Genomic DNA, 43,316 nt, shown 5'->3' with positions numbered 1-43,316 from the left:
ATCCCATCAACCAAACAAAACATTTGGTATCAACAAACATGGCACACTATTGAGTTCTCAAACAACAGACCAAGAACCAGAACCACCCAAGGCCCCGAAACTCGTAAAATTCTTTGTCCTGCCCGGGCTCTCCGATTCCTCGTCCTGCCCGCGGCGACCTCCTCAGCCTACCCTCTCCCAGCTCTTCTCCCGGACCACTCGGCCACCGCGCAGCGGCGGTCGAGGTGTTCAGGAGGAGGGGATCGGATCTGCCGGATTCGGCCGCTGCCGGTCGGGACGATGTCTCGTCACTGCCCGGAACAGCTCCACCAGCGTACCGGCCCCGTGCTCTCCGCGCAACTGGCCCGTCACCGTGGAACGGTGCTGGCCAGGAGGTTTCGAGGGGTCGATCTGCCGGATTCGGCTGCTGCCGTGCGGGCGATCTCTCGCGTTCCCCGCGGCAACTCGGAATACATTACACAGCGCTCCGCGGAGCGTCAAAACGCTCGATGGCTCGTGGAGGGGGCCGGGCACGGTGACGGGAACACCTCCGCTCCGGGTGCCGCAGGTGCTGTGCGCAGGGGCGTGCACGCGGTGCGCGAACGCACGCCGCGACCCCTGGGCACGGACGGGTTCGTGCGTAGGCTGATGACACACCTGTGACCGCCAACCGAAAGGACAGCAGATGAGCACCTCACCGGAAGAACTGCCGGAAACTCCCGACACCTACGAGGGCGCCGCCGAGGTCGACCCCGACAACTGGCGCGAGGATCCGCTCATCGAGGGCGTCGAGGTCGACGTGCAGGACGAGCGGGTGGACCCGGCCCACCCCGTGGTGCCGTCCGAGCAGGAGCTGCGCGACGAGACGGCCCAGGCCCGCTACGAGGCGGGCGACGAGCAGATCCCGCCCGAGGAGCCGGGGATGGGTGAGGCCCTCGCCGATCTCGACGTCCCCGGGGACCCGGAGTTCAAGGACGAGATCGACTCGAGCAACGACTCGTTCCACGGCGGCGGCGACCCGCTCTCCTGAGCGCGTTCGCGGACACGACGACGCCCCGGCCGGCCGGCCGGGGCGTCGTCGTGTCCGCGGACGCGCCGGTGCCCGGGATCAGGCGAACGCCGAGAGCCCGGTGATGCTGCGCCCGATGATCAGGGCCTGCATGGTCTCGGTGCCCTCGTAGGTGTGCAGGGCCTCGATGTCGGCGAAGTGCCGGGCCACGCGGTTCTCGATCAGGATGCCGTTGCCGCCCATGAGGTCGCGGGCGTTCGCCGCGATCGAGCGGGCGGCGCGTGTGGAGGTGTACTTCGCCAGCGAGGCCTGCTCGCCCGTGAGCGTCCCGGCCTCCTCCCGCTCGGTCATCCGGGCCACGAGCAGCTGGATCTGGGTGAGCTCGCTCAGCATCCGGGCCAGCCGCTCCTGCACGATCTGGGAGGCTGCGAGCGGCCGGCCGAACTGCCGGCGCTGCCCGGCGTACTGCACGGCGGTCTCGTAGCAGGCCTGGGCGTGCCCGACGGCGCCCCAGGCCACGCTGACCCGGGTGGCGAAGAGCACGGCGGCGGTGCTCTTGAAGGACCGGGCCTCCGGCAGCACGTTCTCCTCGGGGACGAAGACGTTCTCGAAACGCAGGTGCGCCTGGTGGATGGCGCGCAGGGCGAGCTTGCCGCGGATGGTGGTGCCGGTGTACCCGTCGCTCTCCTGCGGGACCACGAACCCGCGGACCTGCCCGTCCTCGTCGGAGCGTGCCCACACCACGGTGATCCCGCCCATGGAGCCGTTGCCGATCCACTTCTTCTCGCCGTTGAGCACCCAGCCGCCGTCCACCGGCGTGGCCCGGGTCTCGAGGCTCACCGAGTCCGAGCCGTGGGTGGGCTCGGTGAGGGCGAACGCGCCGAGCAGCTCGCCGGTGGCCATCCGCGGCAGCCAGCGCTGCCGCTGCTCCTCGGAGCCGCACATCGCGATCGAGCGCATCGCGAGTCCGCCCTGGACGCCGGAGACGGTGGCGATGGAGCCGTCCCCGCGGGAGAGCTCCATGCTGACCAGCCCCGCGGCGGTCTTGGACATGGTGCCGTAGCCGTCGACCGCCACGCCGTCGCGCAGCAGGTCGAGCTCACCGAGCCGGTGGACGAGGTCGAGGGAGTACTCGGAGCTGTCCCAGTGCCCGGCGATCACCGGCAGCAGGTCCTCCTGGACGAAGGCCCGGGCGCGCACCCAGTACTCCCGGTCGACGTCGGCGATGGACTCGAAGGCACCGGCGACGTCCGTGTCCAGGGCCTGGTCGAGGACGTAGTCGGGTTCGACGGTGCCGGCGGGGAACAGATCCGCGCCGGTCTCAGGGGTGGCGGTCATCGGAGGATCCTTCGCTCGTTCTGCGGTCGGATGGAGGGATGGTGCCGGATCAGTCACGGTGGAAGCGGTGGCCGAGGACGCGCTCGGCGGCGCCCACGCGGTCGAGGTACGGGGTGATCCCGCCCAGGTGGAAGGGGTAGTTGGCGCCGAGGACCATGCACAGGTCCACGTCCTCGGGGCCGGCGACGACGCCCTCCTGCAGCATCGCGCCGATCTCCTCGGCCAGGGCGTCCTGGATCCGGACGAGCAGCTCCTCGGCGCCGGCCGGGGCGTGCGCGGCGAGCCCGGGGTGCTCGGCACGGGTCCGCTCGAGCAGCCGGGCGGCCTCGGCGGCGAGATAGCCGTCCGCGCCCGTCTCCGGGGAGCGCTCGGTCGGCAGGACGTGGGTGAGCCCGGCCTCGACCACCGCGTCCATCCACGGGGACCGCGCGAAGCGCCCGGGGTAGGCCCGGTGCATGGTGCCGCCGACGTGGTGGAGCACCGCCGGCCCCACGAAGTCGAGCAGCCGCAGCGGGGTCATCGGCAGCCCCAGCGGGTCGGGGGCGTGGTCGGCGACGGCCACGTCCGTGCCCGCGTCGACCGCCCGGACGACCTCGTCGAACATCCGGGTCAGCACCCGGTTGACCACGAAGCCCGGGGCGTCCTGCACCCGCACGGCCGTCCGGCGCAGCGTCGCGGCGAGATCGAAGGCGGTGGCGAGCGCGACGTCACCGGTCCGCTCCCCCGCGACGATCTCGAGCAGCGGGGTGACCTCCACGGGATTGAACACGTGGAAGCCGACGACGCGCTCGGGGTGCCGCAGGTCCTCCGCCATGGCGGTCACGGACAGGGAGCTGGTGTTCGTCGCGAGCACCGCGTCGGGCCGGACCACGTCCTCCCACTGGGCGAAGACCTTCTTCTTGACCTCGAGGTCCTCGAAGACGGCCTCGATCACGAAGTCGGCGTCGGCGAAGTCCTGCGGTCCGCCCGCCCCGGTGACCAGGGCGCCGAGCTGCTCGGCCTGTTCCGCGGAGATCCGGCCCTTGGCCGCCTGGGCTGCGAAGCGCTCCCGGGTCCGGGCCACGCCGGCGGCGAGCCGCTCGTCGTCGAGGTCCGTCATGACCACGGGGATCCGGGCGCCGCTCGCGATGAGCGACGCGAGCTGGCCGGCCATCAGCCCGGCGCCGATGACGGCGGCCTTGCGCAGGGGTTTCGGTGCCGCCTCGGGCACGTCGGCGGCCCGGCGGGAGCGCGCGGAGACCAGCTCGAAGGCGTAGAGGGAGGCCTTGGCGACGTCCCCGCGCACGAGCTCCTCGAAGGCCGCGACGGCCTTGGCCCCGTTCTCGGTGCGCGTCTCGGTCCGTGCGTCGGCGACGAGGTCGATCGCGACCAGAGGGGCCGGTGCCGCACCGTGCCAGGTCCGCTCGGCCCGGGCCCGGGACTGCTCGACGGCGTCGCGCCACTGCTGCTCGTCCACGTCGCGGGGCGTGCCGGCGCGGCGGCGCGGCTCGCCGGCGTCGAGCGCGGCGAGCCTGCCGGCCACCCACTGCTGCCACGCGGGGTCCCACTGCTCGGTCCCCGGCGCGGCGTCGAGCACGACGTCCACGAGGCCGATCTCCAGGGCCTCCTGCGCCCTGGTGTGGCGGCCCCGCATCGAGTCGAACACGATCGTGCGCAGAGCGGCGGCCGGGCCCACGAGGTGCGGGAGCAGGTGGACGCCGCCCCAGCCCGGGAAGAAGCCGAGCCGGCACTCCGGCAGCCCCAGCGGACCGGTGCGCGGGTGGGCCACGCGGTGGTCCGTGTGCAGGGCGAGCTCGAGGCCCCCGCCCAGGGCCTGTCCTGTGAGCAGGGAGAAGGTCGGGACGTCCGCGTCGGCGAGGACGCCGAAGGCCTCGTGCCCCAGGCCGACATAGTGGTCGGAGGCGCCGCTGAGCTGGGCGTGCCGGATCTCCTTGAGATCGGCCCCCGCGCCGAAGGAGCGCGCGTTGCCGGTCACCACGATCGCCTCGACGGCCGACTGGTCCACGGACCGCAGGACGTCCCGGAGCTGCCCCAGGGCCTCGGATCCCCAGATGATCAGCCCGCCGGGCTGCGTCGAGTCCAGCCGCACGAGGGCGACCGGGGCGTCCCGGCCGGGCAGCACCAGCTGCTCGGCGCGGACCGTGACGGTGGAGGGGAAGGACGGGGCGTGCGGGGCGGGTGCCATGGACGGACTCCTGACGCGTGGTGTGATCGCCACCACTCTGACTGATACTGAGTATCACGTCAAGGTATTGAGTCTCAGTGACGCGGGGGGACGCCATCGGGGCAGAGGCATTAGTCTCACTCCTGATGATCGACGTGCTGCCTCCAGAGACCGAACGCCTCGCGTTCCGCCGCTTCGACGCCGCGGACCTCGAGCCCATGTACTCGTACCAGCGCCGGGAGGACTACGCGCAGTACGCGTGGCGAGGCCCGCGCACCCGCGAGGAGTGCGAGCGCGCCCTCGCCGAGAACAGCGGGCTGCGCCCGTGGAGCCGGAACGGCGACCACATCCGTTTCGCCGTCTCCCCCAAGGGCTCGCGCGAGCTCGTGGGCGAGATCGTCCTGACGCTCACGGACGTGGAGGCCGCACAGATCGAGATCGGCTGGGTGGTCCACCCCGACCACGCGGGGCAGGGCATCGCCTCGGAGGCCGCCCGGGCCGGGATCGAGTTCGCGTTCGGCTCGCTCGGGGCCCACCGCGTCTGCGCCAGCCTGGACGCCCTCAACGTCAGCTCCGCCAGGGTCTGCGAGCGCGTCGGGATGCGCCTGGAGGCGACGCTGCGCCAGAGCCACCGCCAGCTGGGCGAGTGGCGCGACGAGCTGATCTACGCGGTCCTCGCCGACGAGCTCTGAGGGCTCATCCGAGGGCGTCCCGCACGGAGGCCAGGATCTGCTCCGTGCCCGCCCCCGGGTCCAGGACGGTGACGACGACGGCGGGCCGCGCGCCGGCCGTCGCGGGCTCCGCTGCCGGTGCGCTCCCGCCGTGGTCGAAGCCGGAGACGAGGGCGCGCGCGAGCCGCTCGGTCTGCGCGGCCAGCTCGGCCGAGGGGTCGGTGTCCGGGGCGCGCAGCCAGCCGCGCAGATAGGCGTTGTGCACCGCGACCGCGGCGGCGGACAGCGCCGTGGCCAGCGTGGCCCGGCCCGGGGTCTCGGGCAGGGCGGAGCGCAGGTGGCGCTGCAGGACGCGCTCGTAGCGGTGCGAGGTGATGAGCTCCCGGTCCCGCAGCTGCGGCACCTGCCGGAGCAGGGCGTGGCGCGCGAGGGCGCGCTCCCGGTGGTCGAGGTGGTGGCGGAAGACCAGCAGCACGCCGTCGCGCAGGGCGACGGCGGGGTCCGTGCCCGCGGTGCCGCCGGAGCGGGCCAGCAGCTGCTCGAGCCGCTCCAGGTTCGCGGTGTGGTCCGCGAAGACGATGTCCTCCTTGGACCCGTACTTGCGGAAGAACGTGGCGCGGCTGATGCCGGCCGCCTGCGCCAGCCGGTCCACGGTCGTGGCCTCCCAGCCCTGTTCGGCGAGCAGGCGGATCGAGCCGGTGACGACGTCCGGGGACGCCCGGAGGGTCTCGGTCATGGGTCCGATCGTAGACGGCGGGCCGGGGCCCTGCGGCGCACCGCGGGCCCCGGCCCGCGGTCAGCCGGCGAACGGGAGCACGGGCAGGCCGGGGACGTCCACCCGGACCGAGAACAGGGACCCGGCGGCGGGGTCCTCGTCCGCGTCCAGGTTCTCCCGGGACGTGGTGACGTAGAGGGTGCGCAGGTCCGGGCCGCCCAGGCAGCACGCGGTGGTCTGCCGGGCGCCGACCTGCACGACCACGTCGAGCTCGCCGTCGGCGGTGTAGCGGTGCACCTGCCCGGCGCCGTGCAGGGCCACCCAGACCGCGCCCTCGGAGTCGACGGTCAGCCCGTCGGGGTGCACGTCCTGCCCCTCCTCCAGCTGCGGCACCACGAACGTCCGCCGGTGGTGCAGGCCCTCGTCCGGGGACCAGTCGAGCACGTCGACCTTCCCGGTGGGCGTGTCGTTGTAGTAGGCGCGCGTGCCGTCCGGGGACCAGGCGATGCCGTTGGAGACGGTGACCCCCTCCAGGACGGCCTCCCACCCGAGGCCGGGATCCACGCGGTAGAGGGTGGCCGCGCCCTCGGTCTGGTCGTAGGCCATGGAGCCGGCGTAGAAGGACCCGTCCGGTCCCGCGCCGCCCTCGTTCATCCGCACCGTGCCGGGCTGCCAGAACAGCACCGGCGGCCGGACGGTGCCGTCCGGGTCCTCGAGCGCGATCCCCGTCTCGACCGCCAGGACCGCCCCTCCGGTGGCCCGCGGCCGCACGCAGGCGACCACCTCCCCCACGTGCTTGCGCAGGACCTCGCCGTCCTCCCCGAAGGACAGGACGTCGCCGGCGAGCATGTCCACCCAGCGCAGCCCGCCCCACCGGTCGGACCAGCACGGGCCCTCGCCGTGGTAGGTCACGGAGTCGGTGATCCGCTCGGCGCGCAGCCGATGCACTCCCATCTCAGACGCTCCTCTCGTCCACCACGGGCAGGGCCGTGGTGGGGATCCGGTCCCGGTCGTAGGTGATCTCGGTGTAGCCGTGCGGGGCGGGCCGGCCCTGCCGGTCCAGGTTGACGAAGACGATCTTGTCGATGCTGAGGATCAGGTCCCGGGTGATCATGTTGCGCACCTGGGCGCGCATGGTCAGGGACGTGCGGCCGAACTCGGTGGCGCTCAGGCCCATCTCGATGATGTCGCCCTGCTCGGCCGAGCTGACGAAGTTGATCTCCGACATGTACTTGGTCACCGCGCGCTGGTTGCCGAGCTGGACGATGGCGTAGATCGCCGCCTCCTCGTCGATCCAGCGGAGCAGGCTCCCGCCGAACAGCGTGCCGTTGGCGTTGAGGTCCTCCGGCTTGACCCACTTGCGGATGCGGAAGGTGATGTCCTGGGTGCCCATGGCTCCACGATACCGAGCGCGGGCGCCCGGCACGCCGCTCACTGGAGCTCCACGGTGCCGCGGACCACGGGGCTGACGTGGCCGCCGACCCAGATGACGTCCGCCTCCCGCTCCACGACCACGCGCCCCGTGCGCCCGAGCGCGGTGCCCTGGGCGGCCACGTAGCCGTCCGGGGCCCAGCCGTTGTCGGTGAGCCACCGGGCCAGGCCCGCGTTGAGGCTGCCCGTGACCGGGTCCTCCACCGCCCAGTCCCCCACGAACGCGCGCACCTCGACGGCGCACTCCGCGCCCGCCGGATGGGCCCCGACCACGCCGAGCTTCAGCCCCGCCATGGCGGACCAGTCCGCGCGGACGCCCAGGACGGCCGCGGCGTCGGCCACGCGCACGCCGATCCAGCCGGGACCGTTGTCGAGCCAGGACACGTCGAGCACCGCCGCGGGATCCAGGCGCAGGGACCGCGCCACCCGGTCGCGGAGCCCGGGCTCCTCGACGGGCTCGTAGCGCAGCAGCGGCGGGGCGGCGAAGGACAGCCGGTCCCCGCGGCGCCGGACGGTCACCGGTCCCGCCCCGCACTCCTGCACGACGTCCTCCCCCGCCGGCCGGCCACCGAGGGCGAGCCAGACGGCCGCCGTCCCCAGCGTGGGGTGCCCGGCGAACGGCAGCTCGCCGCCGGGGGTGAAGATCCGCACCCGGTAGTCGGCCCCCGGCAGGGTGGGCTCGAGCAGGTACGTGGTCTCGGACAGGTTGGTCCAGCGGGCGAAGCGCGCCATGGTGCCCTCGTCGAGTGCGTCGGCCCCGTGCACGACGGCGAGCGGGTTGCCGCCCAGGGGGGTGGGCGAGAAGACGTCCACCCAGCTGATCGCGTGGCTCGTCACGGTCTCAGAGCACCGGCCCGCGGCGGTTCTTCCGGACCGCGGGCCGCCGCGCCGGGCGGTCGCCGCGGGTGCGCACCTCGCCGCGCGCCGCGGCCCGGTCCCCGCGCACCCTCTGCACCACCATGCCGACGAGGACGGCGCCCACGGTGCCGAGGACGAGGGGCAGCACCGCACTGGGCTGCCGGCTGTTGTCGTACATGACCGGACCTCCTGCCGGGAGGCGGCGCGCGGCGCCGCCGGGATCGGTGCTTGCGATCCTACGCAGGCCCGCCCGGCTCCGGCCACACCCCGGAGCTGCCGCGCCGGTGGCTGCCCACCAGGTGGGTGTCCACGATCCCGACGGCCTCCATCAGCGCGTACATCGTGGTCGGCCCCACGAAGCGGAAGCCTCGTGCCCGCAGGGCCCGGGACAGGGCCTCCGACTCCTCGGAGCGGGTGGGGACCTCGGCGGCCGTGGCCGGGCGGGGGGTCCGCGCGGGGCGGAAGGACCACACCAGGTCGGGCAGCCCGCCCTCGGCGCGCAGGGCCACGGTGGCGCGGGCGTTGCCGATGGCGGCCTCGATCTTGCCGCGGTGGCGGACGATCCCGGCGTCGGACAGCAGCCGGTCGACGTCGTCCTGGCCGAAGCCGGCGACGGCGTCCGGGTCGAAGTCCGCGAAGGCGGCGCGGAACGCCGGGCGCTTGCGCAGGATCGTGGCCCAGGACAGCCCGGCCTGGAAGCCCTCGAGGCAGATCCGCTCGTAGAGGCCCCGTTCGTCGCAGACCGGCACGCCCCACTCCGTGTCGTAGTACCGGCGCAGGAGCGGGTCCGTCGCGGCCCAGACCGGGCGGGCCAGTCCGTCGGTGCCGAGCACGAGGTCGGGTCGGGAGTCCATGACCAGCATGGAAGCACACCGCCGGACCGGACGCACCCGGGGCAGTGCTTCCCGGAGGCCTAGGATGACGTCCATGCACGTGACGAGCACGACGGCGCACCGCCGCGCCCTGCAGCGGAGGGTCGTGCGCGTCCTGGCCCTGGGGCAGGTCCTCGGCGGAGTGGGCGTGGGCGCGACCCTGGCGCTGGGCGCGCTGCTCGTCACCGAGGTGTCCGGCTCCCCGGCGTGGTCCGGGATGGCCGCGACCATGAACACCCTCGGCGCGGCCCTGCTCGCCGTGCCCCTGGCCCGCCTCGCCCGGGCCCGCGGCCGCCGGATCTCGCTGAGCACGGGCGCGGTCACCGCGATGGCCGGCGCGAGCGTCACGATCGGCGCCGCCGTCCTGTCCAGCTTCCCCCTTCTGCTGGTGGGCCTGGCCCTGCTGGGCGCCGGCTCCGCGCTGAACCTGCAGTCCCGCTTCGCGGCGACCGACCTCGCCCCGGACGAGACCCGCGCCCGGGACCTGTCCCTCGTCGTGTGGTCCACGACGATCGGCGCGGTGCTCGGTCCCAACCTCTTCGTGCCGGGGGAGGTGCTCGGGCGGGCCCTGGGCCTGCCGGATCTCACGGGCGGGTTCGTCATCGCCCTCGTGGCCCAGGCCGCGGGGGCGCTGGTGTACCTCACGGGGCTGCGCCCCGACCCCCTGCTGCTGGCCGTCGCCGACGGCGAGGCGGCCGGGGCGGGCAGGCCCTCGCCCGCCGGCGGGCTCGCGGTGCTGCGCTCGTCGCCGTCCGCCCGCCGGGCCGTGCTCACCGTGGCGCTGAGCCACGCGGTCATGGTGGCGCTGATGTCCATGACCCCCGTGCACCTGACCGGCCAGGGGGCCTCGTTGAGCCTCGTGGGCCTGACCATCAGCCTGCACGTGGCGGGGATGTACGCCCTCGCCCCCGTCTTCGGCTGGCTCGCCGACCGGCTGGGCCGGCGCCCCGTCGTGCTGCTGGGCCAGGTCGCGTTCGCGGCGGCCCTCGTGCTGTCCTGGCTGGCCTCGGCGTCCCCTGTGCTGGTGACGGTCGGACTGGTCCTGCTCGGGCTGGGGTGGTCGGCCTCCACCGTGGCGGGCTCGGCCCTGGTGGCGGAAGCCGTCCCGCCGCCCGAGCGGCCGCAGCTGCAGGGCGTCTCGGACCTGTTCATGAACCTCGCCGGGGCGGCCGTCGGCGCGCTCGCCGGCCCGGTGCTGGCTCTCGTCGGCTTCGACGGGCTCAGTGCGGCGCTGCTCGTCCTCGTGGGGCTCGTGGTGCTCGCCCACCGGGGCCGGCGGCCGGCCCCGGTGTCCTGAGCGCCCGGGTCAGCGCAGCACCGGCAGCTGCAGCGGGTAGCGGTAGACCTCGCCCTTGTTGGCCCTGAGCACGGCCAGGATGTGGCAGACGACGAGCAGCACCCCGGCCACGAGCCACAGCACGATCGCCACCGGGATGAGCAGGATCGTCGCGAAGCACACGAACGCGGCCGCGTTGAGCAGCCACATGGACAGGTTGAAGTTGAACGAACCGGCCGCGGTGGCGCGCAGGAACGGGTTCCGGTCCCTGTGCACGAGCCACACCACGAGCGGGCCCACGAAGCCGAGCCAGCCGACGGAGATCAGCGCGCCGACCAGGCCCGAGAGGTGGGTGAGGATCGCGATCGTGCGGTCGTCGCCCTGGGCGCGGTACTGCGGCGGCTGCCCGCCGGGGCCATGACCGTAGCCGGGACCGTAGCCGTAGGGACCGGGCCCGTGGCCGGGGCTGTCGCCGTGACCGGACGGGCCGGGGCCGACCTCACCGGGGCGGGGAGAGGACGGAGGAAGGTAGGACATCGGTTGCTCCTGGTCGGTGCGGTGCGGTGCGGTACTGCCAGCGTAGACCGCGGCCCCGGGGGCACGGTATGGGGGTTGACCGCAGTCCTCCGGGGGCACCCCGCGCGGGAGCGGCCTCCGGCCGGGGGGCGCGCCGACGGGCCGGGCTGGCCTACGATGTCCCGCAGACCGTTCCCGGCCCGCCCGCGGGCCTCGTCCCCGAGGAGGGACCGTGGCCCTGCCGCTGCGCCCCAACAAGTACGCCTACCGGACCATCGTGCTCGCCGGGCTCGCCGCGGTGAAGCTCTTCCGCGTGCCCCTGATCGCCTCGGGCGAGGAGCACCTGCCGGACGACCAGGTCGTGCACGGACTGGACCGGGAGGTCCGGCCCGGCCGGGGCGCGGTCGTGGCGGTGACCCACTTCGGCTACCTCGACTTCGTCTTCGCGCAGCTGGTGGTCTGGCGCCGGGTGCGGGCCCACTCCCGGTTCCTCATCACGCGCAAGCACACCGGCAGCGCCTTGGTGACCGCGGTGTGCCGGCTGTGCGACCACGTCGTCGTCGACCGTGCGAACGGTGCCCCCGCCTACGCCGAGGCCGTGGCGAAGCTGCGGCGCGGCGAGTTCCTCGCCGTGTTCCCCGAGGGCGGGGTCAGCCGCAGCTGGACCGTGCGCACGCTGCGCACCGGGGCCGCGCGGATGGCCGCCGAGACCGGCGCCCCGATCATTCCCGTCTCCGTGTGGGGCGGGCACCGGATGCTCACCCGCGGGCGCGGCAGGATCCGGCTGCGCGACGTGTGGCGGACCCCCGTCCGCGTGCACGTCGGCCCGCCGCTGAGCGTGGCCGCCGACGAGGACGTCCGCGCCGCGAGCGCGCGGCTGCGGGCCGCGCTGCAGGACGGGATCGACCGGTGCATCGAGAGCTACCCGGTGACCCCCGCCCCCGGTGCGTGGTGGATGCCGGCGCACCTGGGCGGCGGCGCCATCACCGCCGAGGAGCAGGGCAAGCACGACGAGCGCGAGCGGGAGTCCTACAAGCGCACCGGGTGAGCGCGGCGGGACGGGGCCGGGCTCAGCGGAACCCGGCCCGCGCCCGCAGGACGAGTTCGAGCTCGAAGCGGGCCTGCGGGTCGCCGAGGGCCTCCCCGAACACCTCCCGCAGCTGGTTCACCCGGTAGCCGACCGTCTGCTCGTGGATGTTCAGCTCGGCCGCCATCGCCGCGCGCTGGCCCTGGTGCGCGAGCCAGGACAGGAGGGTGGCGACGAGCCGCTCCCGCTGCCCCGGGCGCAGCTCGTCCAGCGGGGCCAGGCGCTGCGCGGCGAGGTCCTCGACCACGGTGCGCTCGCTGTGCAGCACGAGCTGCACGAGGTGCTCCGAGACCCACACCGGCCCGCCCCCGGCCGGCTCCTCCCGCTGCAGCAGGTCGCGGGTCAGTGCCGCCAGCCGCAGGGAGTCGGCGGCCGCGTGCCAGGGCCGGCCCGGGCCGATCACGGCGTCCCGCCCGATGAGCGCGCGCTCCAGCTCCCGGCGCCCGGGCGCGGACGGGGGCTCCGGGACCACGGCCACGACGTCCCCGGGGCGGGACGTGAGCAGGGCCCGCTCCCCCAGGCGGGAGCGCAGCCCCACCCGCCGGTCGGCGGCCAGCGTCACCACGACCACGCGCTCGGGGAGCGGCCAGCCCGCGGCGGCGGCCGCGCTGCGCACCGACTCCTCCACCACGTGGCCGCGGATCAGCATGTCCGCGAGGGCGTCCAGCAGCCGGTCCCGCTCCCCCGCGCGCTCCGACTGCTCCAGCGCGTACCCCTCGGCGCTGGCCGCGGAGAGCTCCTCGATGTAGGCGAACACGGACTCGGCCAGGCCGATCAGCACGGAGGCCTCGAACCCGGCGTCCATGGCCACCCGGGACAGGGAGCGCAGCGTGGTGCGGGCCCCGGAGCGGTAGGCCGCGAACAGGGCGTCCATGGGGCGGCCCTCCCGCACCTCGCCGCGGCCGAGCCCCTCGTACACCCTCCGGTCGTCCTTCTGCAGTGCCGGCTGCGCGGTGCCCGGCAGGTGCAGGAAGCGGGTCAGGGCCACCTCGACGCCCTGGCGGATGCTGTCCCCGAACAGCCCCTCGAGCGGGCGGGCGTACACGGGGACGTCATGGCGCACGGCGTCCAGCAGCTCCTCCGTGACGGCGGGCAGGTGGGGCACGAGCAAGGGGGTGAGGTCCGGGGGCAAGGAGGTCCACGGCAGCTCCCGGTCCGTCCGGCCCGGCTGTTCCGGTGCGTCCATCGCGTCCTGCTTTCATTCCGGCGCCACAGTTTCTCTCGGGAAAGAGTACGTGACGGGACGAGAACCAGGACCGGATTTGCGGCACAGTTATTACGTGCCATCCATACGACTGCTTTCCCGCCTGGCTTCGGCCTTCACGACCCCGCGCTCCCCGGAGGACTTCCTCCGGCTCGTGGACCCCTTGGCCAGCGCCCGCCAGCTCCGGGGCCTGGTGACCTCCGTGGTGCCGGAGACCGCCGACTCGGTCACCATCCGCTTCCGCCCCGGCAAGGGCTGGAACGCGCACGAGGCCGGCCAGTGGGCGCGCATCGGGGTGGAGATCGACGGTGTGCGGCACTGGCGCTCCTACTCCCTCAGCACCGGCGCCGGGCAGGACCCGGCCATCACGGTGACGGCGATGGGCAAGGTCTCCACCGCCCTCGTGCGGGGCACCCGGCCCGGAGACGTCCTGTTCCTCGCCCCGCCGGAGGGCGACTTCGTCCTCCCCGAGCACCCGCGCCCGCTGCTCATGCTCACCGCGGGCAGCGGCCTCACCCCGGTCATGTCCATGATCCGCACGCTCGTTCCCCGTCGCGCGGACGCCGACCTCGTGCTCGTGCACTCGTCGCGCTCGCCCGAGGACTCCCTCTTCCGCGAGGAGCTGTTGGAGCTGGCCGACCAGTTCCCGGGCTTCCGCCTCGTCCAGTGGTTCACCGGGGAGCGCGACCGGCGCCTCGACCTCACCGGGACCTCCGACCTCGACGCCGCGTGCCCCGACTGGCGCGACCGCGCCGCCTACGCGTGCGGGCCCGCCGACTTCCTCGACGCCGCCGAGTCCCTCTGGCAGCGGGAGGAGGGCGAGCTGCGGGTCGAGCGCTTCGCCGCCGTCTCCGCCCCCGGCTCCGGCGGGGAGGGCGGCCGGGTGACCTTCGAGAAGTCCGACAGGGAGGTCGAGGCCGACAGTGCCACGACCCTCCTGGCCGCCGGCGAGGACGCCGGCCTGATGATGCGCAGCGGCTGCCGGATGGGCATCTGCCACGCGTGCGTGACCCCCCTGCTCTCCGGGCAGGTCCGGGACACCCGCACCGGCGAGGTGCACGGCGAGCCCGGGCACCTCGTCCAGACCTGCGTGTCCACCGCCGCCGGTCCCGTCAGCCTCGACGCCTGAGCACCAGCTCCGGCCACCACGCTTCAGCACCCCTTCCCCCGATCCCGTTCCCGAAGGAGCGAAACCATGACTGTCATCACCCCCTTCCTGCTCGACCAGGGCCGGCCCGCCGGCAGGGCCAAGCCCTCCGCCGCCGCGCACCTCACCGACGCGCAGATCGAGGAGCTGGGCCGCGAGCTCGACGCCCTGCGCGAGTCCGTGATCGCCACCCGCGGCGCCCGTGACGCCGCCTACATCCGCCGCGTCATCGCCACGCAGCGCTCCCTCGAGCTGGCCGGACGCGCCGCGCTGCTGCTCGCCAAGCACAAGCCGGCCTGGATCGCCGGCACCGGCATGCTGACCGTCGCCAAGATCCTGGAGAACATGGAGATCGGCCACAACGTGCTGCACGGGCAGTGGGACTGGATGCGCGACCCCGACATCCACTCCACCACCTGGGAGTGGGACTTCGTGACCCCGGCCAAGGCGTGGCAGCACACCCACAACGACCTGCACCACACCTGGACCAACGTGGTCGGCAAGGACCGGGACGTCGGGTACACCATCCTGCGCATGGACGAGGACCAGGAGTGGAAGCCCAAGAACCTCGGCAACCCGCTCTACAACGCTCTGCTCGCCCCGGTCTTCGAGTGGGGGATCGCGATCTACGACCTCGAGCTCGAGGACTACCGCGAGGGCCGCAAGCCCAAGTCCGAGCTTCATCGCGCGCTGAAGAACCTCGGCGCGAAGTTCGCGAAGCAGGCCGCGAAGGACTACGTGGCCACGCCCGCCGCCGCGGCCGTGACCGGTTCCTCGAAGCAGGCGCTGACCGCGACCCTGACCGCCAACGCCGCCCGCAACATCTGGGCGCACGCCGTGATCTTCTGCGGCCACTTCCCCGCCGGGGCCGACACCTTCACCGAGGAGCAGATCGAGGGCGAGACCCGCGGTGACTGGTACGTGCGGCAGATGATCGGCTCGGCCAACATCTCCGGGTCGCGGCTGATGCACCTGATGACCGGCAACCTGTCCTTCCAGATCGAGCACCACCTGTTCCCGGACCTGCCCTCGAACCGCTACGCCGAGGTCGCCGTGAAGGTGCGCGAGATCTGCGAGCGCTACGAGCTGCCCTACACCACGGGCCCCCTGCCCAAGCAGGTCGCCTCGGCGTGGGCGAAGGTGTTCCGCCTGGCGCTGCCCTGATCCGCTCCCCCCGGCCCGCTCCGCGCGGGCGCCCCGGCAACGGCCGCATCCTCCCGGGTGCGGCCGTTCCGCGTCCACCCGCGGCCCGGGCAGCGCCCTGGGGCGCCCAGGGGCCTGTCGGGCGGCGTTGGTAGGCTCACGGGACCCGCACGAAAGGCAGGCCATGAGCTCTCCCCAGCGCGTCCTCATCACCGGTGCCACCGGCTACGTCGGAGGGCGCCTGGCGCCCCGCATGCTCGAGGCGGGCCACGCCGTGCGCGTCGCCGTCCGGTCTCCCGGCAAGCTGCGCTCCGTGCCGTGGCGGGACCAGGTCGAGGTCGCCGAGACGGACCTCAACGACCTCGACGGGATGACCGCCGCCTGTCAGGACGTTCACACCCTGTACTACCTGGTGCACTCCATGGGCGGGTCCCGGCAGTTCGAGGAGCAGGAGGCCCGGATGGCCCGCACCGTGGCCGAGGCCGCGGAGCGGGCCGGGGTGCGGCGCATCGTCTACCTCTCCGGCCTGCACCCCACGGGCGTGGAGCTGTCCCAGCACATGCGCTCGCGCGTGCAGGTCGGGGAGATCCTGCTGGCCGGCGCGGTGCCCGCGGTGGTCCTCCAGGCCGGCGTGGTGATCGGCTCCGGCTCGGCGTCCTTCGAGATGATCCGCCACCTGGGCGACACGCTGCCGGTCATGCCGGCCCCCTCCTGGGTGACCAACCGCATCGAGCCCATCGCCGTGCGCGACGTCCTGTACTACCTCGTCCACGCGATGGACCTGCCGGAGGGCCTCAACCGCACCTTCGACATCGGTTCCCGCGACGTGATGACCTACGCGGACGCGATGCGCCGCTACGCCCGGGTCGCCGGTCTGCGCTCCCGCGTGGTGTTCCACCTCCCCCTGCCGGCGCCGCGGCTGTCCGGGTTCTGGGTGGGCATGGTCACCCCGATCCCGCTGGCCCTGGCCGTGCCGCTCGTGCAGTCCCTGCAGCACGACGCCGTGGCGGACGAGCACGACATCGACGACTACGTCCCCCAGCCGCCCGAGGGCCTCGCGGGGTACCGCCGGGCCGTGGCCCTGGCCCTGAAGAAGATCGAGGACAACTCCGTGGAGACCACGTGGGACGTCCACTACAGCTCCTCCGACGCCGCCGCGGACCCCCTCCCCTCGGACCCGGACTGGGCGGGACGCACGGTCTTCGTCGACGAGCGCAGCCGGACGGGCCCGGCACGGCCCGAGCAGGTCTGGCGGGTCATCGAGTCCATCGGCGGACGCAACGGCTGGTACTCCCTGCCCCTGGCGTGGCAGGTCCGCGGGGTCATGGACAAGCTCGTGGGCGGGGCCGGGCTGAACCGCGGCCGCCGCGACGCCACGGACCTGGAGGTGGGCGAGTACGTGGACTGGTGGCGCGTCGAGGAGCTGGAGGAGGGCCACAAGCTGCTGCTGCACGCCGAGATGCGGGCCCCCGGCCGGGCCTGGCTCGAGCTCTCCGTGGAGCCCGAGGGCGAGGGCAGCCGCTACCGGCAGCGGGCGATCTTCTTCCCGAGGGGCCTGCCCGGCCGGCTCTACTGGTGGGGCGTGTGGCCCTTCCACGGTTTCATCTTCCCGTCCATGGCCCGCAACATCCTCGCCGCTGCCGCACGCGACGGCCGTGCTCCGGACGCGCCCGGACGGGCCGCCGGACAGAGCACCGCGCCCGAGGACGCCCCGGTCCGCGGCTGAGCCCCGGCCCGGCCCGCGACCGGGTCAGGCCGGGCCCACCACCGGTCGCGGGCCCGGCCGGCCCCAGTCGGCCCAGGAGCCGTCGTAGACCGCCACGTCGTCGCGGCCCGCCAGGTGCGCCCCCAGCGCCAGGACGCACGCGGTGAGCCCCGAGCCGCAGCTGGTGACCAGGCGCTGCCCCTCGGGGGCGGCCGCCGCGATCCGCTCCCGCAGCTCGGGCAGCGGGAGCAGCCGCCCGTCCGGACCCTGCAGTTGCGTGTACGGCAGGTTCACCGCGCCCGGCATGTGCCCTGGGCGCAGTCCCGGCCGGGGCTCGGGCTCGGTGCCGGCGAACCGGCCGGCGGAGCGGGCGTCCAGGACGGTCGCGGCGGGGTTCCCCAGGGCGCGGGCCACGTCCTCGGCGTCCGCGAAGAACTCTCCGCGGGGGGCCAGCTCCACGTCCCCGGGCTCGGCGGGCGGCGCCGCGTGCGCCGCGGTGGGCCGGCCCTCGGCGACCCACGCGGGCAGGCCGCCGTCGAGGACGGCGATCCGGTCGAAGCCCGCGGCGCGGAGCATCCACCACACCCGGGCGGAGGCGAAGATCCCCTTGGCGTCGTAGGCCACCACCGTGCCGGTCCGCGAGATCCCGAGCGACCGGGCCGCCGCGGTCAGCTGCTCCGCCGGCGGCAGGGTGTGCGGCAGCTCCGCGGACGGGTCGGCGAACGGTCCGTCCAGGTCCAGCAGCAGGGCGCCCGGGATCGCCTCGTCGGTGCGGTTCAGCGTGGAGCTCGCGTCCACGAGGACCAGCCGGGGGTCGTCGAGGTGCTCGGCCAGCCATCCGGTGCCCACCACGGGCCCGGGCAGCTCGAGCGGGGCGTCGTCGCGCCGTGGGTCGTCGTGCCGTGCGTCGTCCTGCGGGGTGCCGGTGCTCATGCGGCCCACGCTAGTGCTCCGGCCCGCGGACTACGAGCCCGTGGCGGCGAGCGCCCGCTCGAGGTCCTCCAGCTGGTCCTCGAGGTCCTCGATCCCCACGGAGAGCCGGACCAGGTCCACGGGCACGGCGAGCGCGGTGCCCCTGACCGACGCGTGCGTCATCTCGGAGGGGTAGCAGACCAGGGACTCGACCCCGCCCAGGCTCACGGACAGCGAGTACAGACGCGTGCCCTCGGCCACCGCGCGGGCCGCGGCCTCCCCGCCGGCGAGGCGGAACGAGACCATGCCGCCGAACCCTCGCATCTGCGCCGCGGCGAGCGCGTGGCCGGGGTGCCCGGGCAGCCCGGGGTAGAGCACCCCGGACACCTCCGGGCGCTCCAGCAGCCACTCGGCGATCCGCCCGGCGTTCTCCTGGTGCCGTTCCATGCGCAGGCTCAGGGTCTTGAGCCCGCGGGCGGCCAGGTAGCTGTCCTGGGGTCCGGCCACCGCCCCGGCGGCGAACTGCTGGAACCCGACCGCCTCCGCGAGCGGGGCGTCGCGCCACGCGGCCGGACCGACGACCACGGCCCCGCCGAGGACGTCGGAGTGCCCGCCGATGTACTTGGTGGTCGAGTGCACCACGGCGTGCGCGCCGAGCAGCAGCGGGTTCTGCAGGTACGGGGACGCGAAGGTGTTGTCGACGACGAGCAGGGCACCGGCGTCCCGGGCCAGCTCCGCCCAGGCCGCGACGTCGGCGATGCCGAGCAGCGGGTTGGAGGGCGTCTCCAGCCACAGGACCTTGGTGTTCCCGGGCCGCACGGCGGCGCGGACGGCGTCGAGATCGGTGATCTGCACGGGGGTGTGGCCGATCTGCCACGGGGCGAGGACCTGGGTGATCAGCCGGTTGGTGCCGCCGTAGCCGTCGGCGCCGAGCACGACGTGCTCCCCCGGGCGCAGCACGGCCCGCAGCAGCGCGTCCTCGGCGGCGATCCCGGAGGCGAAGGCGAAGGCGCGCTCGCCGTGCTCGAGGGCCGCGAGCTGCTCCTCGAAGCCGTTGCGGGTGGGGTTCGAGCCGCGGCTGTACTCGTGGCCGGCCCGCAGGACGTTGATCCCGTCCTGGGCGAAGGTGGAGGTCTGGTAGATCGGCGGGATGACGGCCCCGGTCAGGGGGTCGGGCTGCTGGCCGGCGTGGACGGCGGTGGTGGTGAACCCGCGCCGGCGGGTGCTGATGGTCTGGCTCATGGTGGGGCTCACTTCCCGAGGGTCTGAACGCGGTCGAGGGCCTGGCCGAGGTCGGCCAGGAGGTCCTGCGGGGCCTCGAGGCCGATCGAGAGCCGGATGGTGGTCTCGGCGATCCCGCCGGCCCGGCGCTGCTCGGGCGTGAGCCGGCAGTGGGTCATCGCCGCCGGGTGCGCCACGAGGCTGCGGGTGTCCCCGATGTTGGCGACCAGCTTGAACAGGCGCAGCCCGTCGATGAAGGGCCCCACGGCGTCGTCGGGGGCGGCGAGGTCGAAGGAGAACACGGAGCCGGTCCCGCGGGGGAAGTCCCGGGCCGCGATCCCGGCCCCGGGGTCCCCGGGCACCCCGGGGTGGTGGACGCGGGCGACGGCGGGGTGCCCGGCGAGGAACTCGGCCACCGTCAGCGCGGAGGCCGTGTGGCGGGCCACCCGCAGGTCGAGGGTCTCGGTGCCCTGCAGGATCTGGCTGGCGTTGAACGGGGAGAGCGTGGTGCCGAAGTCGTGCACGTACTTGGCCCGGACCAGGTGCAGGTACGGGCTGGCGCCGGCGCACTTGTCGACGAGGCTCCGCCCGCCCCAGCGGGCGCGGGCCCGGGTGAACTGCGGCCACTTCTCCGGCTGCGCGGACCAGTCGAACGTCCCGCCGTCCACGACCGCCCCGGCCAGCGCGTTGCCGTGGCCGCCGAGGAACTTGGTGGCCGAGTGCACCACGATGTCCGCGCCCTTCTCCAGCGGCCGGTACAGGACCGGGGAGGCGAGGGTGTTGTCGACGACGACGGGCACCCGGGCGGCCCGGGCGACGTCGGCGATCCCGGGCAGGTCCGGCAGCGTGGCCAGCGGGTTGCCGATGGACTCCAGCAGGAAGGCCCGGGTGTCGGGACGCACGGCCGCGGCCCACGCGCCGGGGACGGTGGGGTCCACGAAGTCGACCTCGACGCCGTGGTCGGCGAGGGAGTCGGTGAGCAGGTCCACGGTCCCGCCGTAGAGCTTCTCGGAGGCGACGAGGTGCTTGCCGTCCCCCTGGCCGAGCAGGGCGAGCAGCGCCACGGCCACGGCGGACTGGCCGGAGCCGGTGGCCACGGCGCCCGCGCCGCCCTCGAGGTCGCTGATCCGCTGCTCGAGCACGGCGACCGTGGGGTTGCCGGTGCGGGTGTAGGTGAAGCCCGCCCGGGTCTGGGCGAACATCTGCTTGGCGGCCTCGTAGTCCGGGAACTCGAAGGCGGCGCTCTGGTAGATCGGCACCGTCAGGGTGCGCTGACCCGGGTCGTGGTCGGCGCCGGCGTGGATCTGCCGGGTCGAGAGGTCGTGGTCGGTCACGGGGAGGGACATGGCACGGCTCCTGTGCGCTTGCTCTTACCCGCACCGGACGGCCCGCGGCGCCCGGTGGGCGCCCGCGGAGAATGCAGGCCGCTTCCTCATCCGAACCACCCAATGAGCATGGGGTTGGTGCGCGACCCAGTCGGAGCTTGGCGGTCACGTCTCATGAAGCTGGAACAACACTATGTGCAGAGATAGTCGGCGTCGTTCCGCGACGGAAGATGACGTCCGTGACGGATCATGACGTCCGGGTGACGCCCCGTCGCGTTCCCGGAACGCGGCGGGGGCGGGTCACGTCCTCGTGTCGATGTCCTCGAAGATCAGGAACGTCTGCGTGTCCACCACGCCGGGCAGCTGCTGGATGTGCTCGAAGATCACCTGCCGCAGGTGCACGGTGTCCACGGCCCGGACCAGCAGCATGACGTCGAAGTTCCCGCCCACCAGCGCGATGTGGTGCACCGCGGGAATGGCCTGGAGCTGCGCGCACAGCTCCCGCCAGGTGTTCTGCTGGAGCTTGAGCGTCACGTAGGCCGAGGCCTGCAGCCCGGCGCGCACCGGGTCGACCACGGTGCTGAACCGCAGGATCACCCCCTCGTCGCGCAACCGGTTGATCCGGGCGTAGGCGTGGGCGCGGGAGACGTGCACGGTCGCGGCGATCGCGGTCACCGACTGCCGGGCGTCCCGGGAGAGCTCGGCGAGGATCTTCCGGTCGGTCTCGTCCAGCGGCACGGGGGTCGAGAGCACGGCGGGCTCCTTCGGGGTCGGGCGGGAGGGGCGGGCGGGCGCACGGCGGAACCGTGCCGGACGAATCACTGTGTTCCACGCCACAGTAGAGCATTTCGTCCACGCGGACCGCAGTGTTGCCCCCGGGATTCTGCACTTTCCCGGGTTCCTGGATACGAACCCTCCACCGTTCCCATACTTGGCGGACAGGATTTCACCGACCTTCCTGCCTCCCCGCGTCTGCACCCGGCGCGGGGACCGACCGAGGGGACACCATGAGCCAGACCGTCGAGACGCCCGGGGACCCGATCCTCCGGGCCTCCCAGACCTTCGGCATCACGCCGGAGCAGTACATGCTCCCGGCCCGCGGCGAGATCCGGATGGTGGACCCCGCCGGCCGGCTGCTGCCCACCGAAGAGCAGGGCACCGAGCCCGGCCACGAGTACACGCTGCCCGCCGACGACGTCCTGCTGGCCGCCTACGAGCAGCTGGTGGTCGGCCGCCGGGTCAACGACCAGAACTCCGCGCTGGTGCGCCAGGGCAGGATGGCCGTCTACCCGTCCAGCCACGGCCAGGAGGCCTGCCAGGTGGCCGCGGCCCTGTGCCTGCGGGAGGGCGACTGGCTGTTCCCCACCTACCGGGACAGCGTGGCCGTGATGGCCAAGGGCGTGGCGCCCATGGACGTCATGGCGATCTTCCGCGGCGAGTGGCACGGCGGCTACGACCCGCACGAGCACCACGTGGGCATCCAGTCGACCCCGCTGACCACCCAGCTGCTGCACGCGGTGGGCGTGGCCCACGCCGCGAAGCTGCGCGGCGAGGACACCGTGGTCCTGGCCATGTGCGGCGACGGCGCCACGAGCGAGGGCGACTTCCACGAGGCCCTCAACTTCGCCGCCGTCTTCAAGCTGCCGGTCGTGTTCTTCGTGCAGAACAACGGCTACGCGATCTCCGTGCCCCTGTCCCAGCAGTCGGCCGCACCGAGCCTCGCCCACAAGGCGGTCGGCTACGGCATGGCCGGGGAGCGGGTGGACGGCAACGACCTCGTGGCCCTGCTCGCCACGCTGCGCCGCGCCGTGGACCTGGCGCGCTCGGAGTCCGAGCCCCTCCTCCTGGAGGCCCACACCTACCGCATGCAGGCGCACACCAACGCCGACGACGCCACCCGCTACCGCGACGACGCGGAGGTCCAGGAGTGGATCGCCAAGGACCCCGTGACCCGGATGCGCGTCTACCTCGCCGGGGAGGGCCTGCTCGACGACGCGGCCGAGCAGCGCATCGCCGCTGCCGCCGAGGACGTCGCCGCGGTCCTGCGCGACGGCATGAACGCCGACGTGGAGGTGGACCCGTTCGAGCTGTTCCGCCACGTCTACACCGAGCAGACCCCGCAGCTCGCCGAGCAGGAGCAGCTCCTCGCCGCCGAGCTCGCCCGAGAGGAGACCGCACCGTGAGCACCCTCCAGGCCCCCGCCCCGGCCGGCGGGACGCCGGCCGTCAGGCCCGCCACCTTCGCCCAGGCGCTCAACACCGCCCTGGCCGACGCGCTGGCGGCCGATCCCGCCGTCGTCGTCTTCGGCGAGGACGTCGGGACCCTCGGCGGCGTCTTCCGGATCACGGACGGGCTGACGAAGCGCTTCGGCCGCAGCCGCTGCTTCGACACCCCGCTCGCCGAGTCCGGGATCGCCGGCATGGCCGTGGGCATGGCGATGAACCGGATGCGCCCGGTGATCGAGATGCAGTTCGACGCCTTCGCCTACCCGGCCTTCGAGCAGGTCGCCTCGCACATCGCGAAGATGCACAACCGCACCCGCGGCGCCGTGCGCCTGCCGATCGTGCTCCGGATCCCGTACGCGGGCGGCATCGGCGGCGTGGAGCACCACTGCGACTCCTCCGAGGCGTACTACGCCCACACCCCGGGGCTGAAGGTCTTCACCCCGGCCACCGTCGAGGACGCCTACCTCATGCTCCGCGAGGCGATCGACTCCGACGACCCCGTGGTGTTCCTCGAGCCCAAGAAGCTCTACTGGTCGAAGGCACCCGTGGACCTCGCCGAGCTGAAGGAGCGCTACGAGCACCGCGCCCCGGAGCACCGGGAAGGCCGCGCCGTCGTCGCCCGCGCCGGGCAGGACGCCACGATCCTCACCTACGGGCCGTCCGTGCCCACCGCCCTGGCGGCCGCCGCGGCGGCCGAGGCCGAGGGCCGCTCGCTCGAGGTCGTGGACCTGCGCAGCATCGTCCCGTTCGACGACGAGACGGTCGCCGCGTCGGTGCGCAGGACCGGCCGCGTGGTCGTCGTGGCCGAGGCGCCGGGCTTCGCGTCCGTGGCGGCGGAGATCGTGGCGCGGGTGCAGGAGCGCTGCTTCCACTCGCTGGCCGCGCCCGTGCGCCGCGTGACGGGCTTCGACATCCCGTACCCCGCGCCCAAGCTCGAGGAGCACTACCTGCCGAGCGTCGACCGCATCCTCGACGCCGTGGACGACCTGCAGTGGGAGGACCGACCATGACCGTGAAGACGTTCACCCTGCCGGATCTCGGCGAGGGCCTCACCGAGGCCGAGCTCGTGGACTGGCTCGTCCAGGTCGGCGACACCGTCGCCGTGGACCAGCCCATCGCCGAGGTCGAGACCGCCAAGTCCGCCGTGGAGGTGCCCTGCCCCTTCGCCGGGACCGTGCACGAGCTGCACGGCGCCTCCGGGCAGACCCTCGACGTGGGCGCGCCGCTGATCTCCGTGGACACCGGGGACAGGACCGGGACCCCCTCCCCGCAGGGCGGAGGACCGAAGGGCGGGCAGACCTACCGCGAGGAGGAGCGCGCCGGGGCGGACCCCGCGGCCGCCGACGACGGCGAGGGCTCCGGCAGCGTGCTCATCGGCTACGGCACCCCCGCCGGAGGGTCGGCCGGTCGTCGGCGCCGGCCGAGGCGGACGGCCCCCGCCGCCGCCGAGCAGGCGGCCGCGACCGGGGCGGCGCACGACGCGATGGCCTCGGCCCCGCGGCTGGCCCCCACCGTCATCTCGCCGATCGTGCGCAAGCTCGCGAAGGACCGGGGCATCGACATCTCCACCGTGCGCGGCTCCGGGCCCGGCGGGCTCATCCTGCGCCGCGACGTCGCGGCCGCGGCCACCGCCCCGGCGGCGGCTCCGCGGGAGGCCGCCGCACCGTCGTCGGCCCCGGCGGTGGAGCCGGCCGCGCGGGACCCGCGCACGGGGCTGGGCGTGGCCGGGCGCGTCCCGGTCACGGGCGTGCGCAAGGTCGTCGCGCAGGCCATGACCCGCTCGCGCACCGAGATCCCCGAGGCCACCGTCTGGGTGGACGTGGACGCCACGCGCCTCGTGGAGCTGCGCGCCGAGCTCAAGGCCCAGGACCCGGCGACCGCGCCGGGGCTCATGGCGCTGGTCGCCCGCTTCGTCCTCGCCGGCCTCGCCCGCCACCCCGAGCTCGCCACCCGGATCGAGACCCTCGAGGACGGCAGCCAGGAGATCGTGCGCTTCGACGGCGTGAACCTGGGCTTCGCGGCGCAGACCGACCGCGGGCTCGTGGTGCCGAACATCCGCGACGCGCACACCCTGAGCGCCCGCGGGCTCGACGCCGAGCTCCGGCGGCTCACCGAGCTGGCCCGCTCCGGCAAGGCCTCCCCGGCGGAGCTGTCCGGGTCCACGTTCACCCTCAACAACTACGGGGTGTTCGGCACGGACGGGGCCGCGGCGATCATCAACCACCCGGAGGTCGCGATCCTCGGGATCGGGCGCGTCATCGACCGCCCGTGGGTGGTCGACGGGCAGCTGGCCGTCCGCAAGGTCACCCAGCTCTCGCTCGCGTTCGACCACCGCGTGTGCGACGGCGGCACCGCCGGCGGCTTCCTGCGCATGGTGGCCGACGCGGTCGAGAACCCGTTCTCGGTGCTCGCGGACCTGTAGCGGCGCACGGCCCGGGACGGCGCAGCGGTGCGGGACCGCTCGGCGCTCCGGATCCGGTCCCGACCGGGAACGGCGGTCGGGGACGGCTCAGCGGTGCGGGACGGCCCCGCCGGGCGCGGTGCCACCGGGGTGCAGCAGGACCCTGCCCCCGGTGTCCCGGGTGATGTTCCAGGCCCACTGGAGCGCGCCGGCCCGGGTGCTCGCCCGCAGGCCGCCCCGGCGGGAACCGGGCGCTCGCACCTCCCAGCCGCCCTGGGCACTGCGGACCACGATGCGGTCGGCGGGGGCGGACACCACGGCCGCCTCAGTCGCTCTCGGGGCCGGAGCAGTACAGGCAGTCCGGCTCGGCCGAGCCGCAGGCGCAGCGCAGCCCGGAGGAGTGCCACGACAGGACGGGAATCCGCTCGAAGCGGGGGCGGGACGAGGTGGGGAAGATGTTCGGCAGGAGTTCGACGGTCATGGGTGCTGGTCCTCGGAGGCTGAGCCGCTGGGCGGTGGTCGTGCAGGGGCGGACCGGCGACGACGGCCGCGGGGCGGGGCCGCTGTGTCCTGCGTCACGATCGCGGCGCCGGTGTGTCCAGTATCGACCGGCAGCGATATCGAGAAAAGCACTGCTTTCCGATGACTATTCGTTAGTAGTTCTGCACCTTTCGCCCGCGTCCCGGACGGGCGGACCGCCCGCGGCGACCCGGGGGCGTGGGCCGGCTCAGTGCGAGAGCTCCCACGACCACAGCAGCAGCATCGTCACCAGGAAGCCCGTCGCGTAGTTCAGCCACAGGAACCGCTGCCAGCCGCGGTGCGCGCGCTCGCAGTCGGCGTCGGTGATGGACAGGAACGGCACGAGGTTGGCCAGGTACGGCAGCACCAGGAAGGACGCGACGGGACCGGGCCAGGGCGTGAGCAGCATGAGCACCCCGGCGAGGCAGTAGAACACCGCGGCCGCCCGGACCGTGGCCCGCGCGCCCAGGACCGTGGCGATCGACCGGAACCCGCCCTCCCGGTCCGCCCGGACGTCCTGGACGGCGCCGAACGCCTGCGAGGCCATGGACCACAGGAAGAAGCCCGCGCACAGGGCGACGATCCCGGGCGCCCAGCCCGTCCCCGCGAGCGCGAGGCCGTAGACGGCCGGGGAGACGAAGTGGGTCGCGGAGGTCGCGGAGTCCAGGAACGGGATCTCCTTGAACCGCAGCCCTCCTGCGCTGTAGGCCACGACCGCGAAGAGGCTGACGGCGAGCACCACGGCCGCGCCGGGCCCGCCCAGCAGGAACAGGCAGACCAGGAACGGCAGGGCCAGCAGCACCGCCCCCGCGAGGACCGTCCGGTGCTCGGCCCGGTCCACGAGCGCGCCCTCGACGCCGCCCTTGCGCGGGTTGCGGAGGTCGGACTCGTAGTCGAACACGTCGTTGATCCCGTACATCAGCAGGTTGTACGGGAAGAGGAAGAACAGGGTCCCGGCCACCAGTGGCAGGTCCACCCGCCCCGTGGTCATCACGTAGGCCGCCGCGAACGGGAAGGCGGTGTTGACCCAGGAGACCGGCCGGGAGGTGGCCACCAGCGTGCGCACGGTGGAGACCAGCCGTCCGCGCTCCGCGAGTCCCCACCACAGCATGGGCAGCAGCAGCACGCCCGCGAGCGGGTACGCGAAGTCCTCGACCGGTACGAGACCGATCCGGAGCTCCGTGATGTGCCCGGCCCCGTAGTCGAAGAACCCGGCGGCGATCATGAGGTTGTCGAACACGGCCGTCAGCACCGCCAGCACCGCGAAGGAGATCCCGAGCACGGCCAGGGCCCGGCGCGGCGGGGGCGCCGGGGACGGCGTGCGGACCAGCAGGGCGGCCGGCATCAGGGCCAGCGCGAGGAAGACCGGGATGAGCAGGGCGTAGGTCACGGGGCGTCTGCCTCCCGGCGGGACGCGGCGGAGCGTCCCGCGAGGACCTGCTCCACCACCCGGACCAGGTTCATGGTGAGGTAGCAGAGGAAGACGAGGAACACGACCTCCTCGACCGGGATCTGCGGGGCCACCATCCACCCGGTCGCCCAGCGGCTCTGGCTGTGCAGGAAGATCCCGAGGCCGATCCCGGCCACGTCCCACGCGAGGAAGAACACCAGGCCCGCCAGGAGCACGAGGGCCGCCCGCCGGGCGTCGTGGGCGAAGAACAGCTTCCGCCGCACGTCCAGGACCACCATCCCGGCCAGGCTGAGCAGCAGGAAGCCCAGGTACGCGAAGCTCATCCGCGGGGCACCAGGGGTTCGGCCAGAGGCCCGGTGGAGGTGTCCCCGCGCAGGTCCTTGAGCAGGATCTCCGCGCTGATCAGGCACATCGGCAGGCCGATGCCGGGAATGGTCGAGGCTCCGCAGTAGTGCAGCCCGGCGACCTTCCGGCTGCGGTTGGCCCCCCGGAAGAACGCGGACTGCTTCAGGACGTGCGCGGGGCCCAGCACGTTGCCCCGCCAGGCGTTGAAGTCCCGGCGGAAGTCCTCGGGGCCCACCGTGTGGCGCAGCACGATCCGCTCGCGCAGATCGGGCACGCCGGCCCACGCGGCGACCTGGTCGATCACCCGGTCCGCGACGGCCTCGACGCGCGCGGACCCGGTGCCGTCGGGCCCGCCGGCGCCCAGCGCGGGGTCGGCGGGCACCGGGATCAGCACGAAGAGGTTCTCGTGCCCCTCCGGGGCCACGCCGGGGTCGGTCGCCGAGGGCTTGCAGACGTAGACGGACGCGGGGTCCGGGACGCTCGTGGGCTCCTCGAAGATCGCCCGGAAGTTCGTGTCCCAGTCCTCGCTGAAGAACAGGCTGTGGTGCGGCAGCTGGGGCAGCTCCCCCCGTACGCCGAGCATCACGAGCACCGCGCCGGGGCCGGTCTGGCGCCGGTCCCAGTAGCGCTGCGGGTAGCTCTGCAGCTCGGGCGGCAGCAGCGCCGTCTCCGTGTGGTGCAGGTCCGCGGCCGAGACCACGACGTCCGCCGCGAGCTCGTGCTCCGTCCCGTCCGCGTCGCGCCACACGACCCCCGTGGCCCGCACCGGGCCGGCGGAGGCCGGGGAGGTGCGGACCCGCACGACGTCGGCCCCGGTCCGGATCCGCGCCCCGTGGGCGACGGCGAGCCGTTCGGCGGCCTCGATGATGCGGCGGAACCCGCCCCGCGGGTACTGCACCGAGTCGGCGAGGTCCATCCAGCTCATCAGGTGGTAGAGCGAGGGCGTCATCCGGGGCGCGCTGGCCAGGAAGACGGCCGGGTAGCCGAGCACCTGCCGCAGCCGCGTGTCCTGAACGGTCGCGGCGGCGAAGTCGTGCAGGGACCCGGTCAGATGGCGCGCGAGCTCCGGCAGCCCCCGCACGACCGCGCGGTTGAGCAGCGGCGTGAAGGCGGCGTAGGAGGTGTAGAGGAAGTGGCCGACGGCCAGCTCGTAGGTCCGCCGGGCCGAGGCCAGGTAGCTGCGGATCCGCTCGCCGGCCCCGGGCTCCACGGACTCGAACAGCGCCACCGTGTCCTCGAGGTCGGAGCGGATGTCGAGGGGCTGCTCGTAGCGCTCGCCGTAGACCCGGTAGGCGGGGTCGAGCCGGACGAGGTCGAGCTCCTGCGCCGCGCTGGAGCCCATGAGCCGGAAGAAGTGGTCGAAGACCTCCGGCATGAGGTACCAGGAGGGGCCGGTGTCGAAGCGGAACCCGTCCCGCTCGAGCAGCCCGGCCCGTCCGCCCGTCGTCGCGCCCCGCTCCAGAACGGTGACGTCCCAGCCGTCCCGGGCGAGCAGGCCCGCGGCGGCGAGCCCGGCGATCCCGGCCCCGACCACCACGGCCCGGCGGCCGCGGGGCGCGGGGGTGCGACGGCGGGAGCGCGCCCGGACCACGGCGGACGCGGCGAGGGCGGCCTTGCGCGGGTCGGGGACGCGGATGCGGGAGCTCAGCAGCTCCTGGGCGGGGGTGGCGCGGATCCGCACGGACAGCTCCCGGAACAGGTCGTGGGCGGTGAGGACGGCGGCGCGGGAGGACAGGGGCAGATCGTCGATCACCGCCCGGGCGGCGGCGAGGTCGGCGTCGATGTCGTCGAGGAGCCGGTGCTTCTCCGTCTCGGAGAACTCGCCGGGCTCCACCCCGGGGAAGTACACGCGGCCGAGCTCGCCGTAGTCCTCGGCGAGGTCCCGCAGGAAGTTGACCTTCTGGAACGCGGCGCCCAGCCGGCGGGCGCCGGCCACGAGCTCGGCCCGCTCGCGCTCGGGCACGGTCCGTCCGGCCAGGAACACCTGCAGGCACATCAGCCCCACCACCTCGGCGGAGCCGTACACGTACTCGTCCAGGGAGTGGGCGCTGTGCCGGTCCGCGCTGAGGTCGGCGCGCATCGACGCGAAGAAGGGACGGACGAGGTCGGCGCCGATCCCGGCGTGCCGGGCCGTGCGGGCGAAGGCGTGCACCACGAGGTTGCTGCTGAACCCGCGCTCGGCCGCGGCGTAGGTCTCCGTCTCGAGGGCGTCGAGCAGCTCCCGCGCCCCCTCGGGGGAGACGCCGGCGCCGGCGCTGGCCCCGTCGACGATCTCGTCGGCGATCCGCACGAGGGCGTAGACGGCGTAGACGTGGGGGCGGATCGGCGGGCCCAGGAGCCGGCAGGCCAGGCCGAAGGACGTGGAGTACCGGCGGATCACGGTCGCGGCGGCCTGCCGGGCGGCGTCGTCGTAGCGGGCGGCGGCCTCGGCCGGGGACCCGGTGTGCTGCGCCGCGGTCACCGGATGCGCTCCGTGGCCCCGCCCACGATGCGCCGCAGGTCCCGGTCGAGGGCCTCGGGCAGCACGGCGTCGTCGAGCATCCCGCGTGCCTCCGCCGCGCACCCGGCGACCATGTCCTCGACCTCCTGCCGGGCCCCGCACTGCTCGATGAGCTCACGGGCGCGGGCGGCCTGCTCGTCGCCGAGCTCGTGCCGGCCCAGGATCGCGTCGAGCTCCTCCCCCGCGGACGTGCGCTGGGCGGCGGCCACGAGCATGGTGCGCTTGCCCTCCCTGAGGTCGCTGACCACGGACTTGCCCGTGGCCCCCGGGTCCCCGAAGACGCCGAGCAGGTCGTCCACCAGTTGGTAGGCGGTGCCCACGGTGCGCCCGAGCCGGCCGAGCACCTCGACGTGCTCCTCGGGGGCGCCGCCGAGCACGCCCCCGGCCTGCAGCGGGGTCTCGAAGGAGTACACGGCGGTCTTCAGGCACGTGGCCGTGAGGATCTGCGCCCGGTCCGGGCGCGCCCCGGGCAGCGTGTGGTCGACGTCGAGCAGCTCGCCGGCCGCGGAGCTGAACAGGGCCTCGTCGAGCAGCTCGAGCAGCCGCGGCAGGCGCTCGGGGGACAGCCCGGAGCGGGCCACGAGCCGGTACGCGCCGGCCAGCGCGAGGTCCCCGGCGATCACGCCCACGCTCGCCCCGTACTGGCGGGCCTGCTCCGGCGCGGAGCCCGCCGCGGAGGCCCGGGCGGCCGCGGCGGCGTTGATGGTCGGCTGGTGGCGCCGCTGCTCGTCCTGGTCGATGACGTCGTCGTGGACGATCAGGGCGGTGTGCAGCAGCTCGAAGGCTGCCCCCACGGCCTCGACCACGGGATCGGGCTCCGGCTCGGGATAGGCGGCCGCGGCGAGCCGGACGAGGCGGGGGCGGATCCGCTTGCCGCCGGTGCTCAGCCGGGCGACCTCGTCCCACAGCCGCGCGAAGCCGGGGTCCACGGCACCGGCACGGCCGGTGGACTCCGCGAGGAACCGGTCCAGGACAGGGGCCGGGACGGCGGGCGCTCCCCCGCCGTCCCGGCCGGCGCGTGCCCCGGCATCCGCACGAGCGCCCGAGAATGCCGATTCGCGCGAGAAGACCGTCACCATGCCCCCATTCCACCACAGTCCTTCGAAAATCGAATCGATCGTCCCGGTCATCCCGTTCCCGGGACCGGGCCGGGGTCCGGCGGCGCCGTGCCCGCCGCGGCGGTCGTCCGGGGAGCGTCGCTCTCCGCCGCACGCCGCCCGGCCCGGCGGACGGCGTCCGTGAGCTGGGGCATGCGCCGGCGCAGGACGGCGACCTCCTCGTCGCTGCAGTCCTCGAGCACGGCCAGGACCTCCTCGGTCATGGGCGTGAACATCTCGCGGCCGGCCCGGTAGGCGTGCTCGGTGGCGTGCAGGCTGACCTCCCGCCGGTCGCGGGGGTCGACCGAGCGCACGACGTGCCCCGAGGCGACCAGCCGCTTGATGACCGTGGTGGTCGCCGATCCGCTCAGCACGAGCCGGCGGGCGATGTCCCCGGCCCGCACCGGGCGCCCCTCCCGGTTGGCCTGCATGACCTCGTTGAGGGCGTGGACGTCCTTGTGCGCCAGCCCGTAGTGGCGCCGGACCTGGTCCGCGTAGCGCTCGGCCTCGGTGCTGAAGAGCTGCAGCAGGAACAGGACGTCGAACCCCCTGTGCCCTCGGTGCGCGCTCCGGTCCGGCGGTGCGCCGCCGGGCGTGCTCGTCGTGCCCTCGTCGGCCTGCATGTGCCGATTCTAGGGCGGCTGGGAGAGAATGGTCCCATGACGGACAGCAGAGACGGGGCCGGACCCCCGTCTGCCCCCACCCCCGTCCCCGGGCCCGTGGTCGTGTCCGTGGTCGTCCCGGCCCGCGACGACGCCGTGCACCTGGCCCGGTGCCTGCGCCTGCTCGCCGCCCAGACCCGCCCGCCGGACGAGGTCGTGGTCGTGGACAACGCCTCGAGCGACAGCACCCCGGAGGTGGCCCGGGCGGCCGGGGCCCGCGTGGTGTTCGAGCCCCGCCCCGGCATCCCCCCGGCCGCCGCGACCGGCTACGACGCCGCCCGCGGGGACGTGGTGGTGCGCTGCGACGCCGACACCGTGCCCGGCCCGGACTGGATCGCCGGCCTGCTCGCCGCGCTCGAGGCCCGCCCGGACGCGGTCGCCGTCTCCGGCCCGGGTCGCTTCCTCGGCCTGCCGCCGGGGGCGGGCCGGCTGCTCTCCGAGCTCTACATGAACCTGTACGTGCTGAGCACGGCCTCGGCCCTGGCCCACCCGCCCCTGTTCGGCACCAACATGGCGATGCGCCGGTCCTGGTGGCTCGAGGTCCGCGACCGGGTGCACCGCCACGATCCGGAGCTGCACGACGACTTCGACCTCAGCTTCCGGCTGGCCCCGGGGCACCGCATCCTGTACCGGCCGGGCCTGCCGGTGGGCATGTCGCCGCGGGCGCTGCGGTGCGGACGCCCCGCCGTGCGCCGGCTGGCGCGGGCCGGCCGGACGATCCGGCTCAACTGGGCCGAGGAGCGTCCCTGGGAGCGGTGGCAGGCGCGCCTGGGCCACCGGCCGGACCGGTGCGGCGCATGAGGTGGACCGTGCTCGCGGTGCGGTGGGCCGGCCCGCTGTCCGCGCTGCTCACCGCCGTGTTCTTCGACGCCGCGGGCGCCGCCGTGATGATGCTCGTGTGCCTGGGCATCACGATCACCTGGCGGGCCCGGCTGCCGGCGGTCCTGGAGCTGGTCACGGACCTGCTGCTGCTGGTCGCCGCGTGGAGCTCCGTGCTGCTGCTCTACGAGCGGCTCGCCTACTGGGACCTGGTCGTCCACTTCTCGGCGACGGCCGTGCTGGCCGAGCTCGCCTTCCGCGCCCTCGAGCGCTGGGGCCGGCTCAGCACGCCCGGTCCGGTGACCCACGTCCTGGTGCTCACCTCACTGGGCACCACGCTGGCCCTGGTCTGGGAGTACGTGGAGTTCGCGGGCTACGCCCTCGTCGACCCGCGCGTCCAGGTGGGCTACACGGACACCATGGGGGATCTGGCCGCCGGCAACGCGGGGTCCCTGGTGGCCGGGATCCTCGGCGCCTGGGCCCGGTACCGGGAGGACCCGCCGGCCGGGACCACGGCGGGCGCCCCCACCGGCTCCGTGCCCGAGCGGGCCCGGCGCGGACCGGCTCAGCGGTAGGCGACGGTGGTCCGGCCCTGGCGGTAGGCGATCGAGCCGCCCTGGTAGTGCTGGACGGTCGAGCCGCCGGAGACCTCCTCCGGGCCCACGGGGTAGCCCAGGCGCCCGGTCTCGCCGCCCAGCTCGGCGTGGGCTCGCCCGATCGCCCCGCGCACGGCGTGGGCGCCGGTCGCCGGGAACCACAGGATCCTGCCGTGCTCGAAGGCCTGGCGGGCACCGCCCGCCGGGCCGCCGCGCTCGTTGCCCAGCGGGTAGCCCAGCACGCCCCGCTCACTGCCCATCGAGGCGTAGCGCGCGCCGACGGCCCCGTGCAGCACCGCCGCCCCGGTCGCGGGACTCCACAGTGCCCTGCCTCCCTGGAACAGCTGGTGGACGCCGCCGGTGCCGGTGCTCCGCTCCCCGGAGCGGGGGTAGCCCAGGAAACCGCCGGCACCTCCGGCCCGCGCCCAGGCCCCGTGCACGCCACCGTGCACCCAGTGCGCGCCCGTGGCCGCGGTCCAGTGGATGGTCCCCCGGGCGAACTGCTGGTAGCACCCGCCCTGGGCGAGACCGCAGACCTCGGGCGAGCGCGGCTCCCCGGTGGCGGAGCGGATCCGCTCGTGCAGCCGCCCGATGGCGCCCCGCGTCGTGTACCCCTCCTGCGCCGTCGCCCGGGAGACGGCGGCCACCGGGTCGACGAGCCCGGCTCCGCAGCCGCCCGAGCAGTGGCCGGGCAGCGGCCGGGCCGTGGTGACCAGGTGGTTCTTGACCTGGGCCGGGCTCAGACCCGGGGCTGCCTGGCGGAGCAGGGCGACGACGCCCGCGACCGTGGGGCTGGCCATCGAGGTGCCGTACTTGCCGGAGTAGGTGCTTCCCGCCGGGCGGGCGGTACCGCTGTTCGTGGTGGACCAGACCGTGCGCGAGACGTCCCCGCCGGGGGCCGTCAGCGTGACGGCGCCCCAGTTGGAGTACCCGGCGCGCGTGCCGTAGGCGGTGGAGGAGGCCACCGAGATGACGCCCCGGCAGTTGGCCGGTGACTCCGTGCGCGCGTCCCGGTCGTGGTTGCCCGCCGCCACCACGACGCTCGCCCCGCGGGAGAGCGCCCGGTCGACGCCGTCCTGCAGGACGGCCGGGCAGCTGGTGGAGAGGAAGCTGAGGCTGAGGTTGACCACGGTGGCCGGGTGGGGGTTCACCGGCACGTTCTGGCCGACGTCGTCGCCCGCGGCCCAGGCGACGGCCACGGCGATGTCGGAGACGTAGCCCTCGCCGCAGGCGCCGAGGGCGCGCACCGGCAGGATCTGCGCGTCGTGGGCGACACCGGCCACGCCGGTCGCGTTGTGGGCGCGCGCCGCCGCGGTGCCGGCCGTGTGGGTGCCGTGCCAGGAGGAGGACGTCGCCGCGGACCCGGGCCAGCACTCGTCCGCGCCCGCGTGGTCGCCCTCGTCCCGGGGCTCCGGGTCCCACCCGTCGCCGTCCCGCGAGTGGCCCCGCAGCGCGCCGCCCCCGGAGTGGGTGACGAAGTCGTAGCCCGGCAGGACGCCGGCGTCCAGGTCGGGATGGGCCGTGATCCCCGTGTCCACGATCGCGATGGTCTGTCCCGCGCCGGTCGCCCGGTCCCACGCACGCGGCAGGCCGAGGCCCGCGGGCCCGGGCTGGAGGTTCCACTGCGACGTCGCGTAGTAGGGGTCGTCGGGCACCGAGGCGATGCCCACGAGGTGGTCGGGCTCGGCGTACTCGACCGCGGGGTCCTCCTCCAGGGCGCGGGTCAGGGCGTCGACCTGCTCCCGGTCGAGGAACTCGTCCACCGCCACGACCTTCGCCGCGCCCACGGTCTCCGTGAGCTCCTCGAGCTCCGGCGCCGCGTCCGGGTGCCCGCCCTCCGGCGCCGCGCCGGTCCGTCCGGCCTGCTCCGCGGCCGCCTCGTAGACGCGCTCGCGGACCTGCGCGGCGGGCTCCGCCCCCTCCTTGAACTTCACGACGACGCGGTCGGTCCCGCCCCGGGTCTCCTCGTTCCCCCTGGGCGCGGCCGGGCGCGGAGGAGCCGGAGCGGTGGACTGGGGCGACGTGGGCTCGGGCGGGGCGACCGCCGGGGCGGTGGCCCCGGGGACAGTGGTCCCGGGGACGGGCTGGGCCGCCGCGGGGACCGCGGCCGCGGACGGGGCGAGGACCAGGGCCGCCGCGAGGATGCCGGACAGCGCGCCGGGCAGGGCGCGGCCGTGGAAGGACGTCATGGATTCTCCAGCCGGTGGGGGGAAGCAGAGCGCTGCCGGAGGCTCTGGGCGCACCGGTCACAGGATCCGGGGGCGGACGGCGCGGCTGCGCCCAGCGTACGGAGCGGTTGCTTCTGTTACCGAATGGGAAGTTCCGGGACGGCGCCCGGGGCGCGCACGGACCACGGCGCCACCCACCGGGAGGTGGACGGCGCCGTGGGGCCGCAGCGGCGCTCAGCCGGCGATCCCCCACCACTGCGCCGGCAGGAACGCCACCCAGCGGGCACCCGTCCCCGCGTCCCAGACGATCCACCCGTTGACGAACTCCTGGAAGCACGGGGTCCCGCCCAGGGCGCACAGCTCCCGGGAGCGCGGCTCACCGGTGCTCGCCCCGATCTTCCGGTGCAGCGAGCCGATGCCGCCGCGGGTGCTGAAGGGCTCGCCGCCCTGCGCCTCGATCAGCGCGGAGACCGGGTCCACGATGCCGGCGCCGCAGCCGGGGGCGCAGCCGCCCGGGGCCTGCCGGGCCGTGCCGGTCAGGGCGGCCCGGACGCCGTCCACGCCCAGCTCCGGGGACCGCTCGCGGAGCAGGGCCACGGCGCCGGCCACCGCGGGCGCCGCCATGGACGTGCCGTTGCGCTCCGTGTACGCGGGCGCGCCGGGGGCCTGCGCCCCGGTGTTGCCCGTGGACAGGATCTGCGCGTCGGGGTCGCCGCCGGGGGCCGCGAGCGTGACCGACCCGAAGTTGGAGTAGGAGGCGAGGGCGCCGGAGACGTCCGTCGCGGCGACCGAGATGACTCCCGCGCAGTTGGCGGGCGCCGACTGCGCGGCGTCGACGGCCTGGTTCCCGGCCGCCACGACCACGGGGATCCCGCGCGTCACGGCCCCGGTGATCGCCGCCTGCAGGACGGGCGGGCACTCCCCCGCCACGCCGAGGCTGAGGTTGATGACCGTGGCGGGGTGCGGATTGGCGGGCACACCCGGGACCGGCGCCCCGCTGGCCCACGTGACGCCCGCGGCGACGTCGGTGATGTAGCCCTGGCTGCAGGCCCCCACGACGCGCACCGGGAGGATCCCGGCGTCCGGGGCCACCCCGGCGACGCCCTGCCCGTTGTCGGCGTCGGCCGCGGCGACGCCGGCCGTGTGGGTCCCGTGCCACGTGGCGCTCGGCGGCATGGGGCTCGTGGGGCACAGGACCGCGTCCGGGTGGTCGCCCATGTCGGTGGGGTCCGCGTCCCACCCGTCGCCGTCCCGGCCGTTCTGGGCCGTCGAGACGAAGTCGTAGCCGGGCAGGACGTTGGCGTCCAGGTCCGGGTGCGGGGTGATGCCGGTGTCCACGACGGCGATGGTCTGTCCGGCTCCGGTGGCCAGGTCCCAGGCGAGGGGCATGCCCAGCCCGGCCGGCTCGTCCCACAGGCTCCACTGCACGGCGGAGTAGGACGGGTCGTTCGGCACGGCGGCCGTGGTGGCCAGCAGGTCCGGCTCCGCGTACTCCACGGCGGGATCCTGCCGCAGGGCCGTGGTCAGCTCCTCGAGCTCGGCCCCGGCGAGCGTCTCGCCGGTGCGCAGCACGTGGGCGCCGTCCGCGGTCGCGGAGGTCTCGACGAGCCCGGGGTCCCCGGTGCGCTCCGCGGCCCCCGCGTAGACGGCGTCCCGGGAGGCCTCCGGCACGGCCCCGTCGTGGAACTTCACGACGACGCGGTCGGTCGCCGCCGGAACGGCCTCCGCCGCGGGCCGCGGGACCGCGGACGCCGTGGCGGAGGCCAGGGGGACGAGGGCGAGGACGCCCGCCAGCGCGAGGGAAACGGTGGTGCTGCGGGTGGACGTCAAGGAATTCCTCCGGCCGGTCGGGCGGGAGGCGGCAGGGCGCACACGGATCCACCCCCCGATGGACTGGAGCGGGAGGAGTCCCCGGTGGGAACGGAGCCCCCGCTCCTGATGCTCTGCCCAGGGTAGGGACCGTGTGCACGTGTGACCGAATGCGTACGTGCCCCGGAGGACCCGGAAAGCCGCGGACCCGGCGCTCAGGCCTCCCGGGCGACGCGCAGCGCGGCGGCGATCAGCGGCAGCTGCAGCGGCAGCCGCACGAGCGCGACGGCCTGCCGCGTCCGCGAGGCGCGGCGGGCGCGCCAGGCCATGGTGACGTTGCCCGGCCACACCCCCACGAACAGTGCCGCCGCGGCCCAGCCCCCGCCCCGGCGGGTGCGGGGGTGGAGCAGCAGTGCGCCGACCCCGAGCTCCGCCACCCCGGAGCCCAGCGTCCACGCCCGGGCGGGACCGGGCAGGACCCGCGGGATCAGCCCGTCGAAGGGTGCGGGGCGCGCCAGGTGCAGGGCACCCGCCCCGGTCAGGGCCGCACCCAGGAGCAGGGCGCGGCGTGCGGCGGGCGGGGTCGCGGACATGGGCCCAGCGTACCCACCGGGGCGTGACGGACGGCACAGGGGCACGCGGCATAGATCCTCCTCCGATTTTGTTGACGCGTACAGAAAATGTTCCCGACCCCGGAAGGAACCCCCATGACCGCCCACGCCCTCCAGGACCAGATCGCCCTCGACGCCCTGTCCGCCGACCTCCTCTTCCGCGAGGCCCGCACGGCCTCGGAGTTCCTCGACGAGCCCGTGGGCGAGGAGCAGCTGCGGGCGATCTTCGAGCTCGCCAAGATGGGCCCCACGGCGATGAACATCCAGCCGCTGCGCGTCACCTGGATCCGCTCCGCCGAGGCCAAGGAGCGCCTGCTCCCCCTCATGGCCGAGGGCAACCGGGCCAAGACGGCCGGCGCGCCCGTCGTCGCCGTGCTCAGCTACGACGCCGACTGGCACGAGCAGCTGCCCGCCCTCTTCCCGCCGGCCGCGGCGAAGCAGCAGATGTTCGCCGGCAACGAGGAGCTGCGCGCCCGGATGGGCCGGGACAACGCCCACCTGCAGGCCGGCTACTTCGTGCTGGCCGTGCGCGCCGCGGGACTGGCCGCGGGCCCGATGGGCGGCTTCGACGCCCCCGGGGTGGACGCCGAGTTCCACGCCGGGACGAGCCTGCGCTCGCTGATGGTCGTGAACATCGGCGCCCCCGCCGCCCCGCGCCACGACCGGCTGCCGCGGCTGGACTTCGACGACGCCACCACCAGCGTCTGAGCCCGTCCCGGGCGGGCCCGCACCCGGACGGCCCGCCCGGGTCCCTGCGCGTCCTCCGTGGCACCTGTCGGTGCGAGGACGGATACTGGACGCGATGACGCCCGCACTCCTGTCCCTCGGCACCGCCCTCCCGGCGCACGTGCTCGAGCAGACCGACGCCCACGACCTCTACCTGGCCCAGCCCGGCACCGACCGGCTCAACGTCCGGCTGCTGCGCACGGTGTTCGGCGCCTCCGGGGTCGTGCGCCGGCACACGGTGCTCTCCGAGCTGGTCGACGACGACGCCCGCGACGGCTCCCCCTACATCACCGGGGACGGCCGGTTCCTGGCACCCCTCACGGGCGTCCGCAACCGCACCTACGTGGAGGAGGCCCCCGGCCTGTTCGCCGAGGCCGCCCGGGACGCGCTCGCGCGCTGCCCCGAGGTCGACCCCGCCTCGATCACCGACGTGGTGACCGTCTCCTGCACCGGCTTCTTCGCCCCCGGCCCCGACTACCAGCTGGTGCGGGACTTGGGGCTCGACCCGGCCACCCGCCGCTCGCACATCGGCTTCATGGGCTGCCACGGCGGGCTGATCGGCCTGCGCCAGGCGGCCGCCCTCGCCACGGCGGACCCGGACGCGGTCGTGCTGCTCGTGGCCGTGGAGCTGTGCACGCTGCACCTGCGCCCGGCCCGGGGCCCGGACGCCATCCGTGGCGCCGCCCTGTTCGCCGACGGCGCGGCGGCGGCCCTGGTCAGCTCGCGGGTCCCGGACGGGGTCCTGCCGCTGCTGGAGCTCGACCGGTTCCGCACCCTGGTGATCCCCGACGGCGAGCAGGCGATGGCGTGGACCATCGGCGACTCCGGGTTCGAGATGGTCCTCGGCGCCGCCGTGCCGCAGGTCCTCGAGGACAACATCCACACCGCCCTGCAGGCCCTGCTGGAGGGGCCGGACGGCACCGTGGAGCGCGAGCGCATCACCGACTGGGCCCTCCACCCGGGCGGGCGGGGCATCCTCGACAAGCTCGAGCACACGCTGGACCTCCCGCCCGAGGCGCTGCGGGAGTCCCGGGACGTGCTGGCCACCCGTGGGAACATGAGCAGCGTGACCGTCCTGCACGTGCTGCGCCAGGTGATCGACGAAGCCCCTCGCGACGAGGAGCGCACCGTGTGCGCCCTGGCGTTCGGCCCCGGCCTGACCGTGGAGTCGGCGCTGTTCACGATCCCGGCCCGCCCCGCGGCACCCGCCGCCCACGCCGTGGCCGCCCCGACCCGCCAGGAGATTCACCGTGGACCATGACGTGATCGTCGTCGGCGCCGGACTGGCCGGCCTGCAGTGCGCCCGCCTGCTCGAGCAGCACGGGCTGGACGTCGCGGTCCTGGAGGCCTCCGACGGGGTCGGCGGCCGGGTGCGCACCGACGTGGTCGACGGCTTCCGCTGCGACCGCGGCTTCCAGGTGCTCAACCCCGCCTACACCGAGCTGCGGCGCAGCGTGGAGGTCCGGGCCCTGGACCTCCAGCCCTTCGACGCGGCGGCCGGGATCCCCCGCGGCGACGGCATCGACGTCCTGGCCGATCCGCGGCGCGTCCCTCGCCGCCTGGCGGAGACCCTGCGCAGCCCGTACGTGGAGCTGCGCAGGGTCCCCGCGCTGCTGGCCTGGCTCGCCCCGGGCCTGGACCCCCGCACGGAGCGGCAGGAGGAGCACGACCTGCCCTGGCACGAGGCCCTCGACCGCGCCGGGGTGCGCGGGCCGCTGCGGGACCTGGTGCTCGAGCCGTTCCTGGCCGGTGTGATCCTGGAGGACGAGGGCAGCACCTCCGCCGCCTTCGTGCGGGAGCTCGTGGGCTGGTTCCTGCTGGGGACCCCGGGGCTGCCGGCCGGCGGGATGGGGGCGCTGCCGAACTGGATCCACGACGGGCTGCGCGCCCGGGCCGTCCTCGGCACCCCCGTCCGGTCCGTCGAGCGCACCGGCGCCGGATGGGCCGTGGGCACCGGGAACGGCACCTGGCGGGCGCCCCGCGTGGTCGTGGCGACCGAGGCACCGGCCGCGGCGGGGCTGCTGGACCTGCCGGCGACGCCGATGAAGGGCATGGCCACGTGGTGGTTCGCCGTGGAGTCCGCCCCCTCGGAGCTGGCGTGCCTGGTCCTGCCCGGCCGGACCGGGGGACCCCTGGTCGACACGGCCGTGGTCAGCAACGCCGCCCCCAGCTACGCCCCGGCCGGCCGCGCGCTGGTCCAGGCCAGCGCCCTGCTGCCGCGCGGGGCCGCCCTGCCCGCGGAGGCCGACGTCCGGCGGCAGCTCGGCCGGATCTGGGGCGCGGACGCCTCCGCGTGGGAGCTGCTGACCGTGCACGAGATCCGCGACGCCCTGCCCGAGCAGCCGGCCGGGCTCGTGGCCGACCGCCCCGCCGCGCTCGGCGACGGCCTCTACGTGTGCGGCGACCACCGCACCACGGGCTCGACCCAGGGCGCCCTGGGCTCCGGGCGCCGGGCCGCGGAGGCGGTGCTCGCCTGAGCCCCGGCGCTCGGCCGCCGGTCGCGGGGACGGCACAGCCGGTGCGGGTCCGCGCCGGGCGGCGCCGAGCACCGGGCGGAGAGGACCTGGGAGCTGCTGTCAGGGCACCCTGGACGGGGGCCGGCGGGGCAGGGAGAGCTGCCCCGTCTCCACGACCTCCGCGGCGATCTCGTTCATCTTGCGGTTGGTGTCCTGACTGGCCAGACGCAGCAGCTCCTGGGCCTGCTCGCGCGTCACCGCGTGCCGGGCCATGAGGATCCCGATGGCCGTGCCGATCTCCCGGTTGGTGCGCAGGGCGGCCTCGAGGTTGGCGGCCCGCCGGTGGGTGATCGCCACCGAGATGCCCAGCCCGGCGTGCGTGGCGAGCATCGTCCCGGCCCACACCGCGTGCTCGTCGAAGGCGTCCGGGACGTCCGAGTAGAGGTTCAGGGAGGCGATCAGGTCCGTGTCGCCGATCAGCTTCAGCCGGTAGCACAGGGCGCTGGCGATGCCCACCTCGCGGGCGGCCCGCGGCCCGTACTCGGGCCAGCGGTCGTCGTGGGCGAGGTCCCCCGAGACCAGGAGGCTGTCGTCCAGGACCGCGTCGACGCACGGACCCGACCGCAGCTCGTACTGGAGGGCGTCGGCGGCGCCGGCCTCGGCGCCGGTGTGGCCCAGGGTGTGGAAGCTCCCCTGCTGCAGGGTCGTGACGCTGGCCCAGCGGGCGCCGCCCACCCAGTCCACCGCGCACTGGACGACCGCGTCGACCAGTGAGTCGGCGGGACTCGCCTGCAGCTTCTCGCCGAGGCCTGTCAGGGCCTGGGCGACCTCGCCCAGCTCGGGGAGATCGGCGTGCGGACGGGGAAGGATCACTGCGGCTCCGAGTCATCGCCCCGGTGGGGGATGCCCCGGGGATGGTGGATGCCTCGCTGCTGAAGCTCTGGACCAGTCTACCCGCGCCCGGACGGGTCCCGGCCGGGAGGCGGGACTCAGCCCCGCAGCATCCCGCCCAGCCGCCGGACCCCCTCGGTGATGTCCGCCTCCGAGGCCGCGGAGTAGGCCAGGCGCAGGCTCTTGGAGGCGCGGCCGTCGGCGTAGCAGGCACCGCCGGGCACCAGCACCACGCCGTGGTCGATGCCCCGCCGCAGCAGGTCGCCGTGGTCGAGGCCGGGGTCCAGGTCCAGCCAGGTGAAGAAGCCGCCGGCCGGCCGCGTCCAGCGCACCCCGTCCGGCATGAAGGCTGCGAGGGCGTCCATCATGGCGGCGCAGCGGGAGCGGTAGAGCTCCACCGCCCGGTCCAGGGCGGGCCGCCAGTGCGCGCTGCCGACGTACTCGGCGGCGAGCTCCTGGCTGAGCACGGAGGGGTGGATCGTGACGGCCTCGGCCGCGATCTGCAGCCGCGCCCGCACGCCCGGAGCGGCCGCGATCCACCCCACCCGCAGCCCCGGGGAGAAGATCTTGGAGAAGCTGCCCAGGTGGACCACCGTGTCCGGGTCCAGCGAGTACAGGGACGGCAGCCGGTGGGAGCGGTCGAAGCCCAGCAGTCCGTACGGGTCGTCCTCCAGGACGAGCACGCCGCGCTCGGCGCAGACCTCCACGAGCCGGCGCCGCCGCTCCTCGGTGGTCGTCACGCCCGTGGGGTTGGAGAAGTTCGGCACGGTGTAGACGAGCTTCACCGTGCGCCCGGCGGCCCGCAGCCCGTCGATCCGCTCGGCCACCGCCTCGGGGTCCAGTCCGTCGGCGTCGACGTCCACGTGCGCCACGTCGACCTCGTAGCTGCCGAACACGCCCAGCGCCCCCACGTAGGTGGGACCCTCGGCGACCACGACGTCGCCGGGGTCGCAGAACAGCTTGGTCACGAGGTCCAGGCCCGCCTGGGAGCCGGCGGTGATCTGGATCCGGTCCGGGCTGACGTCGGCGCCCGCCAGCCCCATGAGCTCCACGACCAGCCCGGGCAGCCGCTCGACGCCGGCCCCGGAGCCGTACTGCAGCACCTCGGGACCGCGCTCGGCGAGGAGCCGGGCGGTCATCCCGGCGACCACCTCGTGCGGGAGCACGCTCATGTCCGGGTTGCCCCCGGCCAGGGAGATCATCCCGGGGCGCATCGCGATCTCGAACACGGCCCGGACCGGGGACGGGCGGAACTCCTCGGCCCGCCGGGCGAACAGCGCGGCGTGCTCCGGCCGGGGGACCACGGCCGCGCTGCCGGTCACGGCCGCTCCCCCGCGGCGTCCCGCCCCTGCTGCGCCGGGTCCTGGGCCGGCCTCGGCGCTGCGTCCCCGTAGACGTGCCCGGCCAGCCCGTACGCGGGCCCGCCCGGGGCGGCTCCGGGGCCCAGGGCCAGCAGGGTGATCAGCTCGTAGACCACGTGGGCGGCCGCGACCCCGGTGAGCTCGGC

At 74.7% G+C, this 43,316-nt stretch carries 41 protein-coding genes, 1 pseudogene and 1 riboswitch; of the genes and pseudogenes, 15 read left to right on the top strand and 27 right to left on the bottom strand.

Annotated elements, in window-relative coordinates:
• Positions 1–664 precede the first annotated feature (664 nt).
• A complete protein-coding gene (locus RE027_RS16500; protein ID WP_368809373.1) occupies positions 665–1,009 on the top strand; it encodes a hypothetical protein in 345 nt (114 codons plus the stop codon).
• Positions 1,010–1,087: 78 nt separating this feature from the next.
• Here the strand turns inward: RE027_RS16500 and RE027_RS16495 are convergent, their stop codons facing one another.
• Entirely contained in the window at positions 1,088–2,326 is a 1,239-nt protein-coding gene (locus tag RE027_RS16495) for an acyl-CoA dehydrogenase family protein (RefSeq protein WP_368809372.1), read from the bottom strand.
• A gap of 49 nt (positions 2,327–2,375) precedes the next feature.
• Positions 2,376–4,511, bottom strand: a complete 2,136-nt coding sequence (locus RE027_RS16490) for a 3-hydroxyacyl-CoA dehydrogenase NAD-binding domain-containing protein (protein ID WP_368809371.1) — start codon at positions 4,509–4,511, stop codon at positions 2,376–2,378.
• A gap of 125 nt (positions 4,512–4,636) precedes the next feature.
• On the opposite strand from RE027_RS16490, the gene RE027_RS16485 reads away from it, so the two are divergent.
• On the top strand, positions 4,637–5,182 hold the full coding sequence (locus RE027_RS16485; protein WP_368809369.1) for a GNAT family N-acetyltransferase: 546 nt from the start codon (positions 4,637–4,639) through the stop codon (positions 5,180–5,182).
• Positions 5,183–5,186: 4 nt separating this feature from the next.
• Here the strand turns inward: RE027_RS16485 and RE027_RS16480 are convergent, their stop codons facing one another.
• Genes RE027_RS16480 through RE027_RS16455 form a run of 6 tightly spaced genes read right to left on the bottom strand, consistent with a single transcriptional unit; the run spans position 5,187 to position 9,028 of the window.
• Positions 5,187–5,897, bottom strand: coding sequence for a TetR/AcrR family transcriptional regulator (locus RE027_RS16480; protein WP_368809368.1), 711 nt, complete (start codon positions 5,895–5,897; stop codon positions 5,187–5,189).
• A 60-nt stretch (positions 5,898–5,957) separates the two neighbouring features.
• A complete protein-coding gene (locus RE027_RS16475; RefSeq protein WP_368809367.1) occupies positions 5,958–6,830 on the bottom strand; it encodes an SMP-30/gluconolactonase/LRE family protein in 873 nt (290 codons plus the stop codon).
• A gap of 1 nt (position 6,831) precedes the next feature.
• Positions 6,832–7,269 carry an acyl-CoA thioesterase gene (locus RE027_RS16470; protein WP_368809366.1) on the bottom strand — a complete coding sequence of 146 codons (438 nt, stop codon included), beginning with the start codon at positions 7,267–7,269 and terminating at the stop codon, positions 6,832–6,834.
• 38 nt (positions 7,270–7,307) lie between these two features.
• Positions 7,308–8,144: a PhzF family phenazine biosynthesis protein gene (locus tag RE027_RS16465; protein WP_368809365.1), complete on the bottom strand. Its 837-nt coding sequence runs from the start codon at positions 8,142–8,144 to the stop codon at positions 7,308–7,310.
• Positions 8,145–8,148: 4 nt separating this feature from the next.
• Entirely contained in the window at positions 8,149–8,343 is a 195-nt protein-coding gene (locus RE027_RS16460) for a hypothetical protein (RefSeq protein WP_368809364.1), read from the bottom strand.
• A 58-nt stretch (positions 8,344–8,401) separates the two neighbouring features.
• Positions 8,402–9,028, bottom strand: coding sequence for a DNA-3-methyladenine glycosylase I (locus RE027_RS16455; protein ID WP_368809363.1), 627 nt, complete (start codon positions 9,026–9,028; stop codon positions 8,402–8,404).
• Between the two features lie 55 nt (positions 9,029–9,083).
• On the opposite strand from RE027_RS16455, the gene RE027_RS16450 reads away from it, so the two are divergent.
• Positions 9,084–10,334, top strand: a complete 1,251-nt coding sequence (locus RE027_RS16450; RefSeq protein ID WP_438612445.1) for an MFS transporter — start codon at positions 9,084–9,086, stop codon at positions 10,332–10,334.
• Between the two features lie 9 nt (positions 10,335–10,343).
• Here RE027_RS16450 and RE027_RS16445 read toward each other — a convergent pair whose 3' ends face one another.
• Positions 10,344–10,850: a DUF4870 domain-containing protein gene (locus RE027_RS16445; protein ID WP_368809361.1), complete on the bottom strand. Its 507-nt coding sequence runs from the start codon at positions 10,848–10,850 to the stop codon at positions 10,344–10,346.
• A gap of 211 nt (positions 10,851–11,061) precedes the next feature.
• Here RE027_RS16445 and RE027_RS16440 point away from each other — a divergent pair, with 211 nt between their 5' ends.
• Positions 11,062–11,877: a lysophospholipid acyltransferase family protein gene (locus tag RE027_RS16440; RefSeq protein ID WP_368809360.1), complete on the top strand. Its 816-nt coding sequence runs from the start codon at positions 11,062–11,064 to the stop codon at positions 11,875–11,877.
• Positions 11,878–11,899: 22 nt separating this feature from the next.
• On the opposite strand, the gene RE027_RS16435 is transcribed toward RE027_RS16440, so the two are convergent.
• Entirely contained in the window at positions 11,900–13,102 is a 1,203-nt protein-coding gene (locus RE027_RS16435; protein WP_368809359.1) for a PucR family transcriptional regulator, read from the bottom strand.
• 94 nt (positions 13,103–13,196) lie between these two features.
• Here RE027_RS16435 and RE027_RS16430 point away from each other — a divergent pair, with 94 nt between their 5' ends.
• The 3 genes from RE027_RS16430 to RE027_RS16420 all read left to right on the top strand — a co-directional run bounded on the left by RE027_RS16430 (position 13,197) and on the right by RE027_RS16420 (position 17,136).
• Positions 13,197–14,249, top strand: coding sequence for a ferredoxin reductase (locus tag RE027_RS16430; RefSeq protein WP_368809358.1), 1,053 nt, complete (start codon positions 13,197–13,199; stop codon positions 14,247–14,249).
• 66 nt (positions 14,250–14,315) lie between these two features.
• Complete coding sequence (locus RE027_RS16425) at positions 14,316–15,431, top strand: fatty acid desaturase family protein (protein WP_368809357.1); 1,116 nt, start codon at positions 14,316–14,318, stop codon at positions 15,429–15,431.
• A 163-nt stretch (positions 15,432–15,594) separates the two neighbouring features.
• Positions 15,595–17,136, top strand: a complete 1,542-nt coding sequence (locus tag RE027_RS16420) for an SDR family oxidoreductase (protein WP_368809356.1) — start codon at positions 15,595–15,597, stop codon at positions 17,134–17,136.
• Positions 17,137–17,160: 24 nt separating this feature from the next.
• Here RE027_RS16420 and RE027_RS16415 read toward each other — a convergent pair whose 3' ends face one another.
• The 4 genes from RE027_RS16415 to RE027_RS16400 all read right to left on the bottom strand — a co-directional run bounded on the left by RE027_RS16415 (position 17,161) and on the right by RE027_RS16400 (position 21,326).
• Positions 17,161–18,048 (bottom strand): sulfurtransferase, encoded by an 888-nt coding sequence (locus RE027_RS16415; RefSeq protein WP_368809355.1) that lies wholly within the window; start codon positions 18,046–18,048, stop codon positions 17,161–17,163.
• 30 nt (positions 18,049–18,078) lie between these two features.
• Positions 18,079–19,269, bottom strand: coding sequence for a cystathionine gamma-synthase (locus tag RE027_RS16410; RefSeq protein WP_368809354.1), 1,191 nt, complete (start codon positions 19,267–19,269; stop codon positions 18,079–18,081).
• 8 nt (positions 19,270–19,277) lie between these two features.
• Positions 19,278–20,594, bottom strand: a complete 1,317-nt coding sequence (locus tag RE027_RS16405) for an O-acetylhomoserine aminocarboxypropyltransferase/cysteine synthase family protein (protein ID WP_368809353.1) — start codon at positions 20,592–20,594, stop codon at positions 19,278–19,280.
• A 49-nt stretch (positions 20,595–20,643) separates the two neighbouring features.
• Positions 20,644–20,753, bottom strand: a riboswitch (SAM riboswitch).
• Between the two features lie 120 nt (positions 20,754–20,873).
• A complete protein-coding gene (locus RE027_RS16400) occupies positions 20,874–21,326 on the bottom strand; it encodes an Lrp/AsnC family transcriptional regulator (RefSeq protein WP_368809352.1) in 453 nt (150 codons plus the stop codon).
• Between the two features lie 254 nt (positions 21,327–21,580).
• Here RE027_RS16400 and RE027_RS16395 point away from each other — a divergent pair, with 254 nt between their 5' ends.
• Genes RE027_RS16395 through RE027_RS16385 form a run of 3 tightly spaced genes read left to right on the top strand, consistent with a single transcriptional unit; the run spans position 21,581 to position 25,220 of the window.
• Positions 21,581–22,756 carry a thiamine pyrophosphate-dependent enzyme gene (locus tag RE027_RS16395; protein ID WP_368809351.1) on the top strand — a complete coding sequence of 392 codons (1,176 nt, stop codon included), beginning with the start codon at positions 21,581–21,583 and terminating at the stop codon, positions 22,754–22,756.
• On the top strand, positions 22,753–23,808 hold the full coding sequence (locus RE027_RS16390; RefSeq protein ID WP_368809350.1) for an alpha-ketoacid dehydrogenase subunit beta: 1,056 nt from the start codon (positions 22,753–22,755) through the stop codon (positions 23,806–23,808). Before RE027_RS16395 ends, RE027_RS16390 begins: the two co-directional genes overlap by 4 nt.
• Entirely contained in the window at positions 23,805–25,220 is a 1,416-nt protein-coding gene (locus RE027_RS16385) for a dihydrolipoamide acetyltransferase family protein (RefSeq protein WP_368809349.1), read from the top strand. Before RE027_RS16390 ends, RE027_RS16385 begins: the two co-directional genes overlap by 4 nt.
• 87 nt (positions 25,221–25,307) lie before the next feature.
• Here RE027_RS16385 and RE027_RS16380 read toward each other — a convergent pair whose 3' ends face one another.
• The 7 genes from RE027_RS16380 to RE027_RS16350 all read right to left on the bottom strand — a co-directional run bounded on the left by RE027_RS16380 (position 25,308) and on the right by RE027_RS16350 (position 31,694).
• Complete coding sequence (locus tag RE027_RS16380) at positions 25,308–25,514, bottom strand: DUF2188 domain-containing protein (protein WP_368809348.1); 207 nt, start codon at positions 25,512–25,514, stop codon at positions 25,308–25,310.
• A 10-nt stretch (positions 25,515–25,524) separates the two neighbouring features.
• Positions 25,525–25,680 (bottom strand): hypothetical protein, encoded by a 156-nt coding sequence (locus RE027_RS16375; protein ID WP_368809347.1) that lies wholly within the window; start codon positions 25,678–25,680, stop codon positions 25,525–25,527.
• 246 nt (positions 25,681–25,926) lie between these two features.
• Positions 25,927–27,108 (bottom strand): prenyltransferase, encoded by a 1,182-nt coding sequence (locus tag RE027_RS16370; RefSeq protein ID WP_368809346.1) that lies wholly within the window; start codon positions 27,106–27,108, stop codon positions 25,927–25,929.
• Positions 27,105–27,452 (bottom strand): lycopene cyclase domain-containing protein, encoded by a 348-nt coding sequence (locus RE027_RS16365; RefSeq protein ID WP_368809345.1) that lies wholly within the window; start codon positions 27,450–27,452, stop codon positions 27,105–27,107. Before RE027_RS16365 ends, RE027_RS16370 begins: the two co-directional genes overlap by 4 nt.
• Positions 27,449–29,935 (bottom strand): phytoene desaturase family protein, encoded by a 2,487-nt coding sequence (gene crtI / locus RE027_RS16360; RefSeq protein WP_368809344.1) that lies wholly within the window; start codon positions 29,933–29,935, stop codon positions 27,449–27,451. The genes RE027_RS16365 and crtI overlap by 4 nt, the downstream gene beginning before the upstream one ends.
• Complete coding sequence (locus RE027_RS16355; RefSeq protein ID WP_368809343.1) at positions 29,932–31,053, bottom strand: polyprenyl synthetase family protein; 1,122 nt, start codon at positions 31,051–31,053, stop codon at positions 29,932–29,934. The genes crtI and RE027_RS16355 overlap by 4 nt, the downstream gene beginning before the upstream one ends.
• Before the next feature lie 47 nt (positions 31,054–31,100).
• Positions 31,101–31,694 (bottom strand): MarR family winged helix-turn-helix transcriptional regulator, encoded by a 594-nt coding sequence (locus RE027_RS16350; protein WP_368809342.1) that lies wholly within the window; start codon positions 31,692–31,694, stop codon positions 31,101–31,103.
• Between the two features lie 36 nt (positions 31,695–31,730).
• Here RE027_RS16350 and RE027_RS16345 point away from each other — a divergent pair, with 36 nt between their 5' ends.
• Both RE027_RS16345 and RE027_RS16340 read left to right on the top strand, forming a co-directional pair.
• The gene (locus RE027_RS16345) at positions 31,731–32,534 is read left to right on the top strand and encodes a glycosyltransferase family A protein (protein WP_368809341.1); all 804 of its coding nucleotides are present in this window, start codon (positions 31,731–31,733) and stop codon (positions 32,532–32,534) included.
• Positions 32,531–33,127, top strand: coding sequence for a DUF2238 domain-containing protein (locus tag RE027_RS16340; RefSeq protein ID WP_368809340.1), 597 nt, complete (start codon positions 32,531–32,533; stop codon positions 33,125–33,127). The genes RE027_RS16345 and RE027_RS16340 overlap by 4 nt, the downstream gene beginning before the upstream one ends.
• On the opposite strand, the gene RE027_RS16335 is transcribed toward RE027_RS16340, so the two are convergent.
• From RE027_RS16335 to RE027_RS16325, 3 genes are all read right to left on the bottom strand, one after another.
• Positions 33,118–35,337, bottom strand: coding sequence for a S8 family serine peptidase (locus tag RE027_RS16335; protein WP_368809339.1), 2,220 nt, complete (start codon positions 35,335–35,337; stop codon positions 33,118–33,120). The two genes, RE027_RS16340 and RE027_RS16335, sit on opposite strands and share 10 nt — an antisense overlap.
• Positions 35,338–35,550: 213 nt before the next feature.
• Complete coding sequence (locus tag RE027_RS16330; RefSeq protein WP_368809338.1) at positions 35,551–37,146, bottom strand: S8 family serine peptidase; 1,596 nt, start codon at positions 37,144–37,146, stop codon at positions 35,551–35,553.
• A gap of 194 nt (positions 37,147–37,340) precedes the next feature.
• Positions 37,341–37,718: a DoxX family protein gene (locus RE027_RS16325; RefSeq protein ID WP_368809336.1), complete on the bottom strand. Its 378-nt coding sequence runs from the start codon at positions 37,716–37,718 to the stop codon at positions 37,341–37,343.
• Positions 37,719–37,832: 114 nt separating this feature from the next.
• On the opposite strand from RE027_RS16325, the gene RE027_RS16320 reads away from it, so the two are divergent.
• The 3 genes from RE027_RS16320 (at position 37,833) to RE027_RS16310 (ending at position 40,939) form a co-directional block, all read left to right on the top strand.
• Positions 37,833–38,444 carry a malonic semialdehyde reductase gene (locus RE027_RS16320; RefSeq protein ID WP_368809335.1) on the top strand — a complete coding sequence of 204 codons (612 nt, stop codon included), beginning with the start codon at positions 37,833–37,835 and terminating at the stop codon, positions 38,442–38,444.
• 94 nt (positions 38,445–38,538) lie between these two features.
• Positions 38,539–39,723 carry a type III polyketide synthase gene (locus RE027_RS16315; RefSeq protein WP_368809334.1) on the top strand — a complete coding sequence of 395 codons (1,185 nt, stop codon included), beginning with the start codon at positions 38,539–38,541 and terminating at the stop codon, positions 39,721–39,723.
• Positions 39,713–40,939 carry an NAD(P)/FAD-dependent oxidoreductase gene (locus tag RE027_RS16310; protein WP_368809333.1) on the top strand — a complete coding sequence of 409 codons (1,227 nt, stop codon included), beginning with the start codon at positions 39,713–39,715 and terminating at the stop codon, positions 40,937–40,939. Before RE027_RS16315 ends, RE027_RS16310 begins: the two co-directional genes overlap by 11 nt.
• Before the next feature lie 99 nt (positions 40,940–41,038).
• Here the strand turns inward: RE027_RS16310 and RE027_RS16305 are convergent, their stop codons facing one another.
• The 3 genes and pseudogenes from RE027_RS16305 to RE027_RS16295 all read right to left on the bottom strand — a co-directional run.
• Positions 41,039–41,791 (bottom strand): ANTAR domain-containing protein, encoded by a 753-nt coding sequence (locus RE027_RS16305; RefSeq protein WP_368809332.1) that lies wholly within the window; start codon positions 41,789–41,791, stop codon positions 41,039–41,041.
• Between the two features lie 116 nt (positions 41,792–41,907).
• Entirely contained in the window at positions 41,908–43,131 is a 1,224-nt protein-coding gene (locus RE027_RS16300; RefSeq protein WP_368809331.1) for an aminotransferase-like domain-containing protein, read from the bottom strand.
• Positions 43,128–43,316: pseudogene (locus tag RE027_RS16295) on the bottom strand (agmatinase); the annotation flags it as partial. The gene RE027_RS16300 and the pseudogene RE027_RS16295, both read right to left, overlap by 4 nt.

Source organism: Kocuria sabuli, from assembly GCF_040981185.1.
GTDB classification, from domain to species: Bacteria; Actinomycetota; Actinomycetes; order Actinomycetales; family Micrococcaceae; genus Kocuria; species Kocuria sabuli.
This window is presented reverse-complemented; position numbering and strand designations above follow the sequence as displayed.

Bases quoted from the DNA above. Each gene is read 5' to 3' on its own strand.
- RE027_RS16435 (WP_368809359.1), bottom strand. From the start codon at position 13,102: ATGGACGCACCGGAACAGCCGGGCCGGACGGACCGGGAGCTGCCGTGG.
- RE027_RS16340 (WP_368809340.1), top strand. From the start codon at position 32,531: ATGAGGTGGACCGTGCTCGCGGTGCGGTGGGCCGGCCCGCTGTCCGCG.
- RE027_RS16445 (WP_368809361.1), bottom strand. From the start codon at position 10,850: ATGTCCTACCTTCCTCCGTCCTCTCCCCGCCCCGGTGAGGTCGGCCCC.
- RE027_RS16420 (WP_368809356.1), top strand. From the start codon at position 15,595: ATGAGCTCTCCCCAGCGCGTCCTCATCACCGGTGCCACCGGCTACGTC.
- RE027_RS16490 (WP_368809371.1), bottom strand. From the start codon at position 4,511: ATGGCACCCGCCCCGCACGCCCCGTCCTTCCCCTCCACCGTCACGGTC.
- RE027_RS16345 (WP_368809341.1), top strand. From the start codon at position 31,731: ATGACGGACAGCAGAGACGGGGCCGGACCCCCGTCTGCCCCCACCCCC.
- RE027_RS16410 (WP_368809354.1), bottom strand. From the start codon at position 19,269: ATGAGCCAGACCATCAGCACCCGCCGGCGCGGGTTCACCACCACCGCC.
- RE027_RS16495 (WP_368809372.1), bottom strand. From the start codon at position 2,326: ATGACCGCCACCCCTGAGACCGGCGCGGATCTGTTCCCCGCCGGCACC.
- RE027_RS16460 (WP_368809364.1), bottom strand. From the start codon at position 8,343: ATGTACGACAACAGCCGGCAGCCCAGTGCGGTGCTGCCCCTCGTCCTC.
- RE027_RS16385 (WP_368809349.1), top strand. From the start codon at position 23,805: ATGACCGTGAAGACGTTCACCCTGCCGGATCTCGGCGAGGGCCTCACC.
- RE027_RS16375 (WP_368809347.1), bottom strand. From the start codon at position 25,680: ATGACCGTCGAACTCCTGCCGAACATCTTCCCCACCTCGTCCCGCCCC.
- RE027_RS16355 (WP_368809343.1), bottom strand. From the start codon at position 31,053: ATGGTGACGGTCTTCTCGCGCGAATCGGCATTCTCGGGCGCTCGTGCG.
- RE027_RS16320 (WP_368809335.1), top strand. From the start codon at position 37,833: ATGACCGCCCACGCCCTCCAGGACCAGATCGCCCTCGACGCCCTGTCC.
- RE027_RS16365 (WP_368809345.1), bottom strand. From the start codon at position 27,452: ATGAGCTTCGCGTACCTGGGCTTCCTGCTGCTCAGCCTGGCCGGGATG.
- RE027_RS16315 (WP_368809334.1), top strand. From the start codon at position 38,539: ATGACGCCCGCACTCCTGTCCCTCGGCACCGCCCTCCCGGCGCACGTG.
- RE027_RS16325 (WP_368809336.1), bottom strand. From the start codon at position 37,718: ATGTCCGCGACCCCGCCCGCCGCACGCCGCGCCCTGCTCCTGGGTGCG.
- RE027_RS16395 (WP_368809351.1), top strand. From the start codon at position 21,581: ATGAGCCAGACCGTCGAGACGCCCGGGGACCCGATCCTCCGGGCCTCC.
- RE027_RS16415 (WP_368809355.1), bottom strand. From the start codon at position 18,048: ATGAGCACCGGCACCCCGCAGGACGACGCACGGCACGACGACCCACGG.
- RE027_RS16500 (WP_368809373.1), top strand. From the start codon at position 665: ATGAGCACCTCACCGGAAGAACTGCCGGAAACTCCCGACACCTACGAG.
- RE027_RS16480 (WP_368809368.1), bottom strand. From the start codon at position 5,897: ATGACCGAGACCCTCCGGGCGTCCCCGGACGTCGTCACCGGCTCGATC.
- RE027_RS16450 (WP_438612445.1), top strand. From the start codon at position 9,084: ATGACGTCCATGCACGTGACGAGCACGACGGCGCACCGCCGCGCCCTG.
- RE027_RS16475 (WP_368809367.1), bottom strand. From the start codon at position 6,830: ATGGGAGTGCATCGGCTGCGCGCCGAGCGGATCACCGACTCCGTGACC.
- RE027_RS16455 (WP_368809363.1), bottom strand. From the start codon at position 9,028: ATGCTGGTCATGGACTCCCGACCCGACCTCGTGCTCGGCACCGACGGA.
- RE027_RS16335 (WP_368809339.1), bottom strand. From the start codon at position 35,337: ATGACGTCCTTCCACGGCCGCGCCCTGCCCGGCGCGCTGTCCGGCATC.
- RE027_RS16425 (WP_368809357.1), top strand. From the start codon at position 14,316: ATGACTGTCATCACCCCCTTCCTGCTCGACCAGGGCCGGCCCGCCGGC.
- RE027_RS16350 (WP_368809342.1), bottom strand. From the start codon at position 31,694: ATGCAGGCCGACGAGGGCACGACGAGCACGCCCGGCGGCGCACCGCCG.
- RE027_RS16470 (WP_368809366.1), bottom strand. From the start codon at position 7,269: ATGGGCACCCAGGACATCACCTTCCGCATCCGCAAGTGGGTCAAGCCG.
- RE027_RS16485 (WP_368809369.1), top strand. From the start codon at position 4,637: ATGATCGACGTGCTGCCTCCAGAGACCGAACGCCTCGCGTTCCGCCGC.
- RE027_RS16405 (WP_368809353.1), bottom strand. From the start codon at position 20,594: ATGTCCCTCCCCGTGACCGACCACGACCTCTCGACCCGGCAGATCCAC.